The 56,205-nt window shown below is 56.3% G+C and carries 56 protein-coding genes, 2 pseudogenes and 1 other annotated feature (2 of these 59 running past the window's edge); of the genes and pseudogenes, 34 read left to right on the top strand and 24 right to left on the bottom strand.

Going from position 1 to position 56,205, the window contains the following annotated elements; translation table 11 throughout:
• The 3 genes from dgoD to BJP35_RS03495 form a co-directional block, all read left to right on the top strand.
• Positions 1-390: the 3' end of a galactonate dehydratase gene (gene dgoD / locus BJP35_RS03485; protein ID WP_014167964.1), read on the top strand. 759 nt of this gene lie to the left of the window's left edge; only the last 390 of its 1,149 coding nucleotides appear in the window; the start codon falls outside the window, past its left edge; its stop codon occupies positions 388-390.
• Between the two features lie 72 nt (positions 391-462).
• The gene (locus BJP35_RS03490; protein WP_078775102.1) at positions 463-1,800 is read left to right on the top strand and encodes an MFS transporter; all 1,338 of its coding nucleotides are present in this window, start codon (positions 463-465) and stop codon (positions 1,798-1,800) included.
• Between the two features lie 51 nt (positions 1,801-1,851).
• Positions 1,852-3,081 carry a DUF3748 domain-containing protein gene (locus BJP35_RS03495; protein WP_073970976.1) on the top strand — a complete coding sequence of 410 codons (1,230 nt, stop codon included), beginning with the start codon at positions 1,852-1,854 and terminating at the stop codon, positions 3,079-3,081.
• A 10-nt stretch (positions 3,082-3,091) separates the two neighbouring features.
• Here BJP35_RS03495 and BJP35_RS03500 read toward each other — a convergent pair whose 3' ends face one another.
• Positions 3,092-3,409: a YceK/YidQ family lipoprotein gene (locus BJP35_RS03500; RefSeq protein ID WP_025202651.1), complete on the bottom strand. Its 318-nt coding sequence runs from the start codon at positions 3,407-3,409 to the stop codon at positions 3,092-3,094.
• Between the two features lie 248 nt (positions 3,410-3,657).
• Positions 3,658-3,730: a sequence feature (ROSE (Repression Of Heat Shock gene Expression) occurs in the 5'-region of heat shock genes and acts as an RNA thermometer to modulate expression.), on the top strand.
• Here BJP35_RS03500 and ibpA point away from each other — a divergent pair.
• From ibpA to BJP35_RS03515, 3 genes are all read left to right on the top strand, one after another.
• Positions 3,724-4,134 carry a small heat shock chaperone IbpA gene (gene ibpA, locus BJP35_RS03505; protein ID WP_008500162.1) on the top strand — a complete coding sequence of 137 codons (411 nt, stop codon included), beginning with the start codon at positions 3,724-3,726 and terminating at the stop codon, positions 4,132-4,134. Its footprint overlaps the feature before it by 7 nt.
• A 136-nt stretch (positions 4,135-4,270) precedes the next feature.
• Positions 4,271-4,699, top strand: a complete 429-nt coding sequence (gene ibpB, locus BJP35_RS03510; protein WP_025202652.1) for a small heat shock chaperone IbpB — start codon at positions 4,271-4,273, stop codon at positions 4,697-4,699.
• A gap of 152 nt (positions 4,700-4,851) precedes the next feature.
• Positions 4,852-6,513, top strand: a complete 1,662-nt coding sequence (locus BJP35_RS03515; protein WP_047742689.1) for a putative transporter — start codon at positions 4,852-4,854, stop codon at positions 6,511-6,513.
• Here the strand turns inward: BJP35_RS03515 and BJP35_RS03520 are convergent.
• Positions 6,481-7,227, bottom strand: a complete 747-nt coding sequence (locus BJP35_RS03520; protein WP_047742691.1) for a GntR family transcriptional regulator — start codon at positions 7,225-7,227, stop codon at positions 6,481-6,483. The genes BJP35_RS03515 and BJP35_RS03520 overlap by 33 nt on opposite strands.
• A gap of 223 nt (positions 7,228-7,450) precedes the next feature.
• Here BJP35_RS03520 and BJP35_RS03525 point away from each other — a divergent pair, with 223 nt between their 5' ends.
• From BJP35_RS03525 to BJP35_RS03540, 4 genes are all read left to right on the top strand, one after another.
• Positions 7,451-9,073 (top strand): alpha-glucoside-specific PTS transporter subunit IIBC, encoded by a 1,623-nt coding sequence (locus BJP35_RS03525; protein ID WP_047742693.1) that lies wholly within the window; start codon positions 7,451-7,453, stop codon positions 9,071-9,073.
• Entirely contained in the window at positions 9,070-10,392 is a 1,323-nt protein-coding gene (locus tag BJP35_RS03530; protein ID WP_014167975.1) for a 6-phospho-alpha-glucosidase, read from the top strand. Before BJP35_RS03525 ends, BJP35_RS03530 begins: the two co-directional genes overlap by 4 nt.
• A 91-nt stretch (positions 10,393-10,483) precedes the next feature.
• Positions 10,484-10,831 carry a YidH family protein gene (locus tag BJP35_RS03535; protein WP_020882741.1) on the top strand — a complete coding sequence of 116 codons (348 nt, stop codon included), beginning with the start codon at positions 10,484-10,486 and terminating at the stop codon, positions 10,829-10,831.
• Positions 10,821-11,168, top strand: a complete 348-nt coding sequence (locus BJP35_RS03540) for a DUF202 domain-containing protein (RefSeq protein WP_014167977.1) — start codon at positions 10,821-10,823, stop codon at positions 11,166-11,168. The genes BJP35_RS03535 and BJP35_RS03540 overlap by 11 nt, the downstream gene beginning before the upstream one ends.
• Here BJP35_RS03540 and dsdA read toward each other — a convergent pair.
• Complete coding sequence (gene dsdA, locus BJP35_RS03545; protein ID WP_020882740.1) at positions 11,152-12,444, bottom strand: D-serine ammonia-lyase; 1,293 nt, start codon at positions 12,442-12,444, stop codon at positions 11,152-11,154. The genes BJP35_RS03540 and dsdA overlap by 17 nt on opposite strands.
• Before the next feature lie 17 nt (positions 12,445-12,461).
• Positions 12,462-13,799 (bottom strand): D-serine transporter DsdX, encoded by a 1,338-nt coding sequence (gene dsdX, locus BJP35_RS03550; protein WP_014167979.1) that lies wholly within the window; start codon positions 13,797-13,799, stop codon positions 12,462-12,464.
• Positions 13,800-14,003: 204 nt separating this feature from the next.
• Here dsdX and dsdC point away from each other — a divergent pair, with 204 nt between their 5' ends.
• Positions 14,004-14,930 (top strand): DNA-binding transcriptional regulator DsdC, encoded by a 927-nt coding sequence (gene dsdC / locus BJP35_RS03555; protein ID WP_047355944.1) that lies wholly within the window; start codon positions 14,004-14,006, stop codon positions 14,928-14,930.
• 85 nt (positions 14,931-15,015) lie between these two features.
• Positions 15,016-16,104 carry a cellulase family glycosylhydrolase gene (locus BJP35_RS03560; RefSeq protein ID WP_047742696.1) on the top strand — a complete coding sequence of 363 codons (1,089 nt, stop codon included), beginning with the start codon at positions 15,016-15,018 and terminating at the stop codon, positions 16,102-16,104.
• Here the strand turns inward: BJP35_RS03560 and emrD are convergent.
• The 4 genes from emrD to tisB all read right to left on the bottom strand — a co-directional run bounded on the left by emrD (position 16,007) and on the right by tisB (position 18,863).
• The gene (emrD, locus tag BJP35_RS03565; protein ID WP_047742698.1) at positions 16,007-17,191 is read right to left on the bottom strand and encodes a multidrug efflux MFS transporter EmrD; all 1,185 of its coding nucleotides are present in this window, start codon (positions 17,189-17,191) and stop codon (positions 16,007-16,009) included. The genes BJP35_RS03560 and emrD overlap by 98 nt on opposite strands.
• 175 nt (positions 17,192-17,366) lie before the next feature.
• Positions 17,367-18,200, bottom strand: coding sequence for an EamA family transporter (locus BJP35_RS03570; RefSeq protein ID WP_020882736.1), 834 nt, complete (start codon positions 18,198-18,200; stop codon positions 17,367-17,369).
• Between the two features lie 62 nt (positions 18,201-18,262).
• A complete protein-coding gene (locus BJP35_RS03575; protein WP_047742700.1) occupies positions 18,263-18,709 on the bottom strand; it encodes a GNAT family N-acetyltransferase in 447 nt (148 codons plus the stop codon).
• A 64-nt stretch (positions 18,710-18,773) separates the two neighbouring features.
• A complete protein-coding gene (gene tisB / locus BJP35_RS03580; protein ID WP_020684667.1) occupies positions 18,774-18,863 on the bottom strand; it encodes a type I toxin-antitoxin system toxin TisB in 90 nt (29 codons plus the stop codon).
• 524 nt (positions 18,864-19,387) lie between these two features.
• On the opposite strand from tisB, the gene ivbL reads away from it, so the two are divergent.
• The 9 genes from ivbL to BJP35_RS03625 all read left to right on the top strand — a co-directional run bounded on the left by ivbL (position 19,388) and on the right by BJP35_RS03625 (position 28,375).
• Positions 19,388-19,486, top strand: a complete 99-nt coding sequence (gene ivbL / locus BJP35_RS24135) for an ilvB operon leader peptide IvbL (protein ID WP_071605430.1) — start codon at positions 19,388-19,390, stop codon at positions 19,484-19,486.
• A gap of 107 nt (positions 19,487-19,593) precedes the next feature.
• The gene (ilvB, locus tag BJP35_RS03590; protein WP_047742704.1) at positions 19,594-21,282 is read left to right on the top strand and encodes an acetolactate synthase large subunit; all 1,689 of its coding nucleotides are present in this window, start codon (positions 19,594-19,596) and stop codon (positions 21,280-21,282) included.
• A gap of 3 nt (positions 21,283-21,285) precedes the next feature.
• On the top strand, positions 21,286-21,573 hold the full coding sequence (gene ilvN, locus BJP35_RS03595) for an acetolactate synthase small subunit (RefSeq protein ID WP_014167986.1): 288 nt from the start codon (positions 21,286-21,288) through the stop codon (positions 21,571-21,573).
• A 73-nt stretch (positions 21,574-21,646) separates the two neighbouring features.
• The gene (gene uhpA, locus BJP35_RS03600; protein WP_040018349.1) at positions 21,647-22,240 is read left to right on the top strand and encodes a transcriptional regulator UhpA; all 594 of its coding nucleotides are present in this window, start codon (positions 21,647-21,649) and stop codon (positions 22,238-22,240) included.
• Positions 22,237-23,742 carry a signal transduction histidine-protein kinase/phosphatase UhpB gene (uhpB, locus tag BJP35_RS03605; protein WP_047742706.1) on the top strand — a complete coding sequence of 502 codons (1,506 nt, stop codon included), beginning with the start codon at positions 22,237-22,239 and terminating at the stop codon, positions 23,740-23,742. The genes uhpA and uhpB overlap by 4 nt, the downstream gene beginning before the upstream one ends.
• Positions 23,735-25,054 carry an MFS transporter gene (locus BJP35_RS03610; RefSeq protein WP_014167989.1) on the top strand — a complete coding sequence of 440 codons (1,320 nt, stop codon included), beginning with the start codon at positions 23,735-23,737 and terminating at the stop codon, positions 25,052-25,054. Before uhpB ends, BJP35_RS03610 begins: the two co-directional genes overlap by 8 nt.
• Before the next feature lie 132 nt (positions 25,055-25,186).
• Complete coding sequence (gene uhpT / locus BJP35_RS03615; protein WP_020882733.1) at positions 25,187-26,578, top strand: hexose-6-phosphate:phosphate antiporter; 1,392 nt, start codon at positions 25,187-25,189, stop codon at positions 26,576-26,578.
• 153 nt (positions 26,579-26,731) lie between these two features.
• Positions 26,732-27,736, top strand: coding sequence for an alpha/beta fold hydrolase (locus BJP35_RS03620; protein WP_047742708.1), 1,005 nt, complete (start codon positions 26,732-26,734; stop codon positions 27,734-27,736).
• 186 nt (positions 27,737-27,922) lie between these two features.
• The gene (locus BJP35_RS03625; RefSeq protein ID WP_014167992.1) at positions 27,923-28,375 is read left to right on the top strand and encodes a DUF1198 domain-containing protein; all 453 of its coding nucleotides are present in this window, start codon (positions 27,923-27,925) and stop codon (positions 28,373-28,375) included.
• Here BJP35_RS03625 and BJP35_RS03630 read toward each other — a convergent pair.
• The gene (locus tag BJP35_RS03630) at positions 28,372-29,292 is read right to left on the bottom strand and encodes a LysR family transcriptional regulator (RefSeq protein ID WP_063925788.1); all 921 of its coding nucleotides are present in this window, start codon (positions 29,290-29,292) and stop codon (positions 28,372-28,374) included. The two genes, BJP35_RS03625 and BJP35_RS03630, sit on opposite strands and share 4 nt — an antisense overlap.
• A 186-nt stretch (positions 29,293-29,478) precedes the next feature.
• On the opposite strand from BJP35_RS03630, the gene BJP35_RS03635 reads away from it, so the two are divergent.
• The 6 genes and pseudogenes from BJP35_RS03635 to BJP35_RS03660 all read left to right on the top strand — a co-directional run.
• Entirely contained in the window at positions 29,479-29,826 is a 348-nt protein-coding gene (locus BJP35_RS03635) for a hypothetical protein (RefSeq protein WP_086462905.1), read from the top strand.
• 38 nt (positions 29,827-29,864) lie between these two features.
• Positions 29,865-30,491, top strand: a pseudogene (locus BJP35_RS03640) (HAD family hydrolase); the annotation flags it as partial.
• A 21-nt stretch (positions 30,492-30,512) separates the two neighbouring features.
• Positions 30,513-31,733 (top strand): MFS transporter, encoded by a 1,221-nt coding sequence (locus BJP35_RS03645; RefSeq protein ID WP_025206519.1) that lies wholly within the window; start codon positions 30,513-30,515, stop codon positions 31,731-31,733.
• Positions 31,720-32,133 (top strand): carboxymuconolactone decarboxylase family protein, encoded by a 414-nt coding sequence (locus BJP35_RS03650; protein ID WP_025206518.1) that lies wholly within the window; start codon positions 31,720-31,722, stop codon positions 32,131-32,133. The genes BJP35_RS03645 and BJP35_RS03650 overlap by 14 nt, the downstream gene beginning before the upstream one ends.
• Positions 32,130-32,333, top strand: coding sequence for an acetyl-CoA acetyltransferase (locus BJP35_RS03655; protein WP_047355950.1), 204 nt, complete (start codon positions 32,130-32,132; stop codon positions 32,331-32,333). The genes BJP35_RS03650 and BJP35_RS03655 overlap by 4 nt, the downstream gene beginning before the upstream one ends.
• Positions 32,303-32,458 (top strand): annotated as a pseudogene (locus BJP35_RS03660) (acetyl-CoA C-acetyltransferase); the annotation flags it as partial. The gene BJP35_RS03655 and the pseudogene BJP35_RS03660, both read left to right, overlap by 31 nt.
• Positions 32,459-32,523: 65 nt before the next feature.
• Here the strand turns inward: BJP35_RS03660 and BJP35_RS03665 are convergent.
• Positions 32,524-33,522: an aldo/keto reductase gene (locus BJP35_RS03665; RefSeq protein WP_086462907.1), complete on the bottom strand. Its 999-nt coding sequence runs from the start codon at positions 33,520-33,522 to the stop codon at positions 32,524-32,526.
• Between the two features lie 207 nt (positions 33,523-33,729).
• On the opposite strand from BJP35_RS03665, the gene nepI reads away from it, so the two are divergent.
• On the top strand, positions 33,730-34,920 hold the full coding sequence (gene nepI, locus BJP35_RS03670) for a purine ribonucleoside efflux pump NepI (protein WP_020882724.1): 1,191 nt from the start codon (positions 33,730-33,732) through the stop codon (positions 34,918-34,920).
• A gap of 40 nt (positions 34,921-34,960) precedes the next feature.
• On the opposite strand, the gene BJP35_RS03675 is transcribed toward nepI, so the two are convergent.
• The 6 genes from BJP35_RS03675 to BJP35_RS03700 form a co-directional block, all read right to left on the bottom strand.
• The gene (locus BJP35_RS03675) at positions 34,961-35,866 is read right to left on the bottom strand and encodes a DMT family transporter (RefSeq protein ID WP_020882723.1); all 906 of its coding nucleotides are present in this window, start codon (positions 35,864-35,866) and stop codon (positions 34,961-34,963) included.
• 140 nt (positions 35,867-36,006) lie between these two features.
• Complete coding sequence (locus tag BJP35_RS03680) at positions 36,007-37,386, bottom strand: carbohydrate porin (RefSeq protein ID WP_020882722.1); 1,380 nt, start codon at positions 37,384-37,386, stop codon at positions 36,007-36,009.
• A 138-nt stretch (positions 37,387-37,524) separates the two neighbouring features.
• Positions 37,525-37,827 (bottom strand): PTS lactose/cellobiose transporter subunit IIA, encoded by a 303-nt coding sequence (locus BJP35_RS03685; protein WP_014168006.1) that lies wholly within the window; start codon positions 37,825-37,827, stop codon positions 37,525-37,527.
• Positions 37,827-39,209: a glycoside hydrolase family 1 protein gene (locus tag BJP35_RS03690; protein WP_020882721.1), complete on the bottom strand. Its 1,383-nt coding sequence runs from the start codon at positions 39,207-39,209 to the stop codon at positions 37,827-37,829. Before BJP35_RS03690 ends, BJP35_RS03685 begins: the two co-directional genes overlap by 1 nt.
• 17 nt (positions 39,210-39,226) lie before the next feature.
• Positions 39,227-40,552, bottom strand: a complete 1,326-nt coding sequence (locus tag BJP35_RS03695; protein WP_086462908.1) for a PTS sugar transporter subunit IIC — start codon at positions 40,550-40,552, stop codon at positions 39,227-39,229.
• Positions 40,553-40,563: 11 nt separating this feature from the next.
• The gene (locus tag BJP35_RS03700) at positions 40,564-40,878 is read right to left on the bottom strand and encodes a PTS sugar transporter subunit IIB (RefSeq protein WP_014830072.1); all 315 of its coding nucleotides are present in this window, start codon (positions 40,876-40,878) and stop codon (positions 40,564-40,566) included.
• A 293-nt stretch (positions 40,879-41,171) separates the two neighbouring features.
• Here BJP35_RS03700 and BJP35_RS03705 point away from each other — a divergent pair, with 293 nt between their 5' ends.
• Positions 41,172-42,122 (top strand): LacI family DNA-binding transcriptional regulator, encoded by a 951-nt coding sequence (locus tag BJP35_RS03705; RefSeq protein ID WP_086462909.1) that lies wholly within the window; start codon positions 41,172-41,174, stop codon positions 42,120-42,122.
• Positions 42,123-42,149: 27 nt separating this feature from the next.
• Here the strand turns inward: BJP35_RS03705 and BJP35_RS03710 are convergent, their stop codons facing one another.
• The 5 genes from BJP35_RS03710 to BJP35_RS03730 all read right to left on the bottom strand — a co-directional run bounded on the left by BJP35_RS03710 (position 42,150) and on the right by BJP35_RS03730 (position 48,913).
• A complete protein-coding gene (locus BJP35_RS03710; protein ID WP_020882719.1) occupies positions 42,150-42,446 on the bottom strand; it encodes a YicS family protein in 297 nt (98 codons plus the stop codon).
• A gap of 155 nt (positions 42,447-42,601) precedes the next feature.
• Positions 42,602-43,966, bottom strand: a complete 1,365-nt coding sequence (locus BJP35_RS03715) for an efflux transporter outer membrane subunit (protein ID WP_086462910.1) — start codon at positions 43,964-43,966, stop codon at positions 42,602-42,604.
• Positions 43,966-47,076, bottom strand: coding sequence for an efflux RND transporter permease subunit (locus tag BJP35_RS03720; protein ID WP_047954863.1), 3,111 nt, complete (start codon positions 47,074-47,076; stop codon positions 43,966-43,968). The genes BJP35_RS03715 and BJP35_RS03720 overlap by 1 nt, the downstream gene beginning before the upstream one ends.
• Entirely contained in the window at positions 47,076-48,197 is a 1,122-nt protein-coding gene (locus BJP35_RS03725) for an efflux RND transporter periplasmic adaptor subunit (protein WP_059305831.1), read from the bottom strand. The genes BJP35_RS03720 and BJP35_RS03725 overlap by 1 nt, the downstream gene beginning before the upstream one ends.
• A gap of 146 nt (positions 48,198-48,343) precedes the next feature.
• Positions 48,344-48,913: a TetR/AcrR family transcriptional regulator gene (locus tag BJP35_RS03730; RefSeq protein WP_014168015.1), complete on the bottom strand. Its 570-nt coding sequence runs from the start codon at positions 48,911-48,913 to the stop codon at positions 48,344-48,346.
• 186 nt (positions 48,914-49,099) lie between these two features.
• Here BJP35_RS03730 and BJP35_RS03735 point away from each other — a divergent pair, with 186 nt between their 5' ends.
• Entirely contained in the window at positions 49,100-49,519 is a 420-nt protein-coding gene (locus BJP35_RS03735; RefSeq protein ID WP_059305832.1) for a GNAT family N-acetyltransferase, read from the top strand.
• On the opposite strand, the gene BJP35_RS03740 is transcribed toward BJP35_RS03735, so the two are convergent.
• Positions 49,516-50,163, bottom strand: coding sequence for a TetR/AcrR family transcriptional regulator (locus BJP35_RS03740; protein ID WP_059305833.1), 648 nt, complete (start codon positions 50,161-50,163; stop codon positions 49,516-49,518). The two genes, BJP35_RS03735 and BJP35_RS03740, sit on opposite strands and share 4 nt — an antisense overlap.
• Before the next feature lie 78 nt (positions 50,164-50,241).
• Here BJP35_RS03740 and BJP35_RS03745 point away from each other — a divergent pair, with 78 nt between their 5' ends.
• Positions 50,242-51,759 carry an MDR family MFS transporter gene (locus tag BJP35_RS03745; protein WP_059305834.1) on the top strand — a complete coding sequence of 506 codons (1,518 nt, stop codon included), beginning with the start codon at positions 50,242-50,244 and terminating at the stop codon, positions 51,757-51,759.
• A 108-nt stretch (positions 51,760-51,867) separates the two neighbouring features.
• Positions 51,868-52,668, top strand: a complete 801-nt coding sequence (gene nlpA / locus BJP35_RS03750; protein ID WP_086462911.1) for a lipoprotein NlpA — start codon at positions 51,868-51,870, stop codon at positions 52,666-52,668.
• Positions 52,669-52,711: 43 nt separating this feature from the next.
• On the opposite strand, the gene BJP35_RS03755 is transcribed toward nlpA, so the two are convergent.
• Both BJP35_RS03755 and BJP35_RS03760 read right to left on the bottom strand, forming a co-directional pair.
• Positions 52,712-53,740, bottom strand: coding sequence for an alpha/beta hydrolase (locus BJP35_RS03755; RefSeq protein WP_020882711.1), 1,029 nt, complete (start codon positions 53,738-53,740; stop codon positions 52,712-52,714).
• A 2-nt stretch (positions 53,741-53,742) separates the two neighbouring features.
• Positions 53,743-54,939, bottom strand: a complete 1,197-nt coding sequence (locus BJP35_RS03760) for an MFS transporter (protein WP_049023097.1) — start codon at positions 54,937-54,939, stop codon at positions 53,743-53,745.
• A 198-nt stretch (positions 54,940-55,137) separates the two neighbouring features.
• On the opposite strand from BJP35_RS03760, the gene BJP35_RS03765 reads away from it, so the two are divergent.
• Both BJP35_RS03765 and BJP35_RS03770 read left to right on the top strand, forming a co-directional pair.
• Positions 55,138-56,025 (top strand): LysR family transcriptional regulator, encoded by an 888-nt coding sequence (locus BJP35_RS03765; protein WP_020882709.1) that lies wholly within the window; start codon positions 55,138-55,140, stop codon positions 56,023-56,025.
• Positions 56,026-56,119: 94 nt separating this feature from the next.
• Positions 56,120-56,205: the start of an MBL fold metallo-hydrolase gene (locus BJP35_RS03770; RefSeq protein ID WP_032679308.1), read on the top strand. 694 nt of this gene lie beyond the right edge of the window; the window shows 86 of its 780 coding nt (coding positions 1-86); the start codon lies at positions 56,120-56,122; the stop codon falls past the right edge of the window.

The raw sequence follows: 56,205 nt of genomic DNA on the forward strand, positions 1-56,205 counted from the left end.
ATATTGCAGCCGGATCTGTCGCATGCCGGCGGCATCACAGAATGCTACAAAATCGCCGGGATGGCGGAAGCCTACGACGTGGCGCTGGCACCGCATTGTCCGCTGGGGCCGATCGCACTGGCAGCCTGTCTGCACGTCGACTTTGTCTCGCGTAACGCGGTGTTCCAGGAACAGAGCATGGGCATTCACTATAACAAGGGCGCGGAACTGCTCGACTTTGTGAAAAACAAAGATGATTTCAGCATGGAAGGCGGTTTCTTTAAACCGTTAACGAAGCCGGGCCTTGGCGTGGATATCGACGAAGCCAAAGTCATTGAGCTGAGTAAAAACGCGCCTGACTGGCGCAACCCGTTATGGCGTCATGAAGATGGCTCTGTCGCTGAGTGGTAATTCAGCCTAAGCACATCGCCACTAAAAAGTAATTTCAACAATAACAAACACACCCTCTGTAAATTACAGGGCATGGTGAGCGGCTTCGCTATGCCCAAAATCTGGAGACAGATTGCGATGGATATTCCTGTTACTGCTGCAAAAACCGGGCGTCGGCGCTACCTGACGCTGGTCATGATTTTTATTACTGTGGTCATCTGTTACGTTGACCGCGCCAACCTTGCCGTGGCTTCAGCCCATATTCAGGAGGAGTTTGGGATCAGCAAAGCGGAAATGGGTTACGTCTTTTCGGCGTTTGCCTGGCTGTATACGCTGTGCCAGATCCCCGGCGGCTGGTTCCTTGACCGTGTCGGCTCGCGCCTGACCTATTTCATTGCCATCTTTGGCTGGTCGGTGGCGACCCTGTTCCAGGGCTTTGCCACCGGGCTGATGTCGCTGATTGGCCTGCGTGCGATCACCGGGATTTTCGAAGCCCCGGCGTTTCCGACCAATAACCGCATGGTGACCAGCTGGTTCCCGGAGCATGAACGCGCCTCGGCCGTTGGATTCTACACCTCCGGGCAGTTTGTCGGCCTGGCGTTCCTGACGCCGCTGCTGATCTGGATCCAGGAACTGCTGAGCTGGCACTGGGTCTTTATTGTGACCGGGGGGATCGGCATTATCTGGTCGTTGATCTGGTTCAAGGTCTATCAACCGCCGCGTCTCACCAAAAGTATCAGCAACGCTGAACTGGACTATATCCGCGACGGTGGCGGCCTGGTGGATGGCGATGCGCCGGTGAAAAAAGAGGCGCGTCAGCCGCTGACCAAAGCCGACTGGAAGCTGGTTTTCCACCGCAAGCTGGTGGGGGTTTATCTGGGGCAGTTCGCGGTGACCTCCACGCTGTGGTTCTTCCTGACCTGGTTCCCGAACTATCTGACCCAGGAAAAAGGCATCACCGCGCTGAAGGCGGGCTTTATGACCACCGTACCGTTCCTGGCGGCCTTCTTTGGTGTGCTGCTTTCCGGCTGGCTGGCGGACAGGCTGGTGAAAAAAGGGTTCTCGCTGGGTGTCGCGCGTAAAACGCCTATTATCTGCGGGCTGCTGATCTCCACTTGCATCATGGGTGCAAACTACACCAACGATCCGGTCTGGATTATGACGCTGATGGCGATTGCGTTCTTCGGGAACGGTTTTGCCTCCATCACCTGGTCGCTGGTCTCCTCGCTGGCCCCGATGCGCCTGATTGGTCTGACCGGTGGCGTGTTCAACTTTGTCGGCGGCCTGGGGGGGATCACGGTTCCGCTGGTCATCGGTTATCTGGCTCAGGACTATGGCTTTGGCCCGGCACTGATCTATATCTCCGCAGTGGCCTTGCTCGGTGCGCTCTCCTACATCCTGCTGGTAGGTGACGTCAAACGTGTAGGCTAATTCCCCGCAATGTTTTACCCTGATGCGATAACTGCGCATCAGGGTAACGCCATGAAACAAATCACCTTCGCCTCCCGTCATCACCAGCTTACCAATATCAATACCTGGACGCCGGACAGCCAGTGGCTGGCCTACGATGTGCGTCCGTCCGGCGCATCGTTCACCGGTGAAACCATTGAGCGGGTCAATGTTATTACGGGTGACGTCGAGGTGATCTATCGCGCCAGTCACGGTGCGCATGTTGGCGTGGTGACCGTTCATCCGCAGCAGGACAAATATGTCTTTATCCACGGCCCGGAAAATCCGGATGCAGACTGGCACTACGATTTTCATCATCGTCAGGGCGTGGTTGTACACAACGGTCAGGTGAGTAACCTGGATGCCATGGATATCACGCCGCCTTATACCGCAGGCGCGCTGCGTGGCGGCAGCCACGTGCACGTTTTTAGCCCTGACGGACAGTTCGTGAGCTTTACCTACAACGACCATGTATTGCATGAGCGTGACCCGACGCTCGATTTACGCAACGTCGGCGTCGCAGCGCCTTTTGGCCCGGTGACGCCGCAAGGGACGCATCCACGTGAATATTCCGGCACCTTCTGGAGCGTGCTGGTGAGCCGCACGACGCCCGCGCCTCAGCCCGGCAGCGATGAGATCAACCGAGCCTATGAAGAGGGCTGGGTGGGCAATGACAGGCTGGCGTTTATCGGCGATACCGTGTCTGCGACAGGCGAGAAAGTGCCAGAACTGTTTATTGTGGATCTGCCCAACGACGAGCAGGGATGGAAACGCGCGGGCGATGCGCCGCTGCAGGGGACTCCTGAGACGCTGCCTGCGCCCCCGGCGGGTGTCATGCAGCGCCGGCTGACCTTTACCCACCAGCGGGCATTCCCGGGGCTGGTAAACGTGCCGCGTCACTGGGTGCGCTGCAACCCGCAGGGGACGCAGATTGCGTTTCTGATGCGTGATGATAAGGGCATTGTGCAGCTGTGGCTTATCGCTCCAGAAGGCGGCGAACCACGCCAGTTGACGCATAACGAAAGTGACATTCAGTCGGCATTTACCTGGCACCCAGCCGGTCACTGTCTGGGATTTGTGCTGGAAGAGCGGATTGCCTGCTGTGATGCGCAAACCGGAGAGGTGACGTTTTTGACGTCCGATCACGGCAATCCACCGTCTGGTGATGCGGTCGTGTTTTCCCCGGACGGGCGTTTTATTGCATGGATGGAAGAGACAGAAGGTTTCCGTCAGCTTTGGCTAACGGAAACCGGGCAGCGTTAACGCGTTGGCGTTAAGCGGGTGGAATGACGGAATTGGTGGCCAGATTTTGCTGCTCGCTTTTCTCTACCCGCGAGCGCACGGAGCTGTCCTTACGGAACATATCCCACGGCAGCAAAAGCGTATCGGCCACAGCCGTAAACGGCATATCCAGGATGACCAGGGATTTTGTGCCCCAGTTGGTATCGTCATCGGAGATCATCTCAGCGCTGGCACGCGTCCCCGGATATGTTCCTTCTTTACCGCCGGTGTGAGACATCACGCTCGAACACCCGCAAAGTAAAACAACCCCGCTGAACGTCGTCAGCTTTATCAGAACATTTTTCATCATCACTCAGTCATCGTTAATGGCACTGCATAAACCTGCAACTCAGGGTTATAGCGAGCCTCGTTCAAAATGGATAGCCCGATAACCCCGCACTGTGGCAGCCATCGCAATTTAACCCTTTGTGCTGTTGTCCCAGTCTAAGCGAGATGCACGAAAGTGCAAAAAAAAGTGCGTCCGCTGCGCTTGAAAAGACCGGTTCCAGACCCATTTTAAGAATGTAACCCGATAACGAACACGCCTGCGGGGTGTTCAGGGGCACACTGGCCTGTCCATGGTGGAAGGCTACAATTTCTCGCTGATTTCAGGAGCTTTTATTTATGCGTAACTTCGATCTTTCCCCGCTATACCGTTCTGCAATTGGTTTTGACCGCCTGTTTAACCATTTAGAAAATAACCAAAGCCAGAGCAACGGCTACCCTCCATACAATGTTGAACTGGTTGATGAAAACCACTACCGCATCGCCATTGCCGTCGCCGGTTTTGCAGAGAACGAACTGGAGATCACCGCGCAGGACAACCTGCTGGTGGTGAAAGGTTCACATACGGCCGAGCAGAAAGAACGCACCTACCTTTATCAGGGTATCGCCGAGCGCAACTTTGAACGCAAGTTCCAGTTAGCCGAGAACATTCACGTGAAAGGCGCGAACCTGGTCAACGGCCTGCTGTTTATCGAACTGGAACGTGTGATTCCGGAAGAGAAAAAACCGCGCCGTATCGAGATCAACTGATTATGCGGGTCGCGCGAGCGGCCCACCCAGAATTGCTTGCCGTAATGGGAGCATATGTGAATCCATGAGGATTTGCAGGAACAACTGCGCACAAAAATAAACTGTGCCGAACTCGCTTCTCAGAAGGAGATTTAGTATGCGTAACTACGATTTATCCCCCCTGCTGCGTCAGTGGATTGGTTTTGACAAACTGGCTAATGCCCTGCAAAGCACCACCGAGCAACAGACGTTTCCGCCGTACAACATCGAAAAAAGCGATGACAACCACTATCGCATCACCCTTGCGCTGGCCGGGTTCCGCCAGGACGATCTGGATATTCAGCTCGAAGGCACGCGCCTGACCGTGAAAGGTACGCCGGAAAAACAAGAAACCGAGACCAAATGGCTGCACCAGGGCCTGGTTAATCAGCCGTTTAGCCTGAGCTTTACTCTGGCTGACCATATGGAAGTGTCCGGCGCGACATTTACCAACGGGCTGCTGCATATCGACCTGACCCGCAACGTGCCGGAAGCCATTGCACCGCAGCGTATCGCCATTAGCGAGCGTCCTGCGCTGAACAGTTAACCCTCTGCGGGTTGTTGCCTCTCCCACAGGGAGAGGATGAAAAGATAACGCCCTGCCCCGGCAGGGCTTTTTTGTGCGCCATCGCCCATACAACCGCGTGCGGCTCTGAGAGAATCCGTAGCATAACTAAGGTTATGCACAGGAAGTGGATCATGAGTGATATCGCGTTAACCGTTAGCGTGTTGGCCCTGGTCGCAGTGGTGGGTCTGTGGATTGGCAATGTTAAAATCCGCGGCGTCGGATTTGGGATAGGCGGGGTGCTGTTCGGCGGGATTTTTGTCGGCCATTTTGCCGACCAGCTTGGGCTGGTGCTCAGCGCCGAAATGCTCCATTTCATCCAGGAATTCGGTCTGATCCTCTTCGTCTACACCATCGGTATTCAGGTGGGGCCTGGCTTTTTCGCTTCCCTTCGGGTCTCCGGATTACGGCTGAACCTGTTTGCCTTCGGTATTGTGGTGATGGGAGGGCTGGTCACCGCCATTCTGCATAAGCTCTTCGATATTCCGCTGCCGGTGGTGCTGGGTATTTTCTCCGGGGCGGTCACCAATACGCCTGCACTGGGTGCAGGGCAGCAAATTTTGCGCGACCTTGGCATCTCTCCCGGTATTGTCGACCAGATGGGGATGAGCTACGCCATGGCCTATCCGTTTGGGATTTGCGGCATTCTGCTCTCCATGTGGCTGGTGCGGGTACTCTTTCGCATTAACGTCGAAAACGAGGCAAAAGACCACGAAACCACGCTCACCAACGGCCATATGCCGATCAAAACCATCAACATTCGCGTCGATAACCCCAACCTCAACAATATGGCGATTCAGGATGTGCCGATCCTGAACAGCGCCAATATTATCTGCTCACGCCTTAAACGTGACGATATGCTGATGGTACCTGCGCCCGGGACCATTATTCAGCAGGGTGACCTGCTGCACCTGGTCGGACAGTCCGGGGATTTAAACAACGCGCGGCTGGTGATTGGTCAGGAGGTGGAGACCTCGCTCTCCACGCGCGGCACCGATATGCGCGTAGAGCGCGTCGTGGTGACCAACGAGCACGTGCTTGGCAAGAAAATACGCGATTTGCAGGTTAAAGAGCGCTATGACGTCGTGATCTCCCGTCTTAACCGTGCTGGGGTGGAACTGGTCGCCAGCCCGGAAGCCAGCCTGCAGTTCGGCGATATCCTGAACCTGGTTGGGCGCCCGTCATCCATTGATGCGGTAGCGGACATGGTGGGTAACGCCCAGCAAAAACTGCAGCAGGTGCAGATGTTGCCGGTCTTTATCGGTATCGGGCTGGGAGTGCTGCTTGGCTCCATTCCGCTGTATGTCCCGGGTTTTCCGGTCGCGCTCAAGCTGGGCCTGGCGGGTGGACCGCTGATTATGGCGCTGATCCTCGGGCGTATCGGCTGTATCGGTAAGCTCTACTGGTTTATGCCGCCGAGCGCCAACCTGGCGCTGCGCGAGCTGGGGATTGTGCTGTTTCTGGCGGTGGTCGGCCTGAAATCCGGGGGCGATTTTATCGATACCCTGGTGAAGGGCGAGGGGATGAGCTGGGTCGGCTACGGGATATTTATCACGGCGATTCCGCTCCTGACGATGGGAATCCTGGCGCGGATGTTCGCCAAAATGAATTATCTGACGCTCTGCGGCATGCTCGCCGGATCAATGACTGACCCACCCGCACTGGCCTTTGCCAACAACCTGCACGCCACCAGCGGCGCGGCGGCGCTGTCATACGCCACGGTCTACCCGCTGGTGATGTTCCTGCGTATTATTACCCCGCAGCTACTGGCGGTGCTGTTCTGGGGGATGAGTTAGCAGGTCTTCCGGGTGGATGCGCCGCAGATGGTAGTCCACCTGGTAATCACGGGTATTACGGAACATCACGGAATAATTGAGAAATTCGCCGCTGTCGCTGTAGGAAAGAGACGTTATCCGCAGCAGCGGCGTCTGTTCCGGCAGGTTCAGGTAACCGGCGAGCTGTTTATCTGCCAGCACCGGCGTCAGGCTCTCGTAGTTGCCGCTGATGGTTATTCCGCACTCCTTCTCGATGTAATCAAACTTCGACCCTTCCAGATGTGCCAGTGAAAGCGTGCGGAACAGCTTCACGGGCATAAAGCTGTCCTCCAGCATCAGGGGTTTTCCGTCGACATAACGCACCCGGCGCGAGAAGTAGATACGCTCATCCACCTGAATGCGGAGCTGGCTGGCGATAGCGGGCGGAGCGGGCATCACTTCGAACTGTAGCACCTTGCTCTGCACCTCTTTTCCCTGCTGGCGCAGCACCTCCACCAGCCCGGTCAGATTGGTGGTTTCGTGGTGGACATCTTTACGCGCCACGAATGTCCCGCTACCGTGTCGGCGTTCAACCAGCCCCCAGTTCACCAGCAGATCCAGCGCCTTTCGAATGGTCATCCGCGCCACGCCAAACTCCTGCGCCAGCGCTTTCTCACCCGGCAGCGGACTCCCGATATTGTAGTCCGACGAATTCAGCCGCAGCCGCAACCTGTCAGCGATAGATTTGTAGATCACCAGTAGACCTCTCTGCCTGTATTAACGCGTGGATTGCGTCCTGACATGTCCATATTAACAACGAAAAGTAGACCTGACTGGTCAAAATAAAACCATGAATGCGATCACGAATCGCAGCGGCACGTCATGTTCGCCCATGGGTAAATTCTTATGCTCACTTCAGGCCCAGCAAAAAATCATAAAGGCCTCTACCCCCTACAGGTTGTTACGTGAGGATTTAAAAATGCTCAGTCAAATACAACGTTTTGGCGGCGCCATGTTTACCCCGGTGTTGTTATTTCCCTTTGCCGGGATCGTGGTCGGGATCGCCATCATGCTTCGCAACCCGCTGTTTGTGGGCGAGGCCTTAACCGCCCCCGATAATCTGTTCGCGCAAATTGTTCACATCATTGAAGAGGGCGGCTGGGCGGTGTTTCGCAATATGCCGCTGATTTTTGCCGTGGGTTTACCGATTGGTCTGGCGAAGCAGGCGCAGGGCCGCGCCTGTCTGGCGGTGCTGATCAGTTTTCTGACCTGGAACTACTTTATCAATGCGATGGGGATGACATGGGGTCATTTCTTTGGCGTCGACTTCGCCGCTGAGCCCACTGCCGGCAGCGGACTGGCCATGATTGCCGGTATCAAAACGCTCGATACCAGCATCATTGGGGCGATTGTGATTTCGGGGATTGTCACCGCCATCCACAACCGCTATTTCGACAAGCAGTTGCCTGTTTTCCTGGGGATTTTTCAGGGCACCTCGTTTGTCGTTATCCTCGCGTTCTTTGTGATGATCCCCTGCGCCTGGCTGACGCTGCTGGGCTGGCCGAAAGTGCAGCTGGGCATTGAGTCCCTGCAGGCCTTTTTACGCTCTGCCGGTGCGCTGGGAGTGTGGGTTTATACCTTCCTGGAACGCATTCTGATCCCTACCGGATTACACCACTTTGTCTACGGTCCGTTTATCTTTGGCCCGGCAGCGGTCGAGGGCGGCATCCAGGTTTATTGGGCGCAGCATCTTCAGGAATTTAGCCAAAGCACGCTGCCGCTGAAAACCCTGTTCCCGGAAGGCGGTTTTGCGCTTCACGGCAACGCCAAAGTGTTTGGCTCTGTCGGGATTGCGCTGGCGCTCTGGTACACCGCATCACCGGAAAACCGCGTCAAAGTGGCAGGCCTGCTGATCCCGGCCACGCTGACCGCCGTGCTGGTGGGCATTACCGAGCCGCTGGAATTCACCTTCCTGTTCATTTCGCCGCTGCTGTTTGCCGTCCACGCCGTTCTGGCCGCCACGATGGCGACGGTGATGTACATCTTCGGCGTCGTGGGCAACATGGGCGGCGGACTGCTGGACCAGTTTCTGCCGCAAAACTGGATCCCCATGTTCCACAACCACGCCTCGACGGTATTCACCCAGATGGGTATCGGTCTTTGCTTCACCGGCCTCTATTTCGTGGTCTTCAAAACGCTGATTGAACGGCTGAACCTTAAAACCCCGGGCCGTGAAGAGAGCGAAGTCAAACTTTACAGCAAGGCGGATTATAAAGCGGCACGCGGGCAAACCACCGCACCGGCTGCCGCCAGCCAGCAGGTTGGGCAAGCCGCCGGATTCCTGCAGGCGCTGGGCGGCGCGGCCAATATCGAAAGCATTAATAACTGCGCCACTCGCTTACGTATCGCGCTGGTCGACATGGCGCAAACCCAAAGCGATGACGTCTTTAAGGCCCTGGGCGCACACGGTGTGGTGCGACGCGGCAACGGCATTCAGGTGATTGTTGGACTGCACGTCCCTCAGGTACGAGACCAGCTTGAATCGCTGATGAAAACCCCTTCAACAAACGAACAAACTACCCTGACAGAGGCTATATCATGAAAAAATTCTCAGTTGTCATTGCAGGCGGCGGCAGTACCTTCACGCCGGGTATCGTCCTGATGCTGTTAGCCAACCGCGACCGTTTTCCGCTGCGCGCGCTGAAATTCTATGACAACGACGGCGCACGTCAGGAGACCATCGCCGAGGCGTGCAAGATCATCCTTAAAGAGCAGGCTCCGGAGATTGAGTTTAGCTACACCACCGATCCTGAAGCGGCCTTTACCGACGTCGATTTTGTGATGGCACATATCCGCGTGGGGAAATACCCGATGCGTGAAAAAGACGAGAAAATCCCCCTGCGTCACGGTGTGCTGGGTCAGGAGACCTGCGGACCCGGCGGGATCGCCTACGGCATGCGCTCTATTGGCGGCGTGCTGGAGCTGGTCGATTACATGACGCAATACTCCCCGAATGCGTGGATGCTGAACTACTCGAACCCGGCGGCCATCGTGGCTGAAGCGACCCGTCGCCTGCGACCCAACGCCAAAATCCTCAACATCTGCGATATGCCCATCGGCATTGAAGGGCGTATGGCGCAGATAGTCGGCCTTAAAGACCGTAAAGAGATGCGCGTGCGTTACTACGGGCTGAACCACTTCGGATGGTGGACATCCATTGAAGATGCAAACGGCAATGATTTAATGCCGAAACTGCGCGAATATGTCGCGAAAAACGGCTATGTACCGCCCTCTGACAATGCCCATACCGAAGCCAGCTGGAACGACACGTTCGCGAAGGCAAAAGATGTGCAGGCGCTGGATCCCGACACCATGCCAAACACCTATCTGAAATATTACCTGTTCCCGGACTACGTGGTCGCGCATTCCAATCCGGAACGCACGCGCGCTAACGAGGTGATGGATCACCGTGAGAAGCATGTGTTCAGCGCCTGCCGGGCGATTATCGAAGCCGGTGTATCGTCCGCCGGGGAGCTGGAAATCGACGAACATGCATCGTACATCGTCGATCTGGCGACTGCGATTGCCTTCAACACTCAGGAGCGCATGTTGCTGATTGTGCCCAACAACGGTGCCATTCATAACTTTGATGCCGACGCGATGGTAGAAATTCCGTGCCTGGTCGGTCATAACGGGCCGGAGCCGTTAACGGTGGGCGATATTCCACACTTCCAGAAAGGGTTGATGAGCCAACAGGTAGCGGTGGAAAAACTGGTAGTGGATGCCTGGGAGCAGCGCTCGTACCAGAAATTGTGGCAGGCGATTACGCTGTCGAAAACGGTGCCGAGCGCCTCCGTTGCGAAAGCGATTCTGGATGATCTGATCGAGGCCAACAAAGCGTACTGGCCAGCGCTGCATTAATCGTCCTGACCGGCATCGCCCGATGCCGGTCTCCTTGTCCTTGTCGATTTACGCTATGCTGGAACCTGCCTGTAGCAGACAAGGAATCTTCATGAAAATTTCCCGCCTCGGTGAAGCCCCTGACTACCGCTTCTCGCTGGCTAATGAGCGTACGTTCCTCGCATGGATCCGAACCGCGTTGGGCTTTCTCGCCGCGGGTGTGGGGCTTGACCAGCTCGCGCCTGATTTTGCCACGCCGCTGATCCGCGAAGTGCTGGCGTTGCTGCTGTGCCTGTTTGCCGGCGTGCTGGCCATTTACGGCTACCTGCGCTGGCTGCGTAACGAAAAGGCGATGCGGCTCAAGCAGGATCTTCCCTATACGCGTGGGTTACTCATCATCAGCATGATTTTGCTGGCGGTAGCGGGCGTGGTGATGGTGCTGGTGTTGTATGGTGGATAACCGCAAAGCGCGACGCGAAGCCGACCCCGGCCTGCAGCCGGAGCGGACGTCGCTGGCCTGGCTGCGTACGTTACTGGGGTATGGCGCGCTGATTGCCCTCGCCATCAAGCACAACTGGCATCGCACAGGCGTGCCATTCTGGATCTCACTGGTCGTGCTGGCGCTTGTGGCGATCGTTTTGTGGCGCTATACCCGCAGTCGCAACGTAATGGATGTGACGCAGGACGATTTTGTACAGCCGAAGGCGGTGCGCGATAAGTTCCTGATCGCCCTCGCGGTGCTGTCGTTGTCACTGCTGTTTGCGGTCACCCATCTGCAGTTTATTTTTTCCCTTTAGCCAGGTACTTCGCCATCTCGTCTTCCGGCACCATTCCGCCGCCGGTTGCCCAGACCAGATGGGTCGCGTTCGCGGAAGCGACAGGAACACGCAGCGGCCCGGCCATGCCCGCCAGCGCCGACGGCTCAAGGCGAATGCCTTCTTCCTGCGCCAGCCAGCCGAGCATGTCGTACATGCTTTGATCGGAAAGGGTATAGAACCCGTCAAGCAGCCGCTCCATCGCCCGGCCCACAAAGCCAGACGCGCGTCCAACCGCCAGCCCGTCGGCGGCCGTCACGTTGTCGATACCCAGATCCTGCACGGCGATGGCATCATGTAGCCCGGTGTAGACGCCCAGCAGCATGCACGGGGAGTGCGTCGGCTCGGCGAAGAAACAGTGTACGTTGTCGCCAAAGGCCAGCTTCAGGCCAAACGCCACGCCGCCAGGACCGCCACCGACGCCACAGGGCAAATAGACGTACAGCGGATGTTCCGCATCCACCACGCGGCCCTGCGCGGCAAATTGCGCTTTTAGCCGCTCGCCTGCCACCGCATAGCCGAGGAACAGCGTGCGGGAGTTCTCATCGTCGATAAAGAAACAGTTCGGATCGCTCTCCGCGGCCTTACGTCCTTGCTCCACCGCCACGCCGTAATCCTGCTCATATTCCACGACGATCACACCGTGGCTACGCAGTTTGGCTTTTTTCCACTCACGGGCATCGGCAGACATGTGCACCGTAACCTGAAAGCCGATGCGCGCGCTCATGATGCCAATGGACATCCCGAGGTTGCCGGTGGATCCCACCGCGATACTGTACTGGCTGAAGAACGCTTTAAAACGCGGTTCCAGCAGGATGCTGTAATCGTCTTCGACGCTCAGCAACCCTGCTTCCAGCGCCAGTTTTTCGGCGTGAGTCAGCACTTCATAGATGCCCCCGCGCGCTTTGATGGAGCCAGAGATAGGCAGATGACTGTCTTTTTTCAGCAGCAGCGTGCCGGGAATGGCTATCCCCGATTCGTTCTCCAGCCTTTTCTGCATCGCCGGAATAGCCACCAGTTCGGACTCGATAATCCCCTGCGTGGCCGCCGTTTCGGGGAACGCTTTTGCCAGATACGGCGCAAAGCGGTTAAGGCGTGCATGCGCGTCGTCCACATCGGCTTTGCTCAGCCCGACATACGGCAACCCTTCAGCAAGCGAGGTGGTGCGCGGGTTTAGCCAGGTGGTCTCTTTCAGGGCAATCAGATCCTCAATCAGAGGGAACTGTGCGGTTAAGGTGCTGATAGTTGCGTTTTCCATAGTACGTCTCTTCGCGCTCAGATAATGAAAGAAAGCAGGAATGTGCTGCCAAGTGCAAGTACCGAGGCGATAAACGTCGCCGTCGTATAGTACTTCAGGGTCTCGTTCAGGCTGGCACCGCAGTACTGCTTCACCAGCCAGAAGAGGGAATCGGTCACGATCGTGCAGCCAATGGCACCGGAACCGATAGCAATGGTGATGATCTCCGGACTGACGTTAGGATAGAGCGGCAGCATGGGTGCGACGATGGCAGTTGCGCCCATCATCGCCACCGTGGCTGACCCCACCGCCGCGTGCAGAACCAGCGCCACCAGCCAGGCGAGCAGGATCGGGTGCATATTCAGGTTCGACAGAATGTGCGCCAGGGTATCGGCCAGGCCGCTGGTTTTGAGGATGGCGTTAAACGCGCCGCCCGCGCCGATAATCAACAGAATGTTGGCGATGGCGCCAAAGCCATGCTCGGTATGGGTCAGCATCGTACCCATCCCCATATGCTGGCGCAGCCCCAGCAGGTAATAGGCGACGAACACGGCGATGAACATGGCGGTGATCGGGTTACCGATAAATTCCAGCAGCGTATACAGCGTGCCTTCTCTTGCCATATTCAGCTCGGCGAGGGTCTTCACCAGCATCAGGCCAATGGGCAGCAGCACGGTAAACAGCGTGGCTCCCAGCGAGGGCAGCGTATGTTCTTCACGAACGTTGAGGTCAGAAAATTCAGCCGGGACGGCTTTGAAGGGCAGGCGATCGCCCAGCAATTTCAGGAACAGCGGGCCGCCAACCAGCGAGGCCAGCAGGCCAACCATCAGACCGTAGACGATAACCGTCCCCACGTCCGCCCCCAGCTTATTCGTGACAAACAGGGCCGCCGGGTGCGGCGGAACCACGCAGTGCACCGCCATCAGCGCGGTACAGAGGGGAATGGCCAGCTTCAGCAGCGAGGTATGGGTCTTTTTGGCGATGGAGAAGGCCAGCGGGATCAGCAGGACGACGCCGACTTCAACAAACAGCGTAATGCCGCAGATAAGCCCCACCAGTACCATGATGACATCGGCTGACAGCCAGCGGCAACGCTGAAGCGCTATCCCAATGCGTTCTGCCGCACCGGACACCTCCATCATTTTGCCGAGGATGGTGCCAAGCCCGATCACCGCCGCCAGGAAGCCGAGCGTGCCGCCAATACCGCTTTCAATGGCATTCACCATGTCCAGCGGGCGCATTCCCATCATGGCACCGACAAAAAAGCTCGCCAGCAGCAGCGCCAGGAACGGGTGAAACTTCAGTTTTACGATAGTTAATACGATTAACGCGATGCTGATGAGCAGCGTCGCCACAACCCAGACCTGAGCACCCATATCTCACCTCACCCTTATGTTATTTACGGGTATTGGACGAAAAATCAGCGGGTGCTGACAAACGATATAAATTGCCTTTCAGGTGAGCCAGATTGGATCAAACGCGTGACTGGACTCAAAAAAGCGCAATTAATGCGTGTTTGGTTCACATAAATTCAACTTTGAGCGGTATCCTGAGCAGCAAAAGTCCGTGTGAGAAGTGCGATGAATGACGCAAATGAAGGTCGAAACCGGCTGTTAAACGGCTGGCAGCTGTCAAAAATGTATACGTTTGAAGTGGCCGCCCGCCACGAGTCCTTCGCGCTGGCGGCGGAGGAGCTGTCGCTCAGCCCCAGTGCGGTGAGTCACCGTATCAACCTGCTGGAAGAGGAGTTAGGGATAGCGCTGTTTGTCCGCTCCCACCGTAAAGTGGAGCTGACGCAGGAGGGGAAACGCGTCTACTGGACGCTGAAATCGTCGCTGGATACGTTGAACCAGGAGATCCTGGATATCAAGAACCAGGCGCTGTCCGGCACGTTGACGGTTTACTCTCGTCCGTCGATTGCCCAGTGCTGGCTGGTGCCCATGCTCGGGGATTTCACCCGGCGTTATCCCGCGATCTCGCTGACCATTCTGACCGGCAATGAAAACGTCAATATGCAGCGAACCGGTATCGATCTGGCGCTCTATTTCGACGATACGCCGCCAGCCAATTTGACGCATCACTTCCTGATGGACGAGGCGATTTTACCCGTCTGCTCGCCGGCGTATGCCCGGGAACATGACCTGCTGAAAAATCCCGGCCACCTCAGCCACTGTACGCTCCTGCACGATCGCCAGGCCTGGAGCAATGATTCCGGTACCGATGAATGGCTCAGCTGGGCGGCGCATTTTGCAGTGAACATGCCATCATCATCGGGCATTGGCTTCGATCGCTCTGATTTAGCGATTGTCGCGGCAATGAACCATGTCGGGGTCGCGATGGGGCGAAAACGGCTGGTACAAAAGCGGCTCGAACGCGGTGAGTTGATTGCACCGTTTGGGGAGAAAACGCTTAAATGCCATCAGCATTACTACATGTCGACCCTGCCAGGACGACAGTGGCCGAAAATTGATGCCTTTATTAGCTGGCTGAGAGAACTGGCTGGCTGAAGAATTATTACGCTTTGGCGCTACACCAAATGTGAAAAAGCGTGCTAAATACAGGTAATGCTTTTGATTTCTCGCAAGGTACACCGTGTTAAAGCCTTTGATTGCCACTGCGTTACTGTTCTCTTCCGGCTGGGTGATTGCCGCTGAGCCACCGCTGACGGCTGCGCTTTATGCGCAAAAGCTGGGCGTGGGGATGGACGTAGACTGGGCGCGCACCGAGCGCGGTATTCGGGAGTTCGATCCGCTGGTGGTTCGCGATTTTCGTGCGAAGGGTATCAGCCATGTGCGTATCCGCGTGGCCGATGAACCGACGGAGGCGCGGCTGATTCATCTGCGTAAGCTGGTGGAAGCCTGCGAGCAATACGGGGTGATCCCGATTATCGCTTATCAGGCCGATGAATATAAAAACGACCCGAAAGCCGAGACGGAAAAAGAGGTGATTAACTGGTGGATTGCCGTGGCGCACTACTTCGGCCAAAGCTATCCCCTGCTGGGTTTTGACCTGATTTATGAACCGGCGGACAAGCTCAACCATAACGCCGCGTCGCTTAACCGGGTTTACGAGAAAACCGTCAAAGACATTCATGCAATTGATGCTAATCGCATGATCTTCATCGCGCCACGTCTGCGGGCTGCGCCAGAAGACCTCTCCAGCCTGAAACTCCCGGCGCACAGCCAAAATTATCTGCTGGCGGAGTGGCACATTTTCCCGTGGGGCCCGCTAAAGAGTAACGGTAAATATCCGTGGACGTCCGGGACGGTGGTGGAGAAAGCGGCTATCCATAATCGTATTGCGACCGCGCTGCACTGGCAGCAAAAAACCGGTCACGTCAGCTGGGTGGGCGGCTGGGGCGTGGGTGAATCAAATCACTTCACCCCCACCGCATCGCAAATGGCGTTTGCCTCGTTTATGGCCTGCGAACTGCAAAAGGCCAAAGTTCCCTACGCTATCAACGCGGATATTCAGTTTTACGACGGGGAAGAGGGCGCCTGGCGTCCTGCACCAGAGCCGCTGCTGCAGGCCATGATCGCGCCTGTTTGTGAAAAGCCCGGCGAGAAGCCGGGCCATCATGCGGTTAAACCGGCTGCTCGTGATGGGGAACACGCGACGCCAGCGGCAGCCAGCACAGTAAAATCAGCAGCCCCATCAGCGTCATCAGCAACCCCAGACTAGCCTGGCCAGTTTGCGGCATCATCGCCGAGAGCCAGGCCAGCGCGCCGGAACCGATGTTCTGCAGTCCCCCCACCAGTGCGCCCGCCGTGCCTGCGAGGAACGGGAACGGCTCCATTGCGCCGCTGGTGGCGAGCGGGAACAGCATCCCCGCGCCGAAGAAGAACAGCGCCGCCGGGATCAGCAGCGTCCAGACGGTCATCACACCAAACAGCCCCGGGATCCACATCATCAGACCTGCCAGCAGGCAGCTGATCACCGACTGCCACATCAGCGTTGAGAAACGCTTGTTCTGACGGCCGGCAAACCAGGCACCAAAGAACGCGGCCGGGATGGGCAGAATAAACAGGATACTGACCACCATGCTGCTCAGGCCAAGCCCGGCACCCAGCAGCACGCCGGAGCAGGCTTCAAACACGGCAATACCCGCCAGGCCACCAACCAGCATCAGCAGATAACAGGTAAACGCGCCGTTGCCGAACAGCGTTTTATAGCTGGTGATGAGGCGGGTGCGTGGCGCGTCCGTTGGCCGGGTTTCCGGCATCCACCGCTCCATGCTGAAGGTCACAATTACGCACAGCACCAGCAGGAAAGCGTAGCAGGCACGCCAGGACCACATCGTATCGAGCAAGCCACCAATTAGCGGCGCCAGCAGCGGGCTCACCAGAATCCCCATATTTAACAAACTGTTGGCATGGCGGAGCTGGGTGCCCTGATAGAGATCGCGTGGCAGGGTTCGCGCCATCACCCCTCCGACGCCGGTGCCGACACCCTGCAGGGCGCTGGCGGCAATCAATATGGTCAGGTTATGGGTGGTAATGGCAATCACCGTCGCCACCATGAAAATGGACATACCCACCAGAATCACCGGGCGACGCCCGACGCGATCAGACAGCGGTCCATAGAACAGCTGCGAAACGCCGTAGGTCAGCAGATAAGCTGCCATTACGCTCTGTACTGCGCCCTCGCGGACGTTAAGTTCCTTTGCCATATCGGCGATCGCCGGAATGTAGATGGTTTGCGCCATCTGACCGACGGCCACCAGTAACACCAGCATCAACAATAAGTTAACGTTCCTGTGTTTTTTCATGTCGCTGAATACTTTTGCCAAAAGAGAGAAATAAAGAATAAGTGACTACGCATTCCCATAAATGCGCGAGGAATCTACCACAGAGAGATGACAAATTAAGCATTCCTGTGATGAATGTCAGAAGGGGTAAAGGCAGGATTTGTAAACAAGATCGGCAACTAATGTTGCCAGTGATTTATGCCAGGCGCAGCAGGATCGCCCCGCCCGCAATTCCCACTGCGGCCGCGATACGCAGTCCCGCAACCTTTTCTTTTAACAGCACAAATGCGATCAGCGCCCCGAAGAGGATGGATGTTTCACGCAGGGCGGCGACCACGGCCAGCGGAGCCTGGGTCATCGCCCAGAGCGCCAGGCCGTAAGAGCCCATGGTGCCGATCCCCCCGAGCAGCCCTTTTTTCCAGTGCGTACGCAGGTATCTGGAAGCTTCGCGTCGGCGTGCCATCATCGCCCAGAAGAGCAGGCAGAAACCATTCATAAAGAAGGTCCAAAGCGTATAGCCCAGCGCGGTGTCTGATAACCGCACGCCGGTGCCGTCGACCAGCGTATATCCGGCGATAAAGCAGGCGTTGAGCAGTGCAAGCCAGACCCCCTTACGCGACGTCATGCGGCCGTTCATGGCCATAGCCAGAATCGACAGGCAGATCACGGCGATGCCGGACCACGCGAGCCATGACAGGCTATCTCCCAGCACCAGCACGCTTATCAATGCCACCAGCAGCGGTGCCGTACCGCGCATCAGCGGATAGGTCTGGCTCATATCGGAGACCTGGTAGGTCTTTGCAACCAGCACTGTGTACACCACCTGCAGCGCGCAGGAGACCCCTAAAAACGGCCAGCTGGCAGCAGACGGCTGTGGGGAGAAGGGCAGTAATACCAGGGCGATAAACGCGGCGGAACCGCTAACGCTGATTGCTGAATAGAGCTTGTCTGTACCGGCTTTAACAATGGCGTTCCAGCTGGCATGCAGCAGCGCGGCGAACAGTAAAATGCAGAAGACGGTAATGGTCATGGCGTATCTGGCGGTGAATTGTCACTCAACTGTAACATTCACCACCTGATGCTGCCAGCCGGTCACACCGCGCAAAACAGACGGTGTGTGACCCGTGGTTCATCCGAGACCAGCGTAAAGCCCGCCTGATGATAAAACCCGTAGGCAGCGTCCGGGGCGTGGGTATTGAGAAAATCAAACCAGATGCTGGCATCGGCCATTACCACGGTCAGAAGCTGCTTACCAATGCCCAGCCCGCGGCACTTCTCGCTGACGTAGAGATGACGAATGCGGCCGGCGCGCGGCTGCTGGCTGAAGGGATCGCGGTTAAGACCGCATACGCCCACCAGCTTGCCGTTCAAAAAGGCGCCCAGCAGCTTTTCGCCCGGTGCGTTAAAACGGTTTTCACCGCGCCGCCAGTTCTCTTCCAGCCGGCGCAGCATGTTGAAATTCGATGCGATACTTTCGGCCTTTAAGGCGATATAGCCTGGTTCTTCTGGCGTGACAGGCTCAATTAACAGACGCGACATAGCATTCCCTCGTTATTAAAGAGGGGCGGTTGCCCGCCCCTCTCAGGTGCGACTTGAACCTGAATCACCGAAGGTATTTCAGGACAGCATCAAGTAGTTGCAGTACAGCAACAATGAGTTTGAGGATAAGTATCACCATATCCACTACGCTCATACGCGTCTCCTTTTGGTTAAAAGGAGCACGATGCTGGCGTACCTTTCCGCCGCCTGTGACCAGCACCTGGATTGACGTAACACAGTGTGCTCACTTCAGGGGGTTAAGGCACTGACGGCACCACCCGTTTCAGCCAGGACTTCGTTGCGCCGGTAGAACTGCGGCCCCCTCGCTCACTGCGAACACCCTCAGTATAGATAAATACTGTATGCATGAACAGTATTTTTTGGACAAAATTCAGAAGGCGGTCCATACTCAAAAACGTCAAAATCCGTGCCTGAATTGCGCGTTCGTCTTCGATCGCGTATACTTTTTGCGTTGACGTAACACAGTGTGTTCTGCGGCGACCAACCGCAAAACCTCTGAAAAAAACCTCGCTCAGGCGAGGTTTTTTGTTTTCCGCACGCAACAAACGAAACGTGATCTTCGACGCATTTTTGCGCAGATGAAAATATTTCCATTGTCATGCCCGAAAAGCTGTGTTTGTATAAATTCTATCAATAGATTCTAAACACAGGTCCCCAATGACAGCATCCATGTTCACCTCGACCCTACTAGCAACTGCGCAACCAGCCGCAGTGGTCGTCGTGCGTGTGGTGGTGGTCGTCGGCAATGCGCCGTAGGGACTGGATCAACACACGAATCCAAAACCCCGCCGGCGCAAACCGGGCGGGGTTTTTCGTTTAAGGACCCTCCCCGGAAAGTCGGCTCAGAAGAAAAGGACTGGAGCATGGCAAGTTCGGGCACAACATCCACCAAAACGCGTTTCACGGGCGCGCAGTTAATCGTTCATTTGCTGGAACGACAGGGCATCACCACGGTTGCGGGGATCCCGGGCGGCACGGTGCTGCCGCTGTATGATGCGTTAAGCCAAAGCACGCAGATTCGTCACGTTCTGGCGCGTCACGAGCAGGGTGCGGGTTTCATCGCTCAGGGTATGGCGCGTACGCAGGGCAAACCTGCGGTCTGTATGGCCTGCAGTGGCCCGGGTGCGACTAACCTGGTCACCGCTATCGCCGACGCGCGCCTGGACTCAATTCCACTGATCTGCATCACCGGCCAGGTGCCGTCCTCCATGATCGGTACCGACGCGTTTCAGGAAGTGGATACCTACGGCATCTCTATCCCCATCACTAAACATAACTATTTAGTTCGCGATATCGCCGAGCTTCCTCAGGTTATCAGCGATGCGTTTCGTATTGCGCAATCCGGCCGTCCCGGCCCGGTGTGGATAGACATTCCTAAGGATGTTCAGACCGCAGAGATCGAGATTGACATGTTGCCGGAGCCGGGTGAACGTGCGCCAGCGCCGCAGTTCAGCGCAGAGAGCGTGCAGGCTGCAGCGGCGATGATTAACGCCGCCAGACGCCCGGTGCTTTATCTGGGTGGCGGGGCGATTAATGCCTCCGACGCGGTACGCCAGCTCGCAGAGAAAGCCAGCCTGCCCACCACCATGACCCTGATGGCGCTGGGTATGTTGCCAAAAGCGCACCCGCTGTCGCTGGGTATGCTGGGGATGCACGGCGCGCGCAGCACGAACTACATTCTGCAAGAAGCGGATTTGCTGATTGTTCTGGGTGCACGTTTTGATGACCGGGCGATTGGCAAGACCGAGCAGTTCTGCCCGAACGCCAAAATCATTCATGTGGATATCGACCGTGCCGAGCTGGGTAAAATCAAGCAGCCGCACGTGGCGATTCAGGGTGACGTTGCCGAGGTGCTGGCGCAATTGATTCCGCAAACGGACGCTTCCGATCGCGCCGACTGGCGTCAGCTGGTTGCCGATCTGCAAAAAGAGTTCCCGGGCGCTATCCCAACCGAGGGGGACCCGCTGAGCCATTACGGGCTGATTAACGCCGTGGCCGCCTGCGTTGATGACAGCGCGATTATCACCACCGATGTGGGTCAGCACCAGATGTGGACCGCCCAGGCCTACCCGTTGAACCGTCCGCGTCAGTGGCTGACCTCGGGTGGGCTGGGGACCATGGGCTTTGGCCTGCCGGCGGCAGTGGGCGCTGCGCTGGCCAATCCCGATCGCAAGGTGATCTGCTTCTCCGGTGACGGTAGCCTGATGATGAACATTCAGGAAATGGCGACGGCAGCCGAAAACCAGTTAGACGTGAAAATCATCCTGATGAACAACCAGGCGCTGGGGCTGGTGCACCAGCAGCAGAGTCTGTTCTATACGCAGGGCGTGTTTGCCGCGACCTATCCAGGCACGATTAACTTTATGCAGATTGCCGCCGGTTTTGGCCTGCATACCTGCGATTTGAACGCCGAAGCGGACCCTCATGCGGCGCTGCAGGCGGCGATTTCTCGTCCTGGCCCGGCGCTGATCCACGTACGTATCGATCCTGAACAAAAAGTGTACCCGATGGTGCCGCCAGGTGCGGCAAATACTGAGATGGTGGGGGAATAAGCCATGCAGAAACAACATGATAACGTCATTCTGGAACTCACCGTCCGCAACCACCCTGGCGTGATGACGCACGTCTGTGGGCTTTTTGCCCGCCGCGCGTTTAACGTGGAAGGTATCCTCTGTCTGCCCATCCAGGGCAGCGAGCACAGCCGCATCTGGCTACTGGTGAATGACGATCAGCGTCTGGAGCAGATGATTGCGCAGATCGACAAGCTGGAAGATGTCGAGAAAGTGGTGCGCAACCAGTCCGATCCCACCATGTTTAACAAAATTGCGGTGTTCTTCGAGTAAATAGCGCAAAGCTTGAACCCCCACGCGCTTATCGTTAAGGTAAGCGCGTTTTTTAACCCGCCAGGAACGCGCCATGACCACCATCGCCCTTATCGACGACCACCTCATCGTCCGCTCCGGATTTGCCCAGCTGCTGAACCTTGAGCCTGATTTTCAGGTGGTGGCGGAGTTCGGCTCCGGTCGCGAGGCGCTGGCTGGTTTGCCCGGGCGCGGTGTCCAGGTCTGTATCTGCGATATCTCGATGCCGGATCTCTCGGGGCTTGAACTGCTGAGTCAGTTGCCGAAAGGGATGGCGATCGTGATGCTCTCGGTCCATGACAGCCCGGCGCTGGTGGAGCAGGCACTGAACGCAGGCGCACGGGGATTTCTTTCCAAGCGCTGCAGCCCGGACGAACTGATCGCTGCCGTGCGCACGGTCTCCACCGGCGGGTGCTACCTGACGCCGGATATCGCCATCAAGCTGGCGGCAGGGCGACAGGACCCACTCACCCGACGCGAACGTCAGGTGGCAGAAAAACTGGCGCAGGGGATGTCGGTGAAAGAGATTGCCATGGACCTGGGGCTGTCGCCAAAAACCGTTCACGTTCACCGCGCTAACCTGATGGAAAAACTCGGCGTCAGTAATGACGTTGAACTGGCGCGCCGCATGTTCGACAGCTGGCAATGAACCCGCTGTTTTCACGGCTGATCGCCGTTGCTGCCAGTTTTTCCATTTTCTCCGCCGCCTGGTTCTGCCTGTGGAGCATCAGCCTGCATCTGGTTGAACGCCCGGAGCTGGCGGTGTTGCTTTTCCCGTTTGGCCTGCGTCTGGGGCTGATGCTGCAATGCCCGCGCGGTTTCTGGCCGGTACTGCTGGGCGCCGAATGGCTGATGCTGATCTGGCTGGCGCAGGAGGTGGCGCTGGCGCACTTGCCTTTACTGCTGACGGGCAGCGTACTCACGCTGATCCCGGTGGCGCTGATCTCCCGTTATCGTCACCAGCGCGACTGGCGCACGCTGCTGCGTCAGGGGGCTGCGCTGATTGCCGCCGCGCTGTTGCAGTCCCTGCCGTGGACCGGCGAGGAGGAGATGCTTAACGCCCTTCTGCTGACGCTGACCGGCGGTCTGACGCTGGCTCCCACCTGCCTGGTTATCTGGCACTACCTCACCAGTACCGTCTGGCAGCCGCTCGGACCGGCGCTGGTCTCTCAGCCGGTAAACTGGCGCGCCCGGCATCTTATCTGGTATCTGCTGCTGTTTGCGATCAGCCTGTGGCTGCAGCTTGGCCTGCCCGATGAGCTGTCGCGCTTTACCCCGTTTTGCCTGGCGTTGCCGATTATTGCCCTTGCGTGGCACTACGGCTGGCAGGGCGCGCTGATTGCCACCCTGATGAACGCTATCGCGCTGATTGCCAGCCAGACCTGGCACGATCACCCCGTTGATTTACTGCTCTCCCTGCTGGCCCAGAGCTTGACCGGGCTGCTGCTGGGGGCCGGGATTCAGCGCCTGCGTGAACTTAACCACTCATTACAAACCGAGCTGGCGCGTAATCGCCGTCTGGCAGAACGCCTGCTGGAAACGGAAGAGAGCGTCCGGCAGGAGGTGGCCCGCGAGTTGCACGACGACATCGGCCAGACCATTACTGCCATTCGCACTCAGGCAGGCATCGTTCAGCGTCTGGCGGCCGAAAACGCCGGGGTAAAGCAGGGCGGGGCACATATCGAACAGCTCTCTCTTGGCGTGTATGACTCGGTGCGGCGACTGCTTGGCAGGCTGCGACCGCGCCAGCTGGACGATCTTACGCTTGAGCAGGCGGTACGGTCGCTGATGCGCGAGATGGAGCTGGAAAGCCGCGGGATCGTCAGCCATCTTGACTGGTGCATCAATGAATCTTTGCTGAGCGAGGGTCAGCGCGTCACGCTGTTCCGCGTCTGTCAGGAAGGGCTGAATAATATTGTTAAGCACGCCAGCGCCAGCGCGGTAACGCTGCAGGGATGGCAACAGGATGAACGCCTGATGCTGGTGATTGAAGATGATGGCTGCGGTCTGCCGCCGGGCTCCGGCCAGCTGGGTTTTGGCCTGGCGGGCATGCGTGAGCGCGTCAAGGCGTTGGGTGGCACCCTGACGATCTCCTGCACCCACGGCACGCGCGTCAGCGTCAGTTTACCGCTGAGGAGTCAGCATGTTTAAAACCCCGGCGAATGCCGCCCCGCTAAACGATAAACGTGAAATTGACGCCCGCTATCGTTACTGGCGTCGCCATATCCTGATCACCATCTGGCTGGGGTATGCGCTTTTTTACTTTACCCGCAAAAGTTTCAACGCCGCCGCGCCGGAAATCCTCGCCAGCGGAGTGATGACACGCACCGATATTGGCCTGCTGGCGACGCTGTTTTACATCACCTACGGCCTGTCGAAGTTCTTCTCCGGTATCGTCAGCGACCGCTCGAATGCCCGTTATTTTATGGGCTCTGGACTCATTGCCACCGGGGTGGTGAACATTCTGTTTGGCTTCTCCACCTCGCTCTGGGCCTTTGCGCTGCTGTGGGCGTTGAACGCCTTTTTCCAGGGATGGGGCGCGCCGGTGTGTGCCCGTCTGCTCACCGCCTGGTACTCGCGCAACGAGCGTGGCGGCTGGTGGGCTATCTGGAACACGGCGCATAACGTCGGGGGGGCGCTTATTCCGATGGTGGTCGGGGCGGCGGCGCTGCACTACGGCTGGCGCACGGGAATGATGATTGCCGGCGGGCTGGCGATCGTTGCCGGGCTGTTTCTTTGCTGGCGACTGCGTGACAGGCCACAAACCGTGGGCCTGCCCGCGGTAGGCGACTGGCGGCACGACGAGATGGAAGTCGCTCAACAGCAGGAAGGTGCAGGGCTGACGCGTAAAGAGATCCTCACCAAATATGTGCTGTTAAATCCCTATATCTGGTTACTCTCTCTCTGCTACGTGCTGGTCTACGTGGTGCGTGCGGCGATCAACGACTGGGGCAATCTGTATATGTCCGAAACCCTGGGCGTCGATCTGGTGACCGCCAACTCGGCGGTGACGATGTTCGAGCTGGGCGGCTTTATCGGCGCGCTGGTGGCGGGCTGGGGCTCGGATAAGCTCTTCAACGGTAACCGCGGGCCGATGAACCTGATCTTCGCCGCCGGGATTTTGCTTTCCGTTGGTTCGCTATGGCTGATGCCGTTCGCCAGCTACGTGATGCAGGCGGCGTGTTTCTTCACCACCGGCTTTTTCGTCTTTGGTCCGCAGATGCTGATCGGCATGGCGGCGGCGGAGTGTTCGCACAAAGACGCCGCGGGAGCAGCGACGGGCTTTGTCGGGCTGTTTGCTTACCTTGGCGCTTCGCTCTCCGGCTGGCCGCTGGCGCGGGTGATCGACGTCTGGCACTGGAGCGGTTTCTTCGCCGTGATCGCCATCGCGGCAGGAATTTCGGCCCTGCTGCTGCTGCCGTTCCTGCATGCGCAGGCGCCGCGCGAGGCACACGAAGCGTGATGTGCTTCACCTTTTCATCCCGAATGGCGCAAAACTAAGAAATTTTCCTGGTTTCACCTGGACGCTGTCTCAGGCGTCGCTCCCGGCTGGTTTTTACAATGCTGCAAAAATCAGCTCAGGAGTAAACCAATCATGCTGGCCTTCTTAAATCAGGTGCGCAAGCCGACCCTGGATCTGCCGCTCGATGTGCGGCGTAAAATGTGGTTCAAACCGTTCATGCAGTCTTACCTGGTGGTCTTTATCGGCTACCTGACCATGTACCTGATCCGCAAAAACTTTAACATCGCGCAGAACGACATGATCTCAACCTACGGGCTGAGCATGACGCAGCTGGGGATGATTGGACTGGGCTTCTCCATCACTTACGGCGTGGGTAAAACCGTCGTCTCCTACTACGCGGACGGCAAAAACACCAAGCAGTTCCTGCCGTTTATGCTGATCCTCTCCGCCATTTGTATGCTCGGCTTCAGCGCCAGCATGGGCGCGGGTTCCGTCAGCCTGTTCATGATGATCGCCTTCTACGCCCTGAGCGGTTTCTTCCAGAGTACCGGCGGGTCGTGCAGTTACTCCACCATCACCAAATGGACCCCTCGCCGCAAGCGTGGTTCGTACCTCGGCATGTGGAACATCTCCCACAACCTCGGTGGGGCAGGTGCGGCAGGCGTGGCGCTGTTCGGCGCGAACTACCTGTTCGACGGCCACGTGATCGGCATGTTTATCTTCCCGTCGATTATCGCCCTGATTGTCGGCTTTATCGGCCTGCGCTACGGCAGCGACTCCCCGGAATCTTACGGCCTCGGCAAAGCCGAAGAGCTGTTCGGCGAGGAGATCAGCGAAGAGGACAAAGAGACCGAAGAAAACGAGATGTCCAAATGGCAGATCTTTGTTGAGTACGTGCTGAAAAACAAAGTGATCTGGCTGCTCTGTTTCTCCAACATCTTCCTGTACGTGGTGCGCATCGGCATTGACCAGTGGTCCACCGTGTATGCCTTCCAGGAGCTGAAGCTCTCCAAAGAAGTCGCGATTCAGGGCTTCACCCTGTTCGAAGTGGGCGCGCTGGTCGGCACGCTGCTGTGGGGCTGGCTCTCGGACCTCGCCAATGGTCGCCGCGCGCTGGTGGCCTGCGTCGCGCTGGCGCTGATTATCGCCACGCTCGGCGTCTACCAGCACGCCAGCAACCAGTACGTTTACCTGGCGTCCCTGTTCGCGCTCGGCTTCCTGGTGTTTGGTCCACAGCTGCTGATCGGCGTGGCGGCAGTCGGCTTCGTACCGAAAAAAGCGATCGGCGCTGCCGATGGAATTAAAGGCACCTTCGCCTACCTGATCGGTGACAGCTTCGCCAAGCTGGGTCTGGGTATGATCGCCGACGGCACGCCGATTTTCGGCCTCACCGGCTGGGCCGGGACCTTTGCCGCGCTGGATGCCGCCGCCATCGGTTGTATCGTCCTGATGGCGATGGTCGCGGTGCTGGAAGAACGTAAGATCCGCCGTGAAAATCGGATGCAGAAATTAAAAGTAGCCTGAGTGTGCAGGTAACTTCTTTGCCCGGTTGACCGCCGGGCTTTTTTTACATCCCACCTTTACCCCCCTTTACAGACCCGCTCCCTGCAATGCTCTACATTTTAATTTTGCTGCCGCACCCCGCGGCTTTTGTCCGTTTTGTTATGGAGAGCTTGCATGGTAAACCGACGACTATCCTGTCTTGCGCTATTGGTGGCGCTTGCCTCCCCCGCCCTGGCGGCGGATGCGCCGACGTACGGCGAGAAGCTGGAAGGGTTTGATTACGCCTGGCCGGTTAAGCATTTCACCTTTACCTCGCAACATCAGCCGCTTGATATGGCCTATCTGGACGTTAAGCCAGAAAAACCCAACGGCCGCACCGTGGTGCTGATGCACGGTAAAAACTTCTGCGCCGGAACGTGGGAGGGGACTATCCGCGCGCTTTCCGCCAGCGGATACCGCGTGGTGGCACCAGACCAGATTGGTTTTTGTAAATCCACCAAACCCGAGCATTACCAGTACACCTTCCAGCAGCTGGCGGATAACACCCACGCGTTGCTTAAGCAGCTCGGCGTCGATCGCGTGACGGTTATTGGGCACTCGACCGGCGGCATGCTGGCGACCCGCTACGCGCTCATGTGGCCGCAGGAAGTGGAACAGCTGGTGATGGTCAACCCGATTGGTTTAGAAGACTGGAAAGCCCGCGGCGTACCGCATATTACGGTCGATCAGTGGTATCAGCGTGAACTTAAAACCAGCGCCGATGGTATTCGTCAGTACGAGAAAAATACCTACTATGCCGGGGAATGGAAGCCGGAGTATGAGCGTTGGGTGACGATGCTGGCCGGGCTGAACAATGGGCCGGGCAAAACGCGTGTCGCCTGGAACTCAGCCCTGCTTTACGACATGATTTATACCCAGCCGGTGATCTACGAATTTGGTGAACTGAAGATGCCGGTATTATTGATGATCGGTACCAAAGACAACACCGCCATCGGGAAAGACCTCGCCCCGCCGGCGATCCGCAAGTCGCTGGGCAACTATGCAGTACTGGGTAAGGAGACGGAAAAACGCATTCCGCATGCGACGCTGGTTGAGTTTAACGACATGGGTCATGCGCCACAGATGCAGGACCCTCAGCGCTTCCATGACGCGCTGCTGAAAGGGCTGCAGGCACGCTGACCGGTCTAAAGCAACAGCCCCGCAGCCCGTCCTGCGCGGGCTGTCTTCGGCGCACTACACGCCAGCATGCCTGGCGCTGCCCTCATAACGATTTTCCACCTTTTTTCACTGTACTATTATGGCCTTGACCGCTGTCGACGCCGCGCGTTTCCCGCTATGATGAGCGGCTGACGTAGAGGAGAACGCATGGTCTGGATAATGCTGGCAACGCTTGCCGTGGTGTTTGTGGTGGGATTTCGGGTCCTGACCTCAGATTCACGTCGCGCAATTAAACGCCTGAGCGAGCGGCTGGGGATCACCCCGGTTCCTGTAGAATCGATGATCGATCAGTTCGGTAAAACGCCCGGCAATGAGTTTATCCGCTACCTTGAACGCCCGGACGAAGCGCATCTGCAAAACGCGGCCCAGGTGCTGCTGATCTGGCAGGTCTGCATTGTCGACGGCAGTGAAGAGAATTTGCTTGCCTGGCACCGTATGCTGCGTAAAGCCCGTCTGGCCGCGCCGATCACGGACGCGCAGGTCCGTCTGACGCTGGGTTTTATGCGTGAAATGGAGCCCGACCCGCAGGAGCTAAACGCCTTCCAGTTACGCTATAACCAGCTTTTCCTGCCGGAAGAGGGCGTGTTTTACCTGCATTAAGCCGTTTTCCCGCATAACACATTCTGTGCGTTAAGAATCTCCTCTCTATTTTCATTGAGGCGAGTGGCGGCATAGATATCTATGTTTAACCTTTTTGCCTCGGCGTCCGTGAGTTCACGGTAGCAAAGTCCTTCCTGATTAAAGGTGCATTTCGACTGAGGCAGTAGCGCAAATCCTTTCCCTCTTGCGATACGGCTTAGCATCACAAGGGTATCATCCGGCTCTTTTATCCGCTTCAGAGGCGTTTTCAGCGTATCAAAGTAGCTTTCGCATTTGTCGTAAAATGACGGGTTGGCACTTCTGGAAAACCAGAAAATGGGAAGATCGCTAATATCCTCCAGCGCGACTTTCTCTTTCAGGCTGGCAGGGTGTAAAGAGGGCATTGCGATGAGCAACGGTTCCTGGCAGACCCAGCGGTATTGAACAATGTCTTCGTGACCCGTTCCTTTTTCACCGGTCAGCACCAGATCCAGCATGTTTTTAGACAAGCTTTGCAGCAGTTGGGCTGACGTCAGGTCCGGCGTTTCGACATCATCTCCCGCGTTCATTTTTTGAAGCTGGGAATTCACGGGTTCAATATATTCAAAATTAAGGGTCCGCGTGAGTCCAATACGCAGGCTCGTTTCAGAAGAGAGAGGATCTACTTTTAGGTTACTGATGTCTTTGAGTATTTTTTCAGCCTGAACAACCAGCGCACGGCCTGCTTCTGTGAGGCTAACGTCATGCGTGTTGCGGCTGAACAACTGACGTTTCAGAACCGCTTCAAGGCATTTTATCTGACGCGTCAATGGCGGTTGAGTCATGCGTAGGCGTTCGGCAGCCTTACGGAAGTTCAGTTCATGTGCGACAGCGAGAAAGCATTGTAATTGTTTGATACTGGGCAGGTTATTGCTGATTAAATGTTCTGCTGTGGCCATACGTGGGTCCTGAATGCGAAAAGGTATTTCGTCTTTTTTCCATTTCGATATTACACGCTAAATGCGGGCAGTAAACCCATTTCAACAGTAATACCAAAAATATATTACAAATTTAACAATTCCAATTGTTTCCTATATTGATAAATTTCTACCAGAATCCTCACTCAATCAATATTCGGAGTAATTATGTCATCTAAATATGTACTGGTATCACGCTTCCCGTTAAAAAATACTTTTACAGAGAAAGATTTTATCTCCTTAAAAAGCAATGAAAACGTTCGCTATTTTTCCTGTGAAGAAAACGGTGTTAATGAACTGCTGGAACTGCGCGCTGTCAATGACATTAAAGAAATTGCGTGTGCTGAGAGTGAAATGGAATCCATATTCCATCGTTTCTCTGTTGTTCTTTCTGCCGATATTCGTCGCGAACTGCTTAAGTTTGTTGAATCCCCAATCGATAATAAAAAGAGTTTACCCGAATCTAATTATATTCAGTTTCGTCACGTTGAGGTGCCCGCCCATAACTATCAGTAGTATCGTCAGTGGCGCGATGAAACCACGCCGCATTTTTTGACGTTGATGAGACGCTGATAAATATTAAAAGCATGTTTGATTTCTATGACTTCTGGTGCAGGGAAAATAATCAAAACGATCGTCTTCAACGCTATATGTCTCGCTTTCGCGTCGACGTAAAAAACGGTGTGCCAGGGGAGACGCTCAACAGAGAGTATTATCGCCAGTTTAAAGGTGTGTCTTGTCGTTATCTGGAAAAAATGGGCGATGAATGGTTCAGGCGTAAGCCAGAAAACGAATTTTTTATTGAGAGTGCCGTTTCAGCACTTAAAAGCCATCAGAGACAGAACATGTACATCGTATTTATATCGGGCTCTATGCTTCCGATTCTGTCACCCATTGCGAAATATCTTGGGGTAACGGACATACTCTGTGCTCCGTTGATAATAAATGACGCAGGCGAGTTGACGGGGGAAATCGGCCTGCCCCAAACAATTGGAGCGGGTAAAAAAGACGCCCTGATGACGTTTTGCCGGGATAAGGAGATTAATCCAGCGGATTGTTATGCCTACGGTGACGATCTTTCGGATATTCCAATGCTCGAAGCCATTGGGCATCCCGTCTGTGTGGGAGAGCATTCCGCGCTTACCCGATATGCAGCAGAAAAAAATTGGCACATTATTTAAACCATTATTGAGGTAAGTAGTATGACTTCAGAACTCTCTCCGCAAAATATGACGTTAAGGTCATGGCTTGCGTTATTCATTCTGGCTATTTCAACGTTTACTATTGTCACTACCGAACTGGCGCCGGTCGGATTATTAACGCCAATCGCAGAGGGATTACGGTCTTCGGAATCCGCGGTGGGCATGACCGTGTCGCTTTATGCCTGGGTGGGGGCGTTGAGTGCGCTGTTTGCCTCCGTCTTTTTAGGCAATGTGGCTAAGAAGCGGCTTTTACTCGTGCTCACCGTGGTGCTTCTGATCTCTAACGTCATGGCCGCGACGGTAAACACCTACGGAATGCTGCTTAGTGCCCGCGTGCTGGGCGCGCTTGCTCACGGTGCATTCTGGGCGATGATCGGCGCAACGGCGGTTGCCATGGTTCCTGCCAGATATATTGGTGCGGCGACGTCAATCGTATTTGGTGGCGTTTCCGCAGCAAGCGTTTTTGGCGTACCGGTTTCCAACTACATTGGTATCCACTTCGGCTGGCGGCAGGCATTTTGGCTGATGGCCGCGCTGAGCGTAATTGCCTTTGTGGGTATTAGCGTGCTTGTTCCCCAGATCGCCAGCAAAAGCGCGCTTGGCCTGGATGCGCTTAAGGGCGTGCTGAAATCGTCTACCCTGTGGAAAATTTACTCAGCAACCCTACTGGCTGTTACGGCGCACTTTGCCGCCTTTACGTACATTGAACCCTGGCTTCACACGCAGAGTTTACTGTCCACCGCCTTTATTCCCGCCGTGCTTTTTGTTTACGGCATCGCGGGTCTGGCCGGTAATTTCCTGACCGGCGTGATGATTGATAAGTATCTCAAGCTGACGGTTTCGCTGTCTGTACTGCTGATCTGTGCAGTGCTGCTGTTCCTGGGCCTGTCAGGTTCCTCGCTCTCTGCTGCGCTGATATTCACCAGCATGATTATCTGGGGCGTTGCCGTGTCAGGAATATTTGTCGGCTTCCAGACGTGGGTTTTACGTATGGCTGAAGATAAAGCCTTCCCGGCCTCCGCAATCTACGTTTCGTTTTTCAATACCGCCATTGGTATCGGCGCGTCGGTCGGTGCCTGGATGGTTTCATCATTTTCAATGCCGCTCCTGTATATCGTCGCCGGCACGGCTATCGGCCTGTCCGTTCTGCTTGTCGCGGTTATTCCTGCAACCTTGACCGCAAAACAATCCCGTATGGAGAAATCTTATGAGTCAAATTAATGACCGCACGCGCTATGGCAGAGAGATCATGGACCGTCTTGAAGCAGGGCTCGCGGATAAAGTCACCCGCCGCCTGAGCGAACTGGACCCGGGCCTGCCCGCCCTGATAACCGACTATGCGTTCGGGGATGTGGTGGGACGTCCGGGACTGGAACTCAAAACGCGCGAAATGCTGACTGTCGCCTCGCTTGTGACGCTGGGTAATGCTATGCCGCAGCTGGAACTGCACATGAGAGGCGCGCTCAACACCGGCGTGACGCCGGAAGAGCTGCTTGAAATTGTGATACAGATGGCGGTGTATGCCGGCGTTCCCGCCTGTATGAACGGTCTTACCGCCTACCGTGCGGCAATCGCTGCGACGGGTCATACGTTGCCGGGACTGAAAGGGAGTGACGCATGAGCGAGGTTGTCATTATTGCAGCCCGCCGCACGGCGACGGGCGCATTTCTGGGCGCGCTTGCGGAGCATTCCGCCGCTGACCTGGGAAGCCGGGTCATTCAGGCGCTCCTGAAAGAATCTGGCGTAGAAGCCAGTGATATCTCTCAGGTCATTATGGGTCAGGTTCTTACGGCGGGGCAATCGCGCTTGGGCATGCGATAGGCGCATCCGGCTGCCGGATTGTGGTGACGCTGGTTCATGCCCTGGTCCGTAATGACGGCAAGTGTGGCGTCGCCGCGCTGTGCGTAGGTGGTGGGGAAGGCGTCGCGTTGAGCGTTTATCGCTAACGGCACGGCGTATCCGATATAAAAAAACCGGGAAAACCCGGTTTTTTTATTTTCATGATGAGGTATCAGGCGTTCACGCCCTTCATACCCTCGGCAGAATAGCGATCGCCTTTAATCGCTATCCGGCGATGCAGGTTGTTCAATGATTCAATATCGCTCTTCTCAAGCTCAATGTTGGCAGCGCGCGCGTTCTCGGCCAGATAGCCGGTGTGCTTAGTGCCCGGGATGGGAACCAGCCGATCGTATTGCGCTAACAGCCAGGCAAGGGCAATCTGACCCGCGGTACAGCCGTATTTCGCCGCCAGCGGGTGGATGACATCGAGCAGCTGGCGATTATGATCGAGGCTGGACTGCATAAAGCGCTCGTTATTTTTACGGAAATCACCTTCTGCAAATTCGCTATTGTTCAGGTATTTTCCCGTCAGGAAGCCTCTGCCAAGAGGTGAGTAGGGCACCAGACCAATGCCTAACGATTTCACGACCGGCAGAATGCTTTCCTCGATATCGCGTGTCCAGAGAGAATATTCCGTTTGCAGCGCGGTGACCGGATGTACCGCATGGGCCCGTTGCAGCGTTGACGCCGACACTTCGCAAAGGCCGATGTGGTTGATCTTGCCCTCTTTCACAAGGGTGCGCAGACAATCCATACTCTCTTCGACCGGGGTGGTGTTACTCAGTCTGTGTAGATAAAAGAGGTCGATTCGCTCCACGCCAAGCCGCTTGAGGGACTCATTACAGCAGCGGATGATATAGTCAGGCGTATTGTTGATGGTGCGGGCATAAGACTCGTCGGGAGAGCGATCGATGCCGCATTTCGTGGCTATTTTGAACTGCTCGCGAGTGCTTTTATCCAGCCCGGCAAGAAAATGACCGATTAGTCTTTCATTATGACCACGGCCATATAAATTTGCGGTATCAATAAACGTCACGTTCAGATCGATGAGGCTATGCAATACCCGCAGCGAGGCGTTGTCATCAGTCTGGCCATAAAATTCACTCAGACCCATGGCACCGTAGCCGACGGCACTGACGGTAAGATTTTGAGATAAATTACGTGTTTTCATAGTTTCTCCTTTTCAGACGCTATGATTGTTTCACCTCAAATGTGGATACTGAATTTTCATTTTCGTTATGCAGAAAAGGTATCAGTCGACGACGCGCTCTCTTCAGGCTCATTAAAAACGACAAAAGTTGTCAAATCGTTAAATCCGTCACACTTTTGATGATAAACTGCGCGACTTTTCCGCACGTTTTTATCTTCAGGTGACGCCATGACAGAACACATTCAGCCCACACCCAGACCGCAGACCCAGGAGGTCACTCGCCCCAACTGGTCGGCGGTTTTCTCCGTGGCATTTTGCGTTGCCTGCCTGATTACCGTTGAGTTTCTGCCGGTGAGCCTGCTGACGCCGATGGCGCAGGATCTGGGCATTTCCGAAGGCGTGGCGGGGCAGTCCGTCACCGTGACCGCCTTTGTGGCGATGTTCGCGAGCCTGTTTATTACCCAGGTGATCGGCACCATCGACCGCCGCAAAGTGGTCATTCTGTTCAGCGTGCTGCTGACGCTCTCCTGCCTGCTGGTCTCTTTTGCCAATAACTTCACCCTGCTGCTGCTGGGTCGCGCCTGCCTGGGGCTGGGATTAGGTGGTTTCTGGGCGATGTCGGCCTCGCTCACCATGCGTCTGGTTCCCGCGCGCACCGTGCCGAAAGCCCTCTCCGTGATCTTTGGTGCTGTTTCGATTGCGCTGGTCATTGCTGCGCCGTTGGGCAGTTTCCTTGGCGGGATCATCGGCTGGCGTAACGTCTTTAACGCTGCCGCGGTGATGGGGGTGCTATGCATTCTCTGGGTCTGGAAAGCGCTGCCGTCCTTACCGGGGGAAGCGGCACACCATAAACAGAATATGTTCAGCCTGCTGAAGCGCCCGGGCGTGCTGGCGGGGATGACCGCCATCTTTATGGCATTTGCCGGACAGTTTGCCTTCTTCACCTATATCCGCCCGGTATTCATGAACATGGCCGGGTTTGATGTGGATGGCCTGACGCTGGTGCTCCTGAGCTTCGGTATCGCCAGCTTTGTCGGCACCTCGCTGTCGTCCGCGTTCCTGAAGCGTTCCCTGAAAGTGGCGCTGGCGGGCGCGCCGCTGGTGCTGGCAATTAGCGCTGCGGTATTGGTGCTGTGGGGCAGCGATAAGTGGGTTGCGTCGGCGATTGCGATTATCTGGGGCTTTGCTTTTGCGCTGGTGCCGGTGGGCTGGTCGACGTGGATCACCCGCTCGCTCGCCGATCAGGCGGAAAAAGCCGGGTCGATTCAGGTCGCGGTGATCCAGCTGGCGAACACCTGCGGTGCGGCGATCGGCGGCGTTGCGCTGGACCATCTGGGGCTGACGTCACCGCTGGTGATTTCAGGAACCCTGATGTTGCTGACGGCGCTGCTGGTGGCGAGTAAGGTTAAAGCGAAATAAGTAAATCCCCCTCTTCCCACAGGGAAGAGGGGATATCAGGCTACGCCGATGTCTGAACCCGTCTTCTCGAATCCATCGAAATCAGCACCACCGACGACACAATCAGCAGCGTGCCCAGCCAGTCCGGCAGCGTAAACGCCACCCCAAGCAAAATCACCGACAGCAGGGCGCTGCTCAGCGGCTCGGCACAGCTCAGAATGCTCGCCTTCGGCCCGCCAATCATCTGCGCGCCTTTCAGATACAGGCTGAACGTCAGCGCTGTGCCAATCACCACCAGATAGAAAAACGCCAGCAGCAGGCTGCCATCAATCACAAATGTGGTCCCGCGTCCGGCGTAGAACGGCGTCAGCACGACCCCCGCGATTAACATACTCCAGCCAACAATCGGCAGCGTGCCGTAGCGGGCGATAAGCGTCGACGGGTAGGTTGTATAAAACGCGGCGGCAAAGGCCGAGGCGATACCGAAGAACAGGGCGGCAGGGGAGATGGAGAGCGAGGTCGGATCGCCGTGGGTGACCAGCAGGAAGGTGCCGACAAGTGACGTCAAAATGGCGGATAAAACAAACACGCCGGGACGTTTTTTCCTCGCCAGCGCGAACCAGGCGACGATGATCGTTGGCGAGAGAAACTGCAGCACGGTGGCCGTCGCCGCGTTGGATTTTTCAATCGTCAGCAGGAAGGTGAGCTGGACGGTGAGCGCACCAACCAGCGAGAAAAACAGCAGGCTGAGGGCGTCTTTACGATGTTTGATGACCGAGAAAATCTTGTCGCCATGCACGAAGGAGAGGGTCAGCAAGATGACGCCGGTAAACAGCAGGCGAATCATCGTCAGGTAAGGGGACGAGATCTGGCTTTTCTCCATGATGTACTGTGCGCAAACCCCTGAGCTGCCCCATAAAACGGCGGCGATCAGAACGTTGAGCATTCCTTTACGTGTGGAACCCATGTTCTCCCCTGTTATGTTGGTTTTTGTGTAGCATAACATGGGTCTTGCCGGGTGCGGTGTGGCCTGATGCCCTCACTCACGGGGAGAGGGGGCAAACACGAAAAACGGCAACGTGCGTTGCCGTTTTGCTTTTACCTTGCTTAGAACCACGCTTCCCACATCGCGCCGACGTTGAAATCATCCAGCGTCTCATCTTTTGTACCGTTCACACGGGCGGTGCGTTCGTTATCCACTTTGCCGCCGGTCACGTAGAAGCGCAGCATTGGGCGGAACTCTGGCCCCATGGCGATAGACATGTTCTGCGACAGGGTCAGCTTCCAGCCTTTGTTATCACCGCCATTGTCGTAATCCACGTGCTGCCAGCCCGCTTCCAGCCAGGTGGAGTGAACGTCGTTCCACCAGTGCATCGGACGCACGATGGCGTTGTAGTTCTTACGGTTGTCGGTTTTATCGCGGCTGTTGTCATAGTCGTGGAAGGCGAGGATGTACTCCACCTGCGTGGCCTGGGTGAATTTGTACAACCCTTCGAAGCTGGCGTAGACCGTGGTCAGATCCTCGGTTTTGTTGAATACGCTGTTGTCCGAGTTATCAGAATAACGGGCAATCACCTTATTCACGCCGCTGTCGTTGGTGTGGCTCAGCACCACGCCGCCCTGCCAGGCCTTCAGACGCTCTTCACTCTCAATGGCTTTGGAGTCAAAACCGTAGTTCGCGTACAGCTCCAGATCCAGCGGGCCGACTTTCATGCCGTGGATTTTTGAGGTCGCAGCGTAGTTACCTTTGTCGCCCGTGCCGGAACCGCCGGTACAGGTAATGCGCGACGGGTTCGCCTCATCTTCCATCACTTCCGGGCTACAGGATTCCACCGCGGCCACCGCGGCAACGTCAAACTGCACGCCGCCGATGTCGAAGTTCTTCACCCCGGCACCCTGGCCGTCGTGGTTCATCCAGAAGTAATCGTTGATACCCTGCTGTGGACGCTGGTGGAAGTCACGGCCGGCCCAGAAGTAGGCGTTCGGGTTGGAGGCCATAATGTTGGTCACACCGGCATAGGCTTTTTTCAGGTTAACCTCGTCGCCCCAGTGGTCGATCATCACGTTGATGTCCCAGATGGCACCGTTGTCCCCCTTGAAGGCTTTGGAGAGCTGGAATTCACCGCCGTTGCCTTCGTTACCCAGACGACCAATCGCGGATGCGCCGTTATAGGAACCGTCTACCGCCACGTATTTCTGATCGGCTGCCTGGAAGTGCGCGCCGTAGCGGGCATAGCCGGTAAATTTAACCCCAAACGGAATCGCGAGGTCCGGTGATTGCGCCGCGCTTTGCGGTTCGGTGACCACGTCCGCTTTTTTCGCGACGGCGGCGTCCATTTTGGCCTGCCGTTCGGCCAGCGCTTTGTCTACCGCTTTCGCCACGATGGCGTCGATTTGCTCTTGCGTAAATTCTTGTGCGAGTACAGAAATTGGGCAAAGCGCGGCGACAACCGCCATGGTTAATGGAAGTTTTTTAATATAATTCATGGTTATCTCAATATAGTTTAATTTTATTCAGACAATAACCATCCCGCTCCGATCTGACAGAGTTTGTCGCTATCATCAGAACAAGTGGATTTCTATTTTAGGTACAGAGTGATTACATTAACGTTTTTTCGCCATACATTATCTCTGATATAAATGGATTATTTCTTCGGATAATTCACGTGCCAGCAGGGAATTCATTAAATGATCCTGCGCGTGAACCATTATTAAGGTCATCGGCTGGCGGGCTTCGCCCGCATCCTGTTCGATCAGTTTGGTCTGCATTTTGTGCGCCTGGCGCGCGTAGCCATCGGCTTCACGCAGCAGGCTTTTGGCTTCGTCAAGGTTGCCCTGACGCGCCGCGTGCAGGGCTTCAAAGCACAGGCTACGCGACTGACCGGCGTTGACGATAATTTCCATTACGGCTTCTTCTAATGCGATCATTACACTGACTCTCTGTCAAAACTGTTATTTAATGCGGTGGCGGCAAACCACTCGCCGCTTTTCTTGATGGTGCGCTGCTGGGTAGTTAAATCGAGCTGGATAAATCCGTAGCGATTTTTATACGCATTACACCACGACCAGTTATCAATAAAGGTCCACATATGGTAGCCAAGACACTGGCACCCTTCGCTAATACCTTTATGCAGCCAGGCCAAATGTTCGGAAATAAAATCGATGCGGTATTGATCGTTTATCTGACCATTCTCAATAAAGCGCTGTTCATTTTCGACACCCATACCGTTCTCAGAAATAAAACAGCGTGGGTTACCGTAATTGTCGCGCAGGTTAATCAGAATATCGTAAATACCCGGCTCATAAATTTCCCAGCCACGGTATGGATTCATCTTGCGGCCAGGCATTTCGTAATTATCAAAGAACCACTCCGGCATAAACGGTGCCTGTGGGTTCACCGCACTGTCACGGCATTTCACGCGACGCGGCTGATAATAGTTAATGCCGAGCAGGTCGATTTTTCCTTCCGCAATCAGGAAACTGTCTTCCGGTTTGCAGGCGGGGAGCTGATCGTAAGATTTCAGCAACGCCACCAGGTCCGCCGGGTATTCGCCGCGCAGGACGGGGTCAAGGAAGCTGCGGTTAAACATCAGGTCCGCAATGTGTGCCGCTTTGACGTCAGCCGGGTTTTGCGAGCGCGGATAGGACGGCGTCAGGTTCAGTACGATACCGATCTCCCCGGCGTAGTGCCCGGCACGGTAAGCGCGTACCGCCTGCGCATGCGCCAGCACGGTGTGATACGCCACGGTGGCCGCACGACGAAAATCCACCACGTTGGGATAGTGGAAATCGTACAGATAGCCGCCTTCCACCGGCACAATCGGCTCGTTGAAGGTAAACCAGTGCAGCACGCGATCGCCAAACAGATCGAAGCAAATCTGCGCATAACGGGCGTAAGCGTCCACCACGTTGCGGTTTTCCCAGCCGCCAATCTCCTGCATCGCCATCGGCATGTCGAAGTGGAACAGGGTGATAAACGGGGTAATACCCTGTTCAATCAGCTCATCAATGACCTGATGATAAAAATCGACCGCTTCCGGGTTCACTTCACCGATACCGTCGGGGATCAGGCGCGCCCAGCTAATCGAGGTGCGAAAGCTGTTGTGGTTCAGCTGCTTTAACAGCTGAATGTCCGTTTTCCAGTGTTGATAAAACGTGGAGGTGTGCTGCGGTCCCACGCCATTATGAAAACGGTTTGGCTCGCGGGCAAACCAGTAATCCCAGGTGGTTTCACCCTCTCGTGTCCCTTCGGTCTGGAGGGCGGAGCTTGCGCTGCCCCACCAGAAATTATCGGGAAATGCGTATTTCATGACCTTTCCTCTTTGACTTAATGACTTGCTGTTTCAGCGGCACCGACGGTTGCCTGGGCTTTCTGCTCTTCGTTTTTCATCAACGTACGCTCGTAAACACGCAGGAACGGCAGGTACATCAGCGCTGACATCACCATACACACCAGACACATCACCACCGGGCTCAACGCCCAGTTTGCCGCCCACGATGCGCCAATAGGGGCCGGGGTCGTCCACGGGGTTAACGACACCACCTGTGCCAGCCAGCCCATTTTGGTGGCGCCGTACGCCAGGCAGGCGTTCACCAGCGGAACAAACACGAACGGGATAAACAGCATCGGGTTCATGATGATTGGCGCGCCGAACAGAATCGGTTCGTTGATGTTAAAGAAGCTGGGCACAACGCCCATTTTGCCGATGGTGCGCAGGTGCGTGACGCGGCTGCGCAGCAGCAGGAAGGCCAGCGGAAGCGTGGAGCCGACGCCGCCAATCAGCAGGTAGTGGTCCCAGAAACCCTGCAGGTAAACGTGTGGCAGCGCTGCGCCAGCCGCCAGTGCCGCCTGGTTTGCGGACAGGTTGGCCATCCAGAACGGGTTCATGATGCCGGTGACAATCAGCGAGCCGTGGATACCGGCAAACCAGAAGATCTGGCACAGCAGCACGGAGAGCAGAATGGCAGGCAGGGAGTCAGACGCAGAGACCAGCGGTTCCAGCAGGTGCATAATCGCCTGCGGGATAATCATCCCGGTTTGTGCTTCGATAAACAGGTTCAGCGGGTGCAGGGTACCGATCACCACCATGACCGGGATCAGGATCTCAAACGAACGCGCCACACCGGTCGGCACTTCTTTCGGCAGACGGATGGTCACGTTGTTCTGCTTCAGCCACGCATACACGCGGGTAGAGTAGATGGCGGTGATCAGCGCGGTGAAAATCCCCTGGCCGGAGAGGTACTGGGTCGAGATCTTGCCGTCGGCATACGGAGCTGCCACCAGCAGGAAGGCCATAAAGGCCAGCAGACCGGACATCACCGGATCGAGGTTAAACTGACGCCCCAGGCTTGCACCAATCCCCACCGAAATGAAGAACGTCATCACGCCCATGCTGAGGTTGAACGGCAGCATCAGCTGTTCACGGTAAGTCTGGGAGAAATCCAGCCAGCCGCGGGCAAAGCTGTTCGTCGTATCCGCGGAGAAGGGCGGGAAGATGAACACCAGCATAAACGAGCCGATGATCATAAACGGCAGCGCGGCGGTAAAGCCGTCGCGGATGGCAATCACATACTTTTGCTGGCCGAGCTTCGCGGCCAGCGGGGTAATTGACTGCTCAATAACCGCGACCATTGATTGATATAACGAACTCATGTGAACACCTTTTAGTGTGCCGCTTCGATGAGCGACAGAGCATAGTCCAGTACTTTATCGCCACGTTGCATACCGTAATCCATCATGTCGATGGGTTGGACCGGGATGCCCTTTGTAGCCGCCTTGTCTGAGAGTGTCTGTAACATGTACTTCACCTGGGGTCCGAGAAGGACAACCTGGTACTGCGGAAACTGCGTATCAAATTCGGAAACGCCATACGCGTCTATTTTTACCGGCAACCCGCGCTCTTTCGCGACATCGACCATTTTGCTGACCAGCAGGCTGGTGGACATCCCGGCAGAGCAACACAGCATAATCTTGAACATCGACAACCATCCTCTAAATGTAAAAAGTTATTGCGAGGATGATTGGACATTATACGGAAACCGGTTTCCATTTATAAAAGACAGAAGTGTGACAACCATCAAGATCCACTACTTATGACGCTAATTAACCAGATGCAAGTCACATAATTTGCGTGTTTTGACATCATTTTGAGTTGAAATGGAAAATCGGTTTCCATGAAAAACGGAAAAGGATATACTCCATTCTGGCTATAATATGAGCCGTAGCGGTGATGGAATTTGCAGGTGCGAAGTAAGCCTGCCAGGGGAAAGAGATGTCGACAATCAATGATGTATCACGTCTTGCCGGGGTGTCTAAAGCCACGGTATCGCGAGTGTTGAGTGGGTCGCGTGGCGTAAAGGAAGCCAGCCGCCAGGCCGTTTTAAAAGCGGTTGATGAACTGAACTACCGGCCCAATGTAATTGCGCAGTCGCTGCTGAGCCAGTCGACGGGGTGTATTGGGGTGATTTGCGCGCAGGAGAATATTAACCAGACCACCGGTTATCTTTACGCGCTGGAAAAGCACCTCAGCCAGCATCAAAAACATCTGCTGTTGCGCTTCGCGCATACCAAAGCGGAAGTGATGCACGCCCTGGAAGAACTTTCCTGTGGGTTATGTGATGACATCCTGGTGATTGGCGCGCGTTTCCCGCTGGACGTCGAGATGGACAATGTCATCCTCGTTGACTGCATGGAGTCCGATAATTCCAACAGCATCCAGTTCGATCACGCCTTTGCCGCCGAAACCGCCTGTAACTATCTGACCAGCCAGGGGCGACGCCAGATAGCCCTGATCCATCCGCAAGGCAGCGGTTTCGCCGACCAGGTGTTGCTGGGCTATAAACACGCGCTGGAGAAAAATTTCCTGCCCTTTAATCGCAACCTCGTCTTTATGGATGCCACCTCCTCATCCGTTGCGCTGCAGGAGTTGCTTAACAATGCGAGCACGCTGAATTTTAACGCGCTGCTGGTGGCGGACGAACGGGAAGCTCAGCGGGTGATCCCGCAGCTGCAGGCGTTTAATAAATCCGTGCCGGACGACATTATGGTCTTTAGCCTTGCCGGATCGCTGCATCTGCCGGGTATCCCGGTGATCCCGGCCATTGAATACTCGATGGATGCTATGGCGGCACGTATTGTGGGCTGGCTGACGGAGAAAACGCAGATGCTGGGGTCCTATGTTCTGCGCGGGGATTTGATTATTCCGGATGTACGAAAGCGCTAAAAAAAAGCGTGAAGCCCGGCTTCACGCTTAATAATCTTCCATACAATCTACCTGACTGACCGCGTCCCAGTAAGCATCCAGATTGTCGCGCTTCACGGCCGTGATGGCGTTTTTGATCAACAGTTGATTGGCCTCAGACGACAAAATCATCGCCTGCCAGGCTTTATCGCTCTGCTTTTTCTGGGGCGTGCAGGCCTTCTTCACATCTTTAAGGATCTGCTGCTTTATCTGGGCCTCTTTCACGGGATCGTCTTTTTCCTGGGCATGGACAAACGCGGCGAAGAGCAGACAAACGAGCAGGCAAACCAGGTGTGCAGCTTTCATCAAAATCCCCTTTAGACGTCACAGGCTTCCCATGAAATATATCGTTACATTCAGTGTAGCGACGCCAGCCGAAAGTATGAATTTTTGTCTTCCTGCGTATGAGAATCCTGCACCTGCACCTGCACCTGCACCAGCACCTGCACCTGGACCGGCGGTTATTTAATCCCTCCCCCCAGCGACTGCCACAGCGTAATACGGTTTTCAAAGTCGGTCTGCTGCAGGGCAATCAATGATGCCCGTGCCGACCACAGGGCGCGCTGCGCGGTGAGAACGGTCAGGTAATCACCCGCCCCCACCTGATAGCTGCGCGTTGCCACATCCAGCGTTTTTTGCTCTGCCGCCACGTATTCACGTTGCGCATCAAGCTCTTCACTCAGTGTTTCGCGGCGCGCCAGCGCATCGGCTACATCTTTGAACGCGCTCTGGATGGTTTTCTCATAGGTGGCAATCAGCCCTTTTTTCTCCGCTTCGGCATAGCGCAGTTGCGCCATGTTATTGCCGCCGCTGAACAGCGGCAGGGAGATGGACGGCGCGAACGACCAGACCTTCATGCCGTGGCTGAACAATGACGAGAGCGAATCGCTGCCGACCCCGGCGCTGGCGGTAAGCGACATCGTCGGGAAGAAGTTGGCGCGCGCAGCACCGATGTTGGCATTGGCGCTCAACAGGTTATGTTCAGCCTCCTGAATATCCGGGCGACGCAGCAGCGTGGCGGAGCTAACGCCCGCCGGGATCAGGGTGATGGCGTTATCGCTCAGGCTCTCCAGCGTACCGGGTAGCAGGTTTTCCGGTACCGTCTCGCCCGCCAGCAAATTCAGGGCGTTTTTGTCCTGCATCACCAGCGTCTGATAGCTGGCGACGCTGGCGCGGGCCTGCTGATAAACCGCCATTGCTTCGCTGACATCCGTTGCGGCGGCGACCCCGACGTCCTGCTGACGCTGCACAATCTTGAGCGAGTTCGCTGCGCTCTCCTGAGTGGATTTAGCCAGCGCCAGATTGCTGTTATCTGCCGCCAGAGTAATCCAGGCGGTAGTCAGCTCGCTGACCATTGTCAGGCGCGTGTTCTGCGCCGTGAACTCGCTGGCAAGCCAGGTTTCACGCGCGGCGCGCGAGAGGCTCTGGTTACGACCAAACAGATCCAGCTCGAAGCTGGAGACGGTGCCGTTAGCCTCATCGCTGGTGCTCACGCCGCTGGCCAGCGTGCGGCTGCGGGTATGGCTCAGGCTGGCATCCACCGACGGGAACAGAGACGAGCGCGTCTCACCATACTGGGCGCGGGCGGCGTCGATATCAGCAATCGCTTTTTGCACATCGCGGTTGCCGGTGAGTGCCATTGTTACCACCCTGTTCAGGCGGTGATCGTTCATCACCTGCTGCCACTGGCTGACCACGGCGGTGGCTTCGCCGTGGGTGCCCGGCAACGTGGCCGGGACGGGCGCGTCAGGACGCTGGTAGGTAGGGTCTAACGAAACACAGCCTGCGCTCAGCAGCGCTAACACTAAAACAGATACACGAAACATTATGACCTCCGGTTTGCGTGCTTACCGGAGAAGAGACGTTTCACCAGTACGAAGAATAATGGAACAAAGAAGATGGCCAGCAGCGTTGCCGCGAGCGTCCCGCCGATGATGCCGGTCCCAATCGCCACGCGGCTGTTGGCGCCTGCACCGGTGGCGACGGCCAGCGGTGTTACCCCGGCGATAAACGCCAGCGACGTCATGATGATCGGACGCAGTCGCGTCTGAGCCGCACGCAGCGCGGCACGCGTCAGGGAGTAACCTTCCGCGACTTTCGCCTCCGCAAACTCAACGATCAAAATGGCGTTTTTCGACGACAGGCCGATGGTGGTCAGCAGCGCTACCTGGAAATAGACGTCGTTGCTCAGCCCACGCAGCGAGGCGGCCAGCGCCGCACCCAGCACCCCAAGCGGGATCACCAGAATGACTGAAATCGGCACCGACCAGCTCTCATACAGCGCGGCCAGGCACAGGAATACCACCAGGATGGAGAGGGCATACAAGCTCATCGCCTGACCACTCGCCAGTTTCTCCTGTAACGACAACCCGCTCCACGCCCAGGTTGTGCCGGCCGGCAGGTTGTTCGCCAGCTGTTCCATCCGGGTCATCGCCGTACCGGAGCTGGCACCACTGGCGTTCTCGCCCTGAATTTCATAGGCCGCCGAGCCGTTGTAGCGCACCAGACTCTCCGGGCCATATTCCCAGCGCGTGGTGGCGAAAGCGGAGAACGGTGTCATGGTGCTGTCGCTGCCGCGTACGTACCATTTGTTGAGATCGGAAGGCACGGCGCGGTAATCGCTGTCTCCCTGGATGTAGACCTTTTTCACGCGGCCCCGATCGATAAAGTCATTCACGTAGGTTCCGCCCCAGGCGCTGGAGAGGGTATCGGTGACGTCGCTCAGGGAAAGCCCCAGCGATACGGCTTTGTTGTTGTCGATATCCACCTGCAGCTGCGGCATCTGCGGCAAATCATTGGCGCGAACGGCATGCAGGGAGGTGTCCTGATTCGCCTGGCCGATCAGCTGATTACGCATCTTCAGCAACGTGTCGCGATCGGTGCTACCGCTGGCCATGAGCTCGAAGGTAAAACCGTTGCTCTGGCCGAGGCCGTCTACGGCCGGGGGCGTCATGGCAAAGACGGTGGCATCGCGAAGGGAGCCGAGTTCCTGAGTGGCGCGCAGGGCAATCGCCTGAGCGGTGTTCTCATCGCCTTTACGCTCGGACCAGTTTTTCAGGGAGACAAACGCCATCCCGGCATTCTGGCCGCTGCCGCTAAAGCTAAAGCCCTCGACCGTAAAAATCACATCGGTGTTGGCTTTTTCTTTAGTGAGGAACCACTCGCGAACCTGACGACTGATCTCCGCGGTACGTACTGCTGTCGCACCGGCGGGCAGGGTGTACTGCACCATGATTTCACCCTGGTCCTCCGTGGGCAGGAAGCTGCCGGGCAGCTTCAGCATTGCCACGGCCATCGCGCCACAGAGCAGGGCGTAGACCACCAGCATGCCCGCGGAGCGGCGCAGCGCGCGGAGGACTTTATTCTGGTAGCCATGCTCGGTCTTACTGTAGAAGCGGTTAAAGGCGCCGAAGAACCCTTTTTTGTGAGGAGGCGTATGGCGCAGTACCGAGCCGCAGAGCGCGGGTGTCAGGGTCAGCGCCACCACCACCGAGAGGATCATAGCTGAGATAATGGTGACCGAAAACTGGCGGTAGATGACGCCGGTTGAGCCGCCGAAGAAGGCCATCGGCAGAAACACGGCGGAAAGCACCAGCGCAATGGCGACCAGCGCACCGGAAATTTCGCCCATCGATTTTTCGGTGGCTTCGCGGGCGGGCAGACCTTCATCGCGCATAATGCGCTCGACGTTTTCCACTACCACGATGGCGTCATCGACCAGCAGACCTATCGCCAGCACCATCGCAAACAGCGTCAGGGTATTAATGGAATAACCGAACAGCGCCAGCACGCCAAAGGTGCCCAACAGAACTACCGGCACCGCCAGCGCGGGGATGAGCGTGGCGCGAATGTTCTGCAGAAACAGATACATCACCACCACCACGAGGATAATCGCCTCAAACAGCGTCTGAATCACATCTTCCACCGAGATCTTAATGAACTCGGTGCTGTCTTTCGGATAGGCCACGTCATAGCCTTCCGGCATAGCCCGTTTGAATTCGGCAATTTTATCTTTCACCGCGGTGGCGGTATTGAGCGCATTCGCGCCCGGCGAGAGCATTACCGCCATACCGGCTGCCGGGTGGCCATTCAGCCTGGCGGTAGCCGTGTAATCCTCGCTGCCCATCTCCACGCGCGCCACGTCGCCGATACGCACCACTGCGCCGCTGGACTGGCTCTTAACGATGATATTTTTAAACTGATCGACCGTCTGCAGGCGCGACTGGGCACGCACGGTGGCGGTCAACTGCTGGGTACCGGACGCGGGTAAAGCGCCGATTTTACCGGCGGAAACCTGCACGTTCTGCGCTTCAATGGCGCTCTGAACGTCGGATGGCATCAGCGAGTACGACGCCAGCTTTGCCGGGTCAAGCCAGATGCGCATGGCGTATTCCGCACCAAACACCTGCAGGCTGCCGACGCCCTCTACGCGTGCCAGCGGATCCTGCATATTACTCACCAGCCAGTCGGCGATATCCGAACTGCTGGCGTGGTCGGTTTTATCGTACACGCCCATGATCAGCAGGAAGTTACTCTGCGATTTTTGCACCGTAATGCCGGCCTGCTGTACCTCGGTCGGCAAGCGCGACTCGGCCTGCTGAACTTTGTTCTGCACCTGAACCTGCGCGGTATCCGGGTCGGTTCCCTGTTCGAATGTGACGGTGATGCTTACCGAGCCGTCCGAACTGCTGGTGGAGGTAAAATAGAGCAGGTTATCCAGCCCGGTCAGCTGTTGCTCAATGACCTGGGTGACGCTGTTTTCCAGAGTCTGTGCCGACGCGCCAGTGTAGGTGGCAGAGATTTTTATCGACGGCGGAGCGACGTCGGGATACTGCGCGACGGGCAGGGTACGGATCGCCAGCACCCCGGCGAGCATAATCAGAATAGCAATCACCCAGGCAAAAACCGGGCGACGCACGAAGAAGCGGGAAAACATCAGGCGTTTCCTCCCGCGGTTTTCATCTCTTCGGCGTTAACTTGCTGACCGGCGGTCACTTTATCGGTGCCTTCCACAATCAGCTTATCGCCAGCCTTCAGCCCACTCAGCACCAGCCATTTGTCGCCGTAGGTGTCACCCGTTTCCAGCTGACGTTGTTCCACCTTATTGCCGGCCCCCACCACCAGCGCGGTGGCGTTGCCTTTGGCATCTCGGGTAATTCCCTGCTGCGGGGCGAGGATGGCCTCGCTCATTACCCCTTCATCCACTCTGGCGCGAACAAACATCCCGGGCAGAAGCTGATGCTGCGGGTTGGGGAAGACGGCGCGCAATGTGACCGATCCGGTGGATTCGTCCACTGCCACTTCAGTCAGGGCCAGACGGCCTTTTTCCTGATAGGTGCTGCCATCTTCAAGGATCAACGACACGCTCAATGTCTCGCTGTTGCTGGCAAGCGTTTGTTTGCGTAATCGCAGAAGATCGGCGCTGGAGCGGGTTAAATCGACGTACATATTGTCCAGGCCGCGAATGGTGGCGAGTGCGGTCTCTTGCTGGGCAGTGACCAGTGCGCCGGGGGTGACCGAAGAGATGCCAATACGTCCGGCAATCGGGGCGGTCACCGTGGTCCAGTTGAGGTTAATGCGCGCGCTTTCCTGGGCTGCTTTTTTCGACTCCACGCTGGCCTTGTCCTGCGCGCAGGTGGACTTTGCATCTTCGGCATCCTGACGCGATACGCCGTCGTCTTTCACCAGTTGTGTATAGCGTTGAGCTTTTTGGCAATCGGCCTGCACCAGCGCCTGCGCCTGTTTCAGGGCTGCGGCGGCCTCATCGTAGGCGGCGCGGTAGCTGGAAGGGTCAATTTGATACAGCGCCTGTCCGGCTTGTACGGTATCGCCTTCGGTAAAGAGCCGTTTCTGAATAATGCCGCCCACCTGAGGACGCACTTCCGCGCTCATGGCGGCCGTGGTGCGTCCGGTCAGTTCACTGACCACGGAAACGGGTTGGCTCAGGAGCGTAACAATCCCCACTTGCGGGAGGGGATGTTGAGGAGCAGTTGTTTGTGCATTATCGCACCCCGTCAGGAGGAATAATGCTGCGATGGAGGTTGTTATGGTTTTCATAATTTTTTCCAGGGTGAACGATGCCTGCCCTGTTAATGGCTTAACAAGGAAGGGGGCTATTTAAAGGCACAGCGATACCGCATCTCCGGCAGAGCCGGAAATGTTAATAAGGGAATAACGTCTTCCCGCTAATTATTCACATGCGATTACTTCGCAGAGAAAAGCATATTTAAAATATTTTGATAAAGAGGCTCTAATTGTTCAGAGGGTACGTTTAAGGGGGTGAGTCGACGGTAAATAGACCCCTCAATCATTACCGCGGTAATCTCCACGCAGCAGCGAATATGATCATCACTCAGGTGGGGAAACTGTTTTTTCAGGTGTGCGCAGGCATTAGCAAACATCCGCTTTTCCGCTTCGACCAGCATGGCCGCCACCTGGGGATTGCGCGTGGCTTCAGCCGACATCTCAAGCATCAGCGCATCGTCATCTTCATTCAGGGTCTGTCGCCAGGCGAGCGCCTGAGGCATCCCCTCGACCAGCGTTTTACCCTGAATCTCTTCGATGCGTGAGTCGATGATACGGCGAATCATCTCTTCAATAATCGCATCTTTGTTACTGAAATAACGGTAGATTTGCCCGACGCTGAGCTTTGCCTCACTGGCGATCTGCGACATGCTGGCCGCATGAAAACCGCTGGCGCGAAAGCACTGACGCGCGGCAGCGATGATGTCGTCCTGACGCTGCTTTTGGCGTTCTTCCAGTTTTGTGCTCATCGTCGGTTACCCTATAAAAGTGAGAATGATCGTTCTCATTATACGTTTCAGGTGCGTATTGGAAAGACTTTTTTTAAGTACTTATTGAATGAATATTTCAATGTTTAAAGAATAGAGAAAAAAAGGAGTTTTGATGAAGGAAAGGCTGTGCAATATTAAGATTGCACAGAAAATAAGGAGAAAAATATGCATCTGAGCACGACGGATAACGTCACACACGATGAAAAAGAAGAATTATTAACAGGGCTTCGCGCCTACAACGGACAATTTTTAGATCTCTCAAACTTTAGCGGCGACATTGGCGTTTATGTGCGAGACGAAAAGGGCGCGATGCTGGGTGGGTTAATTGGCGTGCGCAAAGGCGACTGGCTAAACATCGATTTTCTGTGGGTCAGCGACACCGTGCGGGGATCGGGCGTCGGCAGCCAGCTTATCAAAACGGCAGAAGACGAAGCCCGACGCAAAGGCTGCACCCATGCGCTGGTGGATACGGTCAGCTTCCAGGCACGCCCATTCTATGAAAAGCAGGGCTATCAACTGCAGATGTCGTTGCCGGATTACCCGTACCCGGGTATGCAAAGGCATTATCTGACCAAATCCCTTTAACCGCCGATGCCGTTACCCATCACGGCCAGCGCGTGACGCACAATGATCTCTGGCGAGAGGGCGTGTAGCCTCTCGTCGTTGCGCATTCTTGAGAACGGCACCAGCACCAGGCTTAGCAGCGTGGTGAACAGCAGTTCTGGCGCGAGTGCCCGGTTCAGTTGTCCTTCCTGCTGCCAGCGTTTAAGGGTGGCGAGTGTTGCCTGGTATTTGTCGTCACCGAACCGCGCGTGCAGATGCGTGCGCAGTACAGGCATCTCCCCGATGACCTCCTGCATCCACAGCGGGGCAAACCAGCGGTGCTGCTCCGCCAGCTCGGCCAGTACCTTCACCATTTGCGTTAATGCGTTGACCGGCGAGTCGGGGTTTTCGGCGAAAATTGCGCCGATCCGGTTACGTAAGGGCAGGAAGCGCTCCTCAATCATCGCGTCGAGCAATTGTTCTCGTGAATTGAAGTAGTAATGCAGCATCGCTGGCGTTACGCCCGCTTCTTTGGCGATGGCGTTCAGCGAGGTTTGAGCGATCCCCTGGCGAGAAAAGAGGCTCAACGCAATATCCAGCAGCTGTTCGCGGCTGGCGGTTGCCCGCTTTCCGCCGCGTGGTCGACCGGGGCGGCGCGGTTCAGAATTGTCCCTATGTGCTGGCATAGTCGCAGGATCTCTTGATCTTATTCATCACTTACTTAAATATTAATTATCCAGTTAATTAATTTCAAGCGATCTCTTATGGAGTCCGACGTAATGACTCAACCTGCGCAAAACGTGCCGTCGATAAAGCTGTTGTTCAGCGCGTTGCTGCTGGTGATGCTGCTTTCGGCGCTGGACCAGACGATTGTTTCCACGGCGTTGCCCACCATCGTTGGGGAACTGGGTGGCCTGGATAAGCTCTCCTGGGTGGTGACGGCCTATATCCTCAGCTCGACCATTGTGGTGCCGCTGTACGGAAAATTCGGCGATCTGTTTGGGCGTAAAATCGTCCTTCAAATCGCTATTGTGCTGTTTCTGGCGGGGTCGGTGCTCTGCGGTCTGGCGCAAAACATGACCCAACTGGTGCTGATGCGCGGCCTGCAGGGGCTGGGCGGCGGCGGTCTGATGGTCATCAGTATGGCCGCCGTGGCGGACGTTATTCCGCCTGCGGAGCGTGGCCGCTATCAGGGGCTGTTTGGCGGCGTGTTTGGTCTGGCGACGGTGATCGGGCCGCTTATCGGCGGGTTTATCGTGCAGCATGCCTCCTGGCGCTGGATTTTTTATATCAATCTGCCGCTCGGTCTCTTTGCCCTGATGGTGATAGGCGCGGTGTTCCACGGCAGCGCACGGCGCAACAAGCACGAAATTGATTATCTGGGGGCGATTTACCTCAGTATGGCGCTGCTGTGTATCATCCTGTTTACCACTGAAGGCGGGACGATACGCCAGTGGAACGACCCGCAGCTGTGGTGCATTCTGGCCTTTGGCCTGACGGGTATCGCCGGGTTTATCTATGAGGAGCGTCTGGCCTGGGAGCCAATCATTCCGCTCTCGCTGTTCCGCGATCGCAGCTTTCTGCTCTGCAGCCTGATTGGTTTTATTATCGGGATGTCGCTCTTTGGCTCGGTCACCTTCCTGCCGCTCTATCTGCAGGTTGTGAAAGACGCCACGCCGACTCAGGCCGGTCTGCAGCTGATCCCGCTGATGGGCGGACTGCTGCTGACCTCGATCATCAGCGGGCGGATTATCAGCCGTACCGGAAAATACCGTCTGTTTCCGATCGCCGGTACGCTGCTTGGCGTGGTGGGCATGGTGCTGCTGACGCGTATCTCGATCCACTCGCCGACCTGGCAGCTGTACATTTTTACCGGCGTGCTGGGGATGGGTCTGGGGCTGGTCATGCAGGTACTGGTGCTGGCCGTGCAGAACAGCGTCTCTGCCGATCAATACGGGGTAGCGACTTCCGGGGTCACGCTGTTTCGTTCCATTGGCGGGGCCATCGGCGTCGCGCTGTTTGGCGCGGTCTTCACCCACGTTTTGCAATCGGGTCTGATGGACCGTTTACCGCAAGGGGCGGAGTTACCGCATGAGCTCAATCCAGCGGCCATTCACCGGCTGCCAGAGGCCCTGCGGCTCGATTACCTTGATGCGTTTGGCTCAGCCATTCACGCGGTGTTCCTGCTGGCGGCAAGCATTATGGTGCTGGCGTTTGTACTGTCGTGGTTTTTACGTGAAACGCCGTTACGCCGTGCGGGCATGCTCAGGTCGGATCAATAACGCCCCCGCACATATAACTTATCCGTCTTATTGATGCTTTTTCGTTTTTTAGCCAGCCGTACCGTTGTCGATATAGTCACTGAAACGTTTATCAAAAGGATATGTCTCGTGAAACTTCGATTGGGTGCTCTGGTTCTCGCGGGCCTGCTGCTGGCAGGTTGCGATCAAGGCGGCAGCGATGCCAAACACATCAAAGTCGGCGTGATTAACGGCGCTGAGCAGGACGTGGCGGAAGTCGCTAAAAAAGTGGCGAAAGAGAAATACGGTCTGGATGTGGAACTGGTGGGGTTCAGCGGCTCGCTGTTGCCCAATGATGCCACCAGTCAGGGCGATCTTGATGCCAATGTCTTCCAGCATCGCCCGTTCCTGGCAGAAGATAATAAGGCGCATCACTACAAGCTGGTTGCTGTGGCGAATACCTTTGTTTTCCCGATGGCCGGCTACTCCCGCAAGATCAAATCCGTGTCTGAGCTGAAGGAAGGCGCGACCATCGCCATTCCAAACGATCCGACCAACCTTGGCCGCGCACTGCTGCTGTTGCAAAAAGAGAAGCTGATTACCCTGAAGCCGGACGTTGGCCTGCTGCCGACGGCGCTGGATATCACCGCCAATCCGAAGCATTTGAACATCATGGAGCTGGAAGGCGCGCAACTGCCGCGCGTGCTGGATGATCCGAAAGTGGATGTTGCCATTATCAGCACCACCTATCTCCAGCAAACCGGGCTGTCGCCGGTGCATGACAGCGTGTTTATTGAAGATAAAAACTCGCCGTATGTGAACATCGTGGTGACGCGGGAAGACAACAAAGACGCGGAAAACGTGAAGGAATTTATCCAGTCGTATCAGTCGCCGGAAGTGGCGAAGGCCGCAGAGACCCTCTTTAACGGTGGCGCGGTGCCGGGCTGGTAGTCAGGACAAAGGCGTATAACAGGGTGTTATACGCCTTACCGGGTTATTTCAGGTTGGCTTTAAAGAACGAGGCCAGTTTTGCAAACGGGATCAGATCCGTGCGGTCATACAGGTCAACGTGGCCTGCATTCGGCACGATATACAGCTCTTTCGGTTCACCGGCGCGTTTATAGGCGTCTTCGCTAAACTCTTTCGAATGCGCTTTATCACCCGTGATAAACAGCATCGGACGCGGTGAAATGGTTTCAATATCGTTGAACGGATAGAAGTTCATAAACTTACCGATGCTGCTCATCATCGGTTTCGTCGTCAGCGCCTCTTCCTCGCCCTGTGGCGTGTACCCGCCGCGTTCGGTGCGATAGAAATCGAAGAACTCACGCTGGATAGCCGGCGTAGAATCATCCAGCTTATTTACCGTCCCGGGAATGTAGGCTGTCTCTGCACCCTGATATTCTTTCAGACGCTGCTCAGCGGCAGAGGCAATCATCGCTTTACGCTGTTCAACCGTCACGGAATGGTTGAGACCGTTGCGGAAGGCGGAGCCCATGTCATACATGCTGACGGTGGCGATCGCTTTCATGCGCGGGTCAATTTTCGCCGCGCTAATAACGAAGCTGCCGCTGCCGCAAATGCCCAGCGCACCGATGCGCTGTGGATCGACAAAAGACTGAGTGCTCAGATAATCCACGGCCGCGCTGAAATCATCGGAATAGATTTCTGGTGAGATCAGATGCCCCGGTTTACCTTCGCTTTCCCCCCAGAATGAGAGATCAATCGCCAGGGTGACAAAGCCCTGTTCCGCGAGCTTTTGCGCATAGAGACTGGCGCTTTGCTCTTTCACCGCGCCCATCGGATGGCCGACCACGATCGCCGGCAGTCTGGCGTTTTTATCCGCCTCTTTTGGCCTATACAGATTGCCGACGACGTTCATCTGATACTGGTTTTTAAAGGTCACCTTCTGCTGCGTAACCTTATCGCTTTTGTAGAAATTATCTGCGCCCCGGGACATATCGGCAGCGCTGGCGGCGAAGGCGCTGACTAACAGCCCGAGCGCCATGGTGAATCTTCTCATGATTAACTCCTGTAAAGTGTGTCGTTGTGTGAGGTGTAAAACGTGAACATGGCAGCGGCGATAAGCAGTACACCGCTGAGTGCAAAGGTGCTTTGCCAGCCGCTGTGGTCAAAGGCCAGGCCACCGAGCGTGGAGCCGAGCGCAATGGAGAGCTGCACCATTGCCACCATCAGTCCGCCCCCCGCCTCGGCATTTTCAGGAAGCGTTCTGGCAACCCAGGTCCACCAGCCAACGGGGGCGGCCGTCGCGACCAGTCCCCAGAGGCCGAGCAGGGCGGTGACGGCGGCAAGGTGATGGCCGAAGGCCATCAGTGCCGCGGCAATCAGCGCCATCACCACGGGAATGGCGACCAGCGTGGTGTAAAATCCGCGGCGCAGAAACGTGCCGATCAACAGGGTGCCGATAAAACCTGCCACGCCAATCACCAGCAGGATTAACGATAACTGCGTCGCGCTGGCGAAAGTCACGGTTTCCAGGAACGGACGCACGTAGGTAAACAGGGCGAACTGCCCCATGAAAAAGACGCCGCACGCAACCATTCCTTTTGCCACCAGTGGGGTCTTCAGCAGGCCGAAGGCGCTGGTGGACGACGCGGTGCGCTTTTCCACGGACATGGAAGGCAGGCTGAACCACTGCCAGATAAACGCGAGCAGGCTGACGGGCACCAGGCAGTAAAAGGCACCGCGCCAGCCGATTGTCGCCCCCAGCCAGCTGCCGAGCGGAGCCGCAACGACGGTCGCCAGGGCGTTGCCACCGTTAAAAATGGCCAGCGCACGTTGAACCTGATGCGGTGGCACGAGGCGAATTGCGGTCGCCGCGGAGAGCGACCAGAAGCCGCCAATGGCCACGCCAAGCAGTGCGCGTCCCAGCATATAAAGGGGATAGCTCTCAGCCACGGCGATAATCAGACCGGAGACGGCCATCAACGCCGTCAGGCCCAGCAGCAGCGATTTGCGGTTAATGCCTCCCGCAAGAGAAGAGAGAAACAGGCTGGTCAATACGGCCAGCGCGCCGGATATCGCGATCCCGAGGCCCGCCAGGCCTTCACTGACGGCGAGATCCCGCGAGACGGGCGTCAGCAGACTTACAGGCATAAATTCTGAGGCGACCAGCGTAAAAGCGCAGAGGGTCATTGCCAGCACGCCGCTCCAGCAGGCACGGGACTGGCGCGCTGATGTTTCGTTCACCATAGCGGACATCGTGTTTACCTTGTTATTCGTTCGGCCAGATTCGGACAAGCCGGGGCCGGGCGCTATTCACCGGAATAACGCATGCAGATGAAAGGTTGGAATGTGGTTGACGTCAGGTCACAGTGAAAATTTTACACGGCGGGTGTATTCTGACTAGCTAATCAATGCTTAATGAGCTTATAAGTTTGGCTTATAAATGAGGGTGTGATGAAGCGTAACCTGAACGATCTTTTTGCTTTTGTCACCGTGGCGCGTGAGGGCAGTTTTACCCGTGCCGCGGCACAGTTGGGCGTGACCCAGCCCGCGTTAAGCCAGGCCATAACCGGGCTGGAGAACCGGATGCAGATCCGCCTGCTAACTCGCACCACCCGCAGCGTTTCCCCCACCGCAGCCGGTGAACGCTTGCTTAACGCGATTGGCAACCGTTTCGATGAAATCGAAGCGGAGCTGGACATGTTGACGGAGCTTCGCGACAAGCCCGCCGGCACGGTGAGGATCACCTGTGGACCCGATGTGTTATCGCGTACTCTGTTACCTAAGTTGACGCCACTTTTGCGGCAATACCCCGACATTCACATCGAGTTCGACGCCAATCACGGTTTTCGCGATATCGTTGCCGACCGCTTCGATGCGGGCGTTCGTATGGGAGATACCATCGATAAAGACATGATTGCGTTGCCGATAGGCCCGCAGTTGCGTATGGCCGCAGTCGCCTCGCCGGACTACTTCGCCCGTCATCCTGTTCCGCAAACGCCGCATGAGCTGACGCAGCACCAGTGCATTAACCAGAGGATGATAAAATCCGGCGGGATTTACGTCTGGGATTTTGATCAGGACGGTGGCGATCTGAACGTGCGCGTGAATGGCCAGCTGACCTTTAATACTTCCTGGCATATTGTCGAAGCTGCCCTGGCGGGATTCGGGATTGCTTTCCTGCCCGAAGACGAGTTTGGCGATCATATTGCTGAAGGCCGGTTAATCCGCGTGCTGGAACCCTGGTGTCTGCCCTTCCCGGGGTATTATCTCTACTACCCGAGCCGAAAGCAGCCGTCGCCGGCTTTTTCGCTGGTGGTGGATGCGCTGCGGATGCGATAACGTTGACCCGATTTCATCGATCATCGCCCTGTGGCCCACATTGTTACGCGCGGCATCGGGCTATTCTCCTCTTCACACTATGAGGAGAATACCCATGAACATCACCCAGATTCGTAATGCCACTCAGCTGATTACCTACGCCGGGAAACGCTTTTTAATCGACCCAATGCTGGCCCCGAA

It is taken from the genome of Enterobacter sp. J49, assembly GCF_002148625.1.
Classification (GTDB): Bacteria; Pseudomonadota; Gammaproteobacteria; order Enterobacterales; family Enterobacteriaceae; genus Enterobacter; species Enterobacter ludwigii.

Bases quoted from the DNA above. Each gene is read 5' to 3' on its own strand.
- ivbL (WP_071605430.1), top strand. From the start codon at position 19,388: ATGACAGCATCCATGTTCACCTCGACCCTACTAGCAACTGCGCAACCA.
- BJP35_RS03625 (WP_014167992.1), top strand. From the start codon at position 27,923: ATGGTCTGGATAATGCTGGCAACGCTTGCCGTGGTGTTTGTGGTGGGA.
- BJP35_RS03535 (WP_020882741.1), top strand. From the start codon at position 10,484: ATGAAAATTTCCCGCCTCGGTGAAGCCCCTGACTACCGCTTCTCGCTG.
- uhpA (WP_040018349.1), top strand. From the start codon at position 21,647: ATGACCACCATCGCCCTTATCGACGACCACCTCATCGTCCGCTCCGGA.
- BJP35_RS03745 (WP_059305834.1), top strand. From the start codon at position 50,242: ATGGAGTCCGACGTAATGACTCAACCTGCGCAAAACGTGCCGTCGATA.
- BJP35_RS03675 (WP_020882723.1), bottom strand. From the start codon at position 35,866: ATGGGTTCCACACGTAAAGGAATGCTCAACGTTCTGATCGCCGCCGTT.
- nepI (WP_020882724.1), top strand. From the start codon at position 33,730: ATGACAGAACACATTCAGCCCACACCCAGACCGCAGACCCAGGAGGTC.
- BJP35_RS03530 (WP_014167975.1), top strand. From the start codon at position 9,070: ATGAAAAAATTCTCAGTTGTCATTGCAGGCGGCGGCAGTACCTTCACG.
- BJP35_RS03570 (WP_020882736.1), bottom strand. From the start codon at position 18,200: ATGACCATTACCGTCTTCTGCATTTTACTGTTCGCCGCGCTGCTGCAT.
- BJP35_RS03690 (WP_020882721.1), bottom strand. From the start codon at position 39,209: ATGAAATACGCATTTCCCGATAATTTCTGGTGGGGCAGCGCAAGCTCC.
- BJP35_RS03720 (WP_047954863.1), bottom strand. From the start codon at position 47,076: ATGTTTTCCCGCTTCTTCGTGCGTCGCCCGGTTTTTGCCTGGGTGATT.
- BJP35_RS03665 (WP_086462907.1), bottom strand. From the start codon at position 33,522: ATGAAAACACGTAATTTATCTCAAAATCTTACCGTCAGTGCCGTCGGC.
- BJP35_RS03495 (WP_073970976.1), top strand. From the start codon at position 1,852: ATGAAACAAATCACCTTCGCCTCCCGTCATCACCAGCTTACCAATATC.
- BJP35_RS03735 (WP_059305832.1), top strand. From the start codon at position 49,100: ATGCATCTGAGCACGACGGATAACGTCACACACGATGAAAAAGAAGAA.
- BJP35_RS03525 (WP_047742693.1), top strand. From the start codon at position 7,451: ATGCTCAGTCAAATACAACGTTTTGGCGGCGCCATGTTTACCCCGGTG.
- BJP35_RS03680 (WP_020882722.1), bottom strand. From the start codon at position 37,386: ATGAATTATATTAAAAAACTTCCATTAACCATGGCGGTTGTCGCCGCG.
- BJP35_RS03540 (WP_014167977.1), top strand. From the start codon at position 10,821: ATGGTGGATAACCGCAAAGCGCGACGCGAAGCCGACCCCGGCCTGCAG.
- uhpB (WP_047742706.1), top strand. From the start codon at position 22,237: ATGAACCCGCTGTTTTCACGGCTGATCGCCGTTGCTGCCAGTTTTTCC.
- BJP35_RS03655 (WP_047355950.1), top strand. From the start codon at position 32,130: ATGAGCGAGGTTGTCATTATTGCAGCCCGCCGCACGGCGACGGGCGCA.
- BJP35_RS03650 (WP_025206518.1), top strand. From the start codon at position 31,720: ATGAGTCAAATTAATGACCGCACGCGCTATGGCAGAGAGATCATGGAC.
- BJP35_RS03715 (WP_086462910.1), bottom strand. From the start codon at position 43,966: ATGTTTCGTGTATCTGTTTTAGTGTTAGCGCTGCTGAGCGCAGGCTGT.
- BJP35_RS03710 (WP_020882719.1), bottom strand. From the start codon at position 42,446: ATGAAAGCTGCACACCTGGTTTGCCTGCTCGTTTGTCTGCTCTTCGCC.
- BJP35_RS03740 (WP_059305833.1), bottom strand. From the start codon at position 50,163: ATGCCAGCACATAGGGACAATTCTGAACCGCGCCGCCCCGGTCGACCA.
- ilvN (WP_014167986.1), top strand. From the start codon at position 21,286: ATGCAGAAACAACATGATAACGTCATTCTGGAACTCACCGTCCGCAAC.
- dsdA (WP_020882740.1), bottom strand. From the start codon at position 12,444: ATGGAAAACGCAACTATCAGCACCTTAACCGCACAGTTCCCTCTGATT.
- BJP35_RS03685 (WP_014168006.1), bottom strand. From the start codon at position 37,827: ATGATCGCATTAGAAGAAGCCGTAATGGAAATTATCGTCAACGCCGGT.
- dsdX (WP_014167979.1), bottom strand. From the start codon at position 13,799: ATGGGTGCTCAGGTCTGGGTTGTGGCGACGCTGCTCATCAGCATCGCG.
- BJP35_RS03725 (WP_059305831.1), bottom strand. From the start codon at position 48,197: ATGAAAACCATAACAACCTCCATCGCAGCATTATTCCTCCTGACGGGG.
- BJP35_RS03755 (WP_020882711.1), bottom strand. From the start codon at position 53,740: ATGAGAAGATTCACCATGGCGCTCGGGCTGTTAGTCAGCGCCTTCGCC.
- dsdC (WP_047355944.1), top strand. From the start codon at position 14,004: ATGAATGACGCAAATGAAGGTCGAAACCGGCTGTTAAACGGCTGGCAG.
- BJP35_RS03695 (WP_086462908.1), bottom strand. From the start codon at position 40,552: ATGAGTTCGTTATATCAATCAATGGTCGCGGTTATTGAGCAGTCAATT.
- BJP35_RS03730 (WP_014168015.1), bottom strand. From the start codon at position 48,913: ATGAGCACAAAACTGGAAGAACGCCAAAAGCAGCGTCAGGACGACATC.
- BJP35_RS03515 (WP_047742689.1), top strand. From the start codon at position 4,852: ATGAGTGATATCGCGTTAACCGTTAGCGTGTTGGCCCTGGTCGCAGTG.
- ibpB (WP_025202652.1), top strand. From the start codon at position 4,271: ATGCGTAACTACGATTTATCCCCCCTGCTGCGTCAGTGGATTGGTTTT.
- ibpA (WP_008500162.1), top strand. From the start codon at position 3,724: ATGCGTAACTTCGATCTTTCCCCGCTATACCGTTCTGCAATTGGTTTT.
- ilvB (WP_047742704.1), top strand. From the start codon at position 19,594: ATGGCAAGTTCGGGCACAACATCCACCAAAACGCGTTTCACGGGCGCG.
- BJP35_RS03700 (WP_014830072.1), bottom strand. From the start codon at position 40,878: ATGTTCAAGATTATGCTGTGTTGCTCTGCCGGGATGTCCACCAGCCTG.
- BJP35_RS03500 (WP_025202651.1), bottom strand. From the start codon at position 3,409: ATGATGAAAAATGTTCTGATAAAGCTGACGACGTTCAGCGGGGTTGTT.
- BJP35_RS03620 (WP_047742708.1), top strand. From the start codon at position 26,732: ATGGTAAACCGACGACTATCCTGTCTTGCGCTATTGGTGGCGCTTGCC.
- BJP35_RS03645 (WP_025206519.1), top strand. From the start codon at position 30,513: ATGACTTCAGAACTCTCTCCGCAAAATATGACGTTAAGGTCATGGCTT.
- BJP35_RS03490 (WP_078775102.1), top strand. From the start codon at position 463: ATGGTGAGCGGCTTCGCTATGCCCAAAATCTGGAGACAGATTGCGATG.
- tisB (WP_020684667.1), bottom strand. From the start codon at position 18,863: ATGAGCGTAGTGGATATGGTGATACTTATCCTCAAACTCATTGTTGCT.
- emrD (WP_047742698.1), bottom strand. From the start codon at position 17,191: ATGAAAAAACACAGGAACGTTAACTTATTGTTGATGCTGGTGTTACTG.
- BJP35_RS03705 (WP_086462909.1), top strand. From the start codon at position 41,172: ATGTCGACAATCAATGATGTATCACGTCTTGCCGGGGTGTCTAAAGCC.
- BJP35_RS03610 (WP_014167989.1), top strand. From the start codon at position 23,735: ATGTTTAAAACCCCGGCGAATGCCGCCCCGCTAAACGATAAACGTGAA.
- BJP35_RS03635 (WP_086462905.1), top strand. From the start codon at position 29,479: ATGTCATCTAAATATGTACTGGTATCACGCTTCCCGTTAAAAAATACT.
- uhpT (WP_020882733.1), top strand. From the start codon at position 25,187: ATGCTGGCCTTCTTAAATCAGGTGCGCAAGCCGACCCTGGATCTGCCG.
- BJP35_RS03630 (WP_063925788.1), bottom strand. From the start codon at position 29,292: ATGGCCACAGCAGAACATTTAATCAGCAATAACCTGCCCAGTATCAAA.
- BJP35_RS03765 (WP_020882709.1), top strand. From the start codon at position 55,138: ATGAAGCGTAACCTGAACGATCTTTTTGCTTTTGTCACCGTGGCGCGT.
- BJP35_RS03760 (WP_049023097.1), bottom strand. From the start codon at position 54,939: ATGTCCGCTATGGTGAACGAAACATCAGCGCGCCAGTCCCGTGCCTGC.
- BJP35_RS03575 (WP_047742700.1), bottom strand. From the start codon at position 18,709: ATGTCGCGTCTGTTAATTGAGCCTGTCACGCCAGAAGAACCAGGCTAT.